Origin of the sequence: Shewanella sp. Isolate13 (assembly GCF_022398325.1) — a bacterium.
Classification (GTDB): Bacteria; Pseudomonadota; Gammaproteobacteria; order Enterobacterales; family Shewanellaceae; genus Shewanella.
In genome coordinates, this window is the sequence record NZ_JAKEVD010000016.1 from 1 (window position 1) to 57,671 (window position 57,671).

Genomic DNA, 57,671 nt, shown 5'->3' on the forward strand with positions numbered 1-57,671 from the left:
CTGTATAGGGGAAAGACACATTTTGTTATATTGGTAGTTTTAATCAAGTAATCACTTAAACATGGTTAAAACATAAGCTAATTGTGGTGTTCATAAGGATACAATGCATTAGCAAACAGCAATCTAATCTCGTTGTTCCTCTACTAATTTAGACAAAAAAATTTGCTTTAGCTTGATTTTTATCACTCTTTACTCAAATAAATTTAGTTTTATTTCGACATTTACTCCCAATCAGACACTTACAAACAAAAACCTTCACATTCACTAGCTGAAAAATCGCTCTAGATTAAGCAATACTCAGCCCCTTAGGCTCGCGAATAAGCAACGTATTTGAGAGCTATATCTCAGTTTGTAGTCCTCGCAACTAAACACGAATGAAAACAGTTCTCAATTGCATTATTTAATGTAGAATGCAGTTAACTTTTTAGCTGCTTGTAAACTTACAAGTAAAATTAGGTATACCTAGAAGTGCAAACTATAAAAATATCCTTACCTAAAACACTGGATTCGGAAAGGTTAAAGATAGGCTTTCGTGCCTTTTCCGCTATTTTTGCAGGCTACCTTTTAGCCGCCACAGTATCAGGTTTGCTTGCCCTAACCCTTCCCTTCTCGCCGTTAGACAATGTACTCACGGCCATGATGTTGTCGTTTGCTGTCTACGCAACCGCTGGAATATGGGCATTTAGTGTTCACAATCACTGGCGCGCATTAAGCGATCTGCTTTTACTTAGCGGCCTTTTTTACCTGCTTACTCGCCTGATAGGTTAAACAATGAAAGAAACTTTTTTTCGTAGCATGACTTGGCTGCACACCTGGGTAGGCTTGCTCGTTTGCTGGGTACTATTGCTAGTGTTCTTTGCAGGAACCTTAAGTTATTACCGCTATGAGATGACACTATGGAGCAAGCCAGAGCTACATAAAAACGTGTTCCAGCAATATGATGCTAGCCAAGTTGCCACTGAGCTTGAACGTGCTCAGCGCTATTTAACTGAACATGCTCCGGATGCACGAGACTGGCGAGTCAACTTCCCAACGGATCGTAAACCTTATATGAGCTATGGCTGGCAAACACAGCCTGAAGCGGGGCAGCGTCGCGGTCAGTTTGTTGAACATATTGTACCAATCGAAGGTGATAAGTTAATCAGCGAAGTGCGTGAGTCTAAAGGCGGACACTTCTTCTATCGTTTGCATTTCGACCTCCATTACATGCCCGCAAAGGTTGCTCGCTGGATCGTAGGCTTCTGTACCATGTTTATGCTTGTGGCACTGATCAGTGGCATCGTCATTCATAAGCGGATCTTTCAAGACTTCTTCAGCTTTAGACGTAACAAAGGCAGTCGCTCATGGCTAGATGCCCATAACGTAAGCTCGGTTATTGCCCTGCCTTATCATCTAATGATCACCTACACAGGGCTTGTAACACTGATGGTGATGTATATGCCATGGAGTGTTATCACTGCCTACGATGGTGACTTTAAAGGCTTTAGCAAGGAGCTTAGACCGAGCCGAGTACTCGTTAAACCCGTGGGCATTGAGGCGCAAACGGTCTCATTGACGGCACTGCTCCCGCAAGTTCAGAAGCTCTGGGGGCAAGCACCACTCAAACAGGTGGTAATCAATAACCCGAGCGATCAAAACAGCCGAGTAAACTTTTATAAAGAAACGGGTGAAGCCGTTACCGATAGAAGAACCGCCATTACCTTTAATGGCACTAATGCCGAATTGCTTAACCCAGGTGTAGAGCCAGGCTCAGGTGTGCGTAATACCCATGACACGCTTATCGCCCTGCATACTGGACGCTTTGCCGAGCCGATATTGCGCGCACTGTTTTTCATCTGCGGTGTGTTAGGCTGCGCCATGATCACAACCGGGACATTACTCTGGGCGGTGAAAATTCGCCAGAAACAGCAAAAGCAGATAAAACAAGGTGCCAAACCTAGCCTTGGCTTACGCCTAGTCGAGGGGCTAAACCTAACATTTATTACTGGTCTACCACTTGCGACTGCCGCCTTTTTCTACGCTAACAGGCTATTGCCAGTGGACATGGTCAATCGCGCACAATGGGAAGTGAACACCTTCTTCATTACACTTGCGGCTGTCGCGCTGTTGGCTTGCTTTAACCGAACTTTGACCGCCTGGCGTCTTGTCATAACCGTGACGGCAGCAAGCTTAGTCGCCATTCCAGCCTTAAATGCGTTGACCTCCAGTAGTCACTTATTAAGCAACATAGCCCAAAATCAGTGGCCGTTAGTGGGCTTTGATTTAATGTGTGTATTTATCGGCATGTCACTCTTTTTTGCTCGAACGAAACTAGTAGCCAAACAAGCTGTCACACCAAAGAGAAAAGTCAGTAAAGGCCGTCAGGTTACCATCGATGCCTCACCAGCGACGAAAGAAGGAGTATAAGCGGTGATAATAAGTCTCTTAGGATTTAGCTACCTCGCATTTGGGTTATTAGCTCTGGCTATGTTTTCCCACTATCGGGATACTTTTGGTCGCGCGCCGAGCCCGATGCAGGCTAAAGTTTTATATATTGCCGGGTGGCTAGCCATCGCAGGCACTTATTGGGGATGTATAGCTAACCTCGGCGCCGCTTACGGCAGCATTTTATTCTTTGGCCTACTCTCTTTTGCAGGGCTGTTGGTCATTCTAATGCTGAGCTATCGAGCTAAGTTCTTACCTTACTCTATGGCATTGAGTACCCTATTTAGCTCTATTTTGCTCGGATTAAACTAATGATAGCTGGACGTTAATTAAAATGTAGCCAGCCAGAATTCAGCGAATCAGATTAGCGTAAGCTGAGTACAACTCAGCAAGGTGTTCTGTATTCTCAAGGTCACGCCATCGATAAGCCTTTTGCGTTAGTTTTAAGCTGGTGCAAAAGGCTTTTTGCTCTCAATACCAACACGAAGGAGTCGAACACGGTTCAGCTTGTATTCAGCTAATAAACGCTAAGGTGATCCTCATAAAAGACCGACTTGGAGAGTTCATGCTTGATTCAAATCCGCCGATATCCCCCCTTGTTTCAAATGGCCTTGTTTCAAATAGCCAAGCACAAGTCAGTCCAAGTTCCCCACACAGGCAGCAAGCGCCTAAACCAAACAATGCTCCAGTGTTGCAAACCGATACCGTCACTCTGAGCCCTCAATCTATTGCGCTTTGCAACCAAGGGCTAAAATCCAATCCTCCACAGACACTCCCCGTGCAACCAAAACTGCCTAACGAAGGGCAAAAAATTGAAGGCTATGTGGAATATAAAAAAGCAAAGATGCAGTACCAGGTCTATGCCGATATGGCGAATATTGCCACAGGTCGTGACAATAACGTCTCCCCTGCGACAGCTTATTACCTCTCAAACAATGACGATGCTCGCGCTGCTACGGTGAACGCTAAGGCCCAGCAACAGCAGATAGCGAGCATGCAAACTTATGTAGAGACCAGCCAGAACAGCAATAAAATATAAGCACTTTAAACACCTTACAACAACCTAGGTGACACATAAGCATAAGCAGAGTTGGAACTCGCTATGTTACTAAGCTGCTATCTCTCAAGGAACACACCAAAGTAAATTCCTGCAGTTGATTAAAATCAAGCTATCAACTCCCTTCTACGAGTACACTCCACTTTAGTTATTTGCAGTTGCAATCTATTGACTCAAAGAGTTAGCTTAAACACTTCCCCCCTAGTCATTAGTCATGTATTCGCATATCCATCTACTAGAAGAGTTAACAGTATGACTTTTAATATTAACCTCAGTTGGAGCGCCGCTGAGGAGCCTATTAACGATCCCCAAAGCTTTTGCCGTGACCACCAGATTAGCTTTGGTAGCGGGCAGCAGATCCAAGCCTCATCCGCACCGGAATATAGCGGCAATGCCGCTAATATAAATCCAGAAGAGAGCCTACTCGCCGCGTTGTCCTCGTGCCATATGCTAACTTTTCTGACAATCGCACACCTAAAGCGCCTGCCTATCCTGTCCTATAAAGACAATGCCTTTGCCGAGCTTGGCAAGAATGGGGCAGGTAAAATCTTTATTAGTAAGATAGTCCTATGTCCAGAGATCGAATTTGCCACTGAAGTCGACCAAGAGATCATCGCTAAAATTCATGAGAAATCTCACGAAAACTGTTTTATAGCCAATAGCTTAAACCCTGACATTCAGTTTGAAATTAAATACTAAAGAGGTCGCTCAAACTTATCTCTAGGCGGTACAGATCCAGGCATAAAAAAAGCTAGGTCATAACCTAGCTTTTCTGCTTAGATATGTGAGTGCTAGCCATCGTTCTCAACGAAGTCATCGGTAAAGTCAGTTTCCCAATACTTATACCCTTGAACCGTAGCCTGAGCCGCTGCGCCCATCAAGTTAACTTGGTAAGTCTTCACACCAGACACATCAACCGACTGGTTTGCCGATGCCTGCTCACCGCTGCCCTCATACTCGGCACTGGCTTCAGCCTGAGCCTGCCCTTCATAGCCCGACTCTTTAAAACGCGTCAATGCATCACGCTCGGTAAAGGCTTGAACGAACGCCATCTGCTTCCAGCCAATGCCCGCACCAACACCACCGGTTGCGAAGCGATAGTAAGAGAGCTTGCTACCTTCATGTAGCACGCAAATTCCACCGCCAGTCGATAAGGCAAACAGATAGCTATTACTACCGGTACACACCACATAACCAACTGAGTTAGCCACTGCCGTTTTCGCCGCTGGATGCTCGGTATAGATCTCCTGGAGCGCTGACTGAGTCTCTTCTCTCGCATGCATCTTCTTAGATTCTGGGGTATCACCCGTCGCACAACCAACAAGTAATACAGGTAGGGCGACGGCTGCCAGTTTAAGTTTGTTTAGTCGAAACATAGTTTCATCCTTATCGGTAGATATTGATGAGTGTTCGATACACTCTCGTAGTATGTGGTGCTTATGAACTTGCGCCATTTAACATATAGCACATGAACCAAGTTATTGATTCAGTTATATATCATAATTTAGCTTAACCAATCCTTTATCAAGCTTTATCTCTGAGGCGCATACTCAATTAATTAAGGTTGTTAAAAACAACCAAGCTATCGACTGCCTCACACTGTAAGTACTGGACTCTATGTTATTGCTTATCACGACTGAATAATTGCCCTTTGGTGACACCATTCGCTAACAAGTTATTATCAGCCGATAAAAAAGCCGGATTACGCTGACTTATAAGCTGTTGCGTTTTTTCAAGAACTTCCAATCTCTGGACTCTAAGAAGAAGGAGGCAAAAATCATATAAACGCCCACTAAAAATAGCTGCAAGATCCTAAGATAAAAATTCACCGCAACATCTTTATCCGTAGACGATGCCGTTGAGCCTACAACCACCAATAGTGCCGATAAAATACCGGCATAGAGAGGGGCTTTAGCTGGATCGGCATAGATCTTTTGCCCGAAAAATAAAGCCGCTAGCATTGACATACCGATATAAAATTGGACCTCTGGCACTATGGTGAGTAAGTTATAAAACACAACCGCTAAGGCACCACCGATACCGTTAGTGACCAGCAGGAATAGACTCACCTTAACGCTTTTAGCCCCAGCGGCCTGCAAAGACAAAATAGCAATAAAAATCATGGTTAGCAGCGCACCCGAGATCTCTAAGAAATAGAAGAAACAGATCACAGGAAAAGCGATAATAAGCGCGCGAAATGCCTCATGGGTTCGTTCATCATGGCTCTGAACAGCATCCGCTAATTGCTCTTTCTTAGGAGACAAGTCGGGTAACAAGGCGTGAAGTAACGCGAATATAGCCACAGCGACGACACCTGAAAAACTTAATCCCACGCCAACAAGAATTGCGGCTCCGGGCTGTAGTAAACTCAAATAAGGCAGTAGCAGCGTCGCCACGATAAAAATAGTGGCAAAGAAGTTCCATTTAGGGTCGCTAAACAGGTAATAGCCCCACAGCATCATCATGGCGAGCAGTGGCAGTAACACCATAGGATAGTGAGTCGGCCCAAAACTTACCAACCAGGCTAAGCCAATAGTACAGATCATCGAGATAAGCAGCTCATACACGGTTTGTATTGTGGGCTCTTGCCTATCAACCAAAAACTTAGCCACAAATACCGGCACGATAAACGCGAGCGGCCATGCCCAAATAGCTGACACAGCAACGGCGAGACCTATTCCAAGGGTGAAACGCAGCACCCTACGAGTGTAAATGGCCTCTTGCGTCACAGCTTGTGCAGCATTAGCAACTGCAAGTGAGCTGTCAGCTCGTTTGCTATCTGACATAAGAGAACCAGCTCACGAGGCGGATCCAGAACTTACCAAATAGATTGATGACACTGCTATCACTGGTGTAGACAATCACATCGGCTTGACCACCGACACGTCTTAACCCCACTGCTTCATTGGCAGGCAGCACAATGGTAACTGGGAAGCGCTGGGATTGACGTAGCCAACCAGTTTGACCCGATACCTGCGCCAACTTACCAGTCTGCTCACTCTGTCCCCAGTCGATACCGTAATCGATGCTGCCGACCTTAGCCTTAAAGACTTCACCGGGAGCGTAATCGAGAGCAAACTCAACTTCATCACCTGGTTTCATATTGCCTAAGCTGTTTTCTCTAAAATATGCCTCTATCCACACATCTTCCGATGAGATAAAGGTCATCACAGGCTGGCCAGCGCTGGCGTATATGCCCTCTTTTAACCTGAAGTTTGAGGCAACACCATCGGTTGGTGCCGTGATGGATGTACGAGCCAAGTCCAGCTGCGCTTTCTCCAAGCTCAATAGCGCCGACTTCACGTTTGTATTGTTCTCACCTTCTGCGCCTAAACGCTCCTCAGCTTTAGCTAAATCCGCTTTGGCGCTAGCGACACCGGCTTCAGCCTTAGTCAACTCGGCTCTGGCATTATCGGCATCCGCCTGTGACATCACAGCTCTGTCAACCATGGCAAAAATACGCTTAGATTGAACCTGGGCATTTTTCAGGTTGGCCTCTGCATTAGTCACTTTCGCCTGAGCCGCAGCGACATTGGCCGTCTGAGCACCGACATTTTGCCCGGCTTTCTTGAGTGATTGCTCTGCTTGGTGCAGCGCAATTTCATAATCTTTTGGGTTAATTTTGGCCAGTACATCCCCGCGTCTTATGAGGGTGTTAGGCTCCACTAAGATGTCGATGATTTCACCGGACACTTGAGGACTAATGGGGACCACATAACCGCGAATACGGCCGAGATCGGTTGAGGGGATGAATCTATCTGCGATAAGGTGAAAAACAAATAAGAAGCTGACAACAATTAAGATGATATTGGTCGCTTTGCGAATTTTTGTGTTTTTCTTGTTTGCTGTCTGCTCGGCCTCTTTACTGAGCTCATCATTAGCGGCGTCATTCCCACTCACACCTTTATCTTCAGTCATACTCATCCCTTTAGTAGCCGATAAGCCTGTATCTAATGACCATTAGTACAGGCCTCAATATTGGTGTCTATTAACACCCTAATCTTTGAACTATTTTTATCCAGTTTAGTGCCTTAAACAGTTAGCTTTCAATAATTTTTGCAAAATATTTAATGAGCTATCGATTAATAAAACACCTTGAAATGATAGCTGACTAGCAGCAAGCTTGATGCCATAGATAAGAAAATGGGCATTATTAACTTATTGCTAATAACGCCCAAAAGGAGAAGTAAAGCCAACCTCAATGTAAAACGATTGGCGTGGTACTTATTTAAAACGCCTTATGAACGTCTTCTGCCATCCCCTTTGTCGGCATAGGCTTTGGCCTTAGCTCTGGAACAGGTTGCGCTTGCAGGGCCCCCTTTAAATAGCTAATCGCTTTATTGAGCTGGGCATCTGTTCCCATAAACGTCGCATAAGGTAAGTTGTCGACCTCTATGTCGGGACTCACCCCGCGCCCTTCAATGATCCAACTGCCGTCCATCGCATATTGTGGATATTCGGCTACTCGTGCCATGCCTTTATCTGTCAACGAATTACGACCAGATAACCATACACCTGCGCCCGCCGTCTGCTTACCGATCAACGGAGCGATACCTAGCGCCTTTACACCGGCCGAGAAGGTTTCGCCATCAGAATAGGTCAACTGATCGGTCAACACCACCAGCTGGCCCCTAAAGGTCTGCTGCATATTACCCGATGGCGTGCCATGGGTCGGTGCCCAAAATGCCCATGTACGGCGCAGTAACTTTTCGATGATCCAGCTATCAATATTACCACCGCGATTACGGCGCACATCGATAATCAAGCCATCCTTGTCGACGTTAGCGTAAAACTCTCGAGCAAAGCTGGCGATATCACCGCTGCCCATAGCATACAGGTGCAAATAGCCTATCTTGCCGTCACTGTTTTTAGCCACTTCATCACTGTTGTGACGTACCCAATCTACATATCTGAGCTTGGCATTCTTAGAAGCAGTAACGGGTTTAATGATAGTTTGGTGGGTTTTGCTACCGCGCTTTAGCGTGAGTAAGACCTGTTTGCCGTCTTGGTTACGCAAAAGCCTTGTTACATCGGCAATATTCCTTAACTTTTTGCCATTGATGGCGACTATTACATCACCTACTTTTGCATTAACGCCCATCTGCATCAGCGGAGCCGCCTGTGTTGGCAACTCAGGATCGCCCTGATAGATATGCTCAATCACCACGCCCGCTTTAGTTTGCTCTAATCGTGCCCCTAGGCTTGCCGACTTAGCCTTGTTAGGATCTTTAGGGCTGTCACCACCACGCACCTGAGAATGCAGTGAGTCCAGCTCGCCCATCATCTGCATAAAGATATCGTTGAGCTCATGACGATCTGTGAGTCGATCAACCAAAGGCTGATACTTGGCCTTGGTTGCCTGCCAGTCCAATCCGCGCATGCTCTTGTCATAGAAAGAGTCCCTATGCATTAACCACGCATCTTCATACATCTGTTGCCACTCAGCCGCAGGCTCAATCGCAAGTTGCCATAGTTCGGTCTGTACATTAGCTTGCTTAAGCTCTTTAGGTAGCTTGTCACCTGCATCGACGATCAACATCTCGCTGCCTTGCTTTGACTGCTTACGGATAAACAGCTTCTTACCATCTTGAGACAATTGGTACTCGCCAACATCTTTAGAGAAGGTCTCAACCTTAGGGCTTAGGGCATCGAACTTAACCACTTTCAGCGTCGACTTACCACTCGTTGACGTATCAAGCAGATAGAACTTATCTTTTGCCATCTGCAACGAGTCATAGTTACCGGCGGCGACAGGCACTTGCCATAAACGGCTGGCTAAACCATCCCATTCGACCTTAGTTTCTACCTCATCGTCATCGGCTTGTGGGGCAGACATCAGCTCATTTGGCTTTTGAAAGGCAAAGCGTGCATCTTCATTCAGAGCGATAGCAAACACTTGCGTGCGCTTATCAAACATCGGGCCTAAGTTTCTATCTCCCCAAGGCGAGCTAGGCGTTGAGACAAACTGTCGGTTAGACAAAAAGTATAACCAGTCACCATCGGCGCTAAAGCTCGGTGAAAACGACTCATATTTATCACTCGTCAAAGATTCAGCGCGCTCCTTCTTTAGCGAATACAGCACAATTTGTGGCCTTGCCTTGCCCATCTCTGCCTTGGTTAAGGCGATAAAACGGCTATCACCAGACCAGACGATATCGGCATACGGTCCAAGCCCCTCACCTTGGCTGATGATCTTCTTATTACTGCCCTTTTTCAGATCGAGTAACCAAACATTACCGTCATAATCATCATGGGCAAGGTAGCGGCCGTCCGGAGACTGATGCAAATTAAGCCTTAGGCTTTTACCATCTTTTGTCAGTTGCTTAGATTTTTCACTGCCATCGGCGGCAAACTGCCAGACCTCTTGCTCGCCAGAGGCATCGCTAATACCGTAGATCCAAGCACCATCTTGACTCATTATCGCACTGCGAACACGGCTGTTTTTCGGCAAGGCAACTTCTACTAGACGCTGACCATCGGTGCCCGCTATCGCGACATGGCTGCGAGCTGTGATCACCACCTTATCGCCCTGAGGGGCTAACCGTGTCGAGGTTGCGTACTTCATCGGCTCTTTTACCCAGTGCTCCCGCTGCTGGGCAAAATCGGAAACGAGCTCAAGATCAAGGAGCTGATCTTTCCCTGAAGCGATATCAAATAGCTTTATATCTGCCCCTTGCTGAAACACGATACGACCTTGATCTAATCGAGCCGTACGAACCTGCCACTCTTTATAATGAGTGTGCTGCTGTAGATCGCTTCCATCTGTCGCCATTGACCAAATGTTGTCATTACCATCACTGTCACTAATAAAATAGAGGCGCGACTGCCATAACATAGGCTGTCTTACAGAGCCTTGGTGGGATTGAGTCAGAGGTGTTGCCTCTTGTTTACTGCCTAATTTAAATTTCCACAGCTCGCCTTTAGCACCACCACGATAAACCTTGGCGTTATCCCCCGTTGTCTGCAGGCCAAATCGAGTGAAATAGACGTACTGCCCCTTGTCGTCTATCGCACCTTCAATTGCATCGGCTAACGGAAGATCGGTTGTTATCAAGGTTTCTGGATCAACGGTTCTTAATACCCAGTAGTTAGCTGGGCCGAAGGCATTATCGGTTGAATAAAGCACCTTACCATCGGCAGTCCAACCTTGAACACGCACGCGGCTGTTTTCAAAGCTCACCCGCTTCGCTTGCCCACCAGCAATGGGAATAACGTAGACTTCGGTCGAGCCTTCGTAGTTGGCGGTATAGGCCACAGATTGTCCATCGGGGGAGATCGTCGCCCCTAACTCCTGTGCTGGTAAGCTTGTTAGACGTGTCGCTTTAGTATCAGCCAAAGATTGGGTCCAGAGATCCCCTTCCGCCGTAAATACCAAGGTTTGCTGGTTCAATGCTGGCGCACGAAAGTAACCTGGCTTAACAGTGGACTGCGTGGCGAAAGCGGGGGAGAGATTAATCGTGCCTAAGGCAAGCATACAGCACGCGAGAGAGTGACGGAGTTTCATCTGAGCTAGCAATCCTATTGTTTTTGTTCTTAATTGAGGCAATAAGGTAGCAAACTTTTCACAATACAGCAGCAAAATACTACCAAATAAGTAGTTAGCAAATGTGTTTACCCGCTTAAGAAATATTAAGCAAAACTTGCTTAGTTTCCGCTAATTAATAACTGCTAAGCTTAAAGTTAGCGCCTTTACTGTATGAGGTATTAATGCCAAGAGAGTATGTCCGTCCATCACAAAAAGATGACATTCGCGTTAATCGCGCTTTAGGAAACATGCCTAGAGTTCATGCGGAAAGTTATTCTGAAACCCAATTACTCTATCTTAGGCGAGCATTAATGAATAACCGCTGGCAGAAACATATGATAGATAATCGTGGCAGTTTCTATCTTCCCTTTATTGGCTGGCGTTTTTTCTATGTCTTCCTGTTTGGACGCAATAAACGTGCATACAGTCGTAAAGAGAAGCAACTTTCCTTGGCCCTTTTCCTGCTCAGCATTGTTGCGTTTATCTTAATGTCTGTAGCCTTGGGGTTGCTTCTACTCTACTTGCTAAAATCTATGTTAGGTATTGACCTGTTTGAGGGGACTTCCCTTGGGATTTGGGACTGGTTCAAATCGCTTTAATGCTGAGGCACTTCAACAATTAAAGATAGAACAAAGCCCGCGATAGCGGGCTTTATTCTGTGCGTTAATCAAGGTTTTATACCAATCACTGCGAACGAGATAGCAATTAATGCCCCGACATCACCGCTTTGCGTAACTTAAGATACCTATCATTAAGCGGGTGAGTCGCCTGTAGCAACTGCGGTGCTTGCTCTGCCAACTGCTGAAGCAAGTCATAAGCTTCTGCTATCTCTTTGTCTCTGATAAGCCGTTCGATATTATCCAGTTGCGCCGTTAAATCAGCATCCACAGGAGCACTGTTCTGCACAGCCTGAATAACGTTGTCATCCAATTGCTCAGCCATTTGCTTAGGCGCGTCCATCGAGCGCATCATCTGTGGCTTAGGCGGAGAGGACATCATCACTGGCTCCCCTTGCTCTAACACATCGCCACTTTTCATCGCTGGATTTATTACAAACAGGGTTACGACCACTAACACAGATGCAGCTGAAGATAATGGCCAGCGATATTTACGCCAAAAAGATTGACTCTGAACAGGCTTAGCGACTCGACTACGCGCCATATTTAAGATCTGCTCATCGAGCTCTGTTGAGGGTTGCTCTTTATCAATTTTTTGATAAAGCGACTTAATTTCAGCCTCTACTGCTTCATGCTCTTTATCTGTCATGCTCAGCTCCTTGCCATTTCAAGTCAACGCAATCCTTAAGTCCCTTATAGGCGTAACGAATACGGCTTTTCGTCGCTTCTAGGGTCGCCCCTGCAATATCGGCGATAATCGCTGCGGTAAAGCCCATCTCGACATTAAGCAAAAATGCCTCTTTTTGCACTTGTGGCAAATTGGCCACACAGCCTTTAAGCAGCGTTGATTTTCGTCTATCTAACTCCTGCTCTTCAGGGTTAAAGTCATCATTACTGAGTTGAGCCTCTGTATCTTGCTCAGGCTCAAACACCTCTGTGAAACTATTCACAGGCTTAACGGCTCTTACGTGGTCGACTATCAGGTTATGAGCGATTCGATACAGCCAAGTGGTAAATTTAGCGCTGGTTTCATAACTGCTGGCCGCCTTTATCACGCGACTCCAAGTCTCTTGATAGAGATCTTCTGCTAACTGTTGATCATAGATTTGACGAACGAAGTATCGGTATAGCGGACCTTTATGCTTACGGTAAAGTAACTCAAACGCTCGAGCACTACCGGCTGCATATTGCAACATCAAGGCTTGATCTGAATCGACCTCATTGGACGGTTCGACTGAGGGCAAAGGTTGCTCCACGGTATCTTCCTTAGCTAAAAAATTTTACACATTATCGACCGCTAAGCTTTGTATAGTTTAACTTAGATTGCAAGTGCTTAGGTCACGGGCTGAGTATTAGGCTGGTAGCGAGGATTTACAGTAAAAAGTGAGGAGCAAAAATTTGAAGCGGCAAGAGGCAGCAAAACTTTCTGTAAATTGCTTGAACCACTTTCCTCATAAAAAATGCCACCTAAATAATTATCTAGGCGGCATTTGATATTGACTGGCCAAGAGCCAGTTAAATTAAGCTAATTTAGCTTGTAGAGCAGCGTCTTTAGCTTGAACAGCTTCAGCAGACTTAGCGCGCTCTTCTTTTACGGCTGCAGCAAGTGCATCATCGCCAACGGCTAGCATTTGAGCTGCTAGGTAACCCGCATTTTTAGCACCAGCACTACCGATAGCAACAGTTGCTACAGGAACGCCGCCAGGCATCATGACGGTAGATAAAAGTGCATCGTGACCTTGTAGTGGACCACAATCAACTGGAACACCGATTACTGGACGAGTAGTGATACCCGCAACAGCACCGGCTAAGTGCGCAGCAAGACCTGCAGCACAAATAAAGACTTTACAACCACGCGCTTCGGCATCAGTAACATAGGCATGCGTAGCTGCAGGCGTACGGTGCGCAGAAGTTACCTTTGCTTCAAAGTTGATTTCGAAAGTTTTAAGCACATCGAGGGTGGCTTGCATTGTAGGCAGATCTGAATCAGATCCCATTAATACTGCAACAAATGGTTTGCTCATTTTAAGTCCTTGCGTAGGGCGGTACATTATTATATTTGCGCGCATTATAATGAAATTTAGCGCACTTAGTAAACAGGCTTCCCCCAAGCCTGCGGCGCAATTATCCCTAAGGTTGGCCTCAACTGCAAATAACTTATTAATACATATGTATAACAAACCAGTAAAATTACACATACTTAATTGAACTCACAAAAGTGACTTCATTGTTAAGCCCGCTATGCTAGGGGCTCAGACAAGTGTAACCCAGCTCTCATAATCAAGAATCACTGTAACAACTAAACTCTCATCTGGCTCAGATTTTGATATAGTGATCGACTTTTCAAGTTGTTTTTATCATTAAAATTAACATGATAAGTTTTCAAGTAGCTAATAAAAACAAAACGCTGGCGCCTTTTGAGACAGCCCATTTAAGTCTCAGCCTTATTTAACGAATAAAGATAATCATGCTACCCATCAAAGATAGTTTAAAAAGAGAGATGATTGACTCACTAGGCCTAAAAACTCACCTTGTGCTTTTAGGCGTACCTATATTCTTACTGCTTACCTCTTGGGAAGGCTTACTCAATATCAGTGCCCCTTTCAACCTTGTTATGGTTGTCTGCATTTATCTGTTCGGGTATGCGCTGAGCTATTACTTTCATCAGTGTCGCCTAAATCGGCTCTGGAGCCACCTGCAACAGGTGATCCATCTTAATAATACGACCTTCGAGCTAGTGAATAGCGCCAACCAATATCAAGACGAGTCCAAGTTTTTAAATGCCTTATTAAACAAAGCCGTTAATGGGGTTCAAGCGGCCGAGATGGGTTCAATCATCAGAGTCATACCCGACACCGATGAACTTTATTTTGAGTCTACCATCGGTATCGATATCGAAAAGCTTAGAAAAATAAAGTTTAATCTTAGCCAGTCCTTCGAATATCGTTTTTCTAAAGGCATCTGCGATCGGGTCGTATTGATTGATAATATGGCCAATATTAATGGCCACAGCACACTCACACCTGAGGACCAAGCGGCACTACTAACCGCGCCACTATCACCGATAAAGTCGACGCTATCGAGCCCAATTCATATCGAAGGTAAACTTTATGGCATGCTTAACTTAGATAGCTCAAAGTTGAATGCCTTTAGTCATTACGATAGAAATCTCGCGGCGGTCTTGACCCATGAAGCAGCTAATGCCATCGCCCTTTATCAAAAGTCACGCCAAATTTATCAACTGGCAAACTTCGATAGCTTAACCGAACTCTATAATCGTCAACACTTTGAGTCCGCTGAAAAAGAGTGGAAAATCGATAGTACATTAGGCAGTTACTTAGTCATTTTAGACTTAGATAACTTAAAAACGATCAATGATGACGCGGGGCATCAGGCGGGAGACAAGGCGTTAAAATGTCTCGCCTCGGCGCTAAAGCAACAATGGCACCCAAAGCATCTTGTAGCACGTTATGGTGGGGATGAGTTTATCGCTCTGTGCCACGGCCCCTTATGCCAAATAGAGGCTGATCTTAACCGAGTTCAGCAAATTCTAGCAGCGCAGTACTCACAGGAGAAAACCGCAGGAAGGCAGGCTATTGAAGTTAAGTTTAGCTTTGGCATCGCTAGCTACAGCCGTGGTTGGAGTCAATGCTTTAAAATCGCCGATGACAACATGTATCAACAGAAACGGTACAAACAACGCGTATCGCTTAAAGAGTAAAGCCAACCAAAAAAAAGCCTCTACATTTGTAGAGGCTTTTTATCAGTCTTTTCAAAAAAGAGGTTTCTAGCCAAAGAATAGTCGCCATAGCCAAGAGGAATCTAAATCCTCCTGACACTGTCTGTACTGCGCAGCATAGCGCTTAGAGCGAGCATCGACCTTACCTGCCACCTTAATTAACCAGGCCTTCTGGTTGTATGTCTTGCGCTGGTATCCCCCCCAGCCTTCATGATAATTGAGGTATTGATTACGGGCATCCCACTTAGACACACCATTAATCTTGTGAGTCTTATAGATAAACCATCCCATAAAATCCATGGCATCATCGAAGTTACTGCGGCTCGACCAAGAGTTACCCGTCTCTCTCACGTAATCATCCCATGTCATGGTCTTGGCCTGAGCATAGCCATAGGCATCACTGGCACGTCCGATGGGAATAAAACCTAGAAAGTATTCCATTGGCGGCGCCGCATTATGTTTAAAGGAACTTTCTTGATACATCATGGCTAAGGGCACATGTACTGGGACCCCCCACTTCTCACGGGTATTTTTAGCGGCGCTATACCAAGAACGATTTTCGGTGTAGATCGAGCATAGGTTCTCGGGATCTTTTGGCGGAGGAGTTGCACACCCAGTCAACAGTGTTGCCAGAATAACAGTCGCAAATAATGCAGGCCATTTCATAAAAAACAGTACCAATAGACAATAATAGCAAAGCGTTAGTGTCACATTGATAGGCTAAAGATGCAATTAAGCGTTTAGGGAATTGTGTTATAAATCAACTAGGGGGAGAGATGGAACCAACCAGCTATAACTCTGGCGTAAATTCACAATCATGGGCTTCTTGTTGCCACACTTCAGGCTGCCAAAAGCCACTATCATTGCCCCGATACACCTTGTCGGTATTAAATTTTGCACCTATGTGATAGCGCTGATTATGCGCAACATTAATCGTAAGCTGTTTAGGCGTGCGGGCGCTAAGTTTGACTTTCAACTTGGGGGCATCAATTAACTCGGCAACCGTAAAGGTGTGCTCGCCGATACTCAAGCGGTAATTAGGCTGTGAAATAACAGGCTTGCCATCGAGATGGGTCACAACAACGCGGTAAACATCGGCCTCACGGTCAGGCTCCATATAGGTCGCAACAATACCACACTGGTTAGCGGTATCGGGTTGTGAAGCACAGCCCGATACTATCAATAGTAATGCAGTAATGCCGAGTACACTTTTGAAGCCCTGCATCATCGCAACTAAACCTTGAAGTAATCAGCTAAGTATTGCTCGAAACTGACACTAGGCTGCGCCTCAAGCTGAGCCTGTTTCTCAAGTGATTCAACAGCGTCTTTCTGGTATCGCTTATCGATATGCTCTGCTAGCGGATAAGCTTTCAACTGCTGATGATACTGCTCAGCAAGTTCCAGCACCCATTGACTGTGATCCAGCTGCTCATTCTTTAAGCCTTGCATGATTTTGCCAGACAGCGTCTCGTCAGGATTATCGACCGCCTTATGCCACTTAGCCAATGCGACTTGATAGTCATCACAGCCATCATCATCGAGTAGTTGTGCAATGGCCTTTAAGTCGGTGAATAAGTTCTCTAACCAGCTTGCAAGTGCAACCTGCTCACCGTTTCGCGCCAGCATGAGCCCCGGCTTACGTCCCTCTAATACTACTGACTTAAGGTTAGCTGCAATTTCGGCCTCTTCATCGGCATCCGATGCGTGCGATGGCTGCAGCAAACAATTCAACAAAAAGAGATCTAAGAAGCGGATCTGTGACTTTTCGATGCCAACAGCGCTATAAGGGTTAACATCTAACGCCCTCACTTCGATATATTCAACACCGGCACGGGCAAGTGACTCCGATGGCTTCTCATTGCCCTTAGCCACACGCTTTGCACGAATAGGAGAATAGAATTCATTTTCTATTTGTAAGATATTGTCATTCAACTGACGGTATTCACCATCCACCTTCACGCCAATTTTGGCAAAGTTTGCCGATGGCATATTGATCGCCGCTTGCATACCCGTTAAATAATCACTAAGACTGTTGTAACTGATATTTAAGTTATCTTGCTCTTGGTTGGTATAACCTAGGTCACTCATACGCAATGAGGTTGCATAAGGCAGGTACAAGGTGCCATTACCAATCACCTCAAATGGGAAATTACTGGTTTTGGGATCCTGAATAAAGGTGCTACACAGAGCTGGAGACGCCCCAAATAGATAGGGTAACACCCACACTAAACGGCGGTAGTTACGAATAAGGCCAAAATAAGACTCAGAAATAAATTCTTCTAAACTTAAAGATTTATCCGATAGCTCATACAAGCTGTCCCAGAGCTGATCCGAAACAGAAAAATTAAAATGCACACCTGAGATGATCTGCATCTGTGCGCCATATCGATAAGTTAAGCCCTTACGATATAAACGCTTCATTTGACCAGAGTTAGAGCTGCCGTAGTCGGCAATTGGAATATCAGCACCGTCGCCTAAATAGCAGGGCATACTCACAGGCCATAAACGCTGGCCATTGAGGTGACGCACGCTGTAGGCGTGGGTCTGAGTAAGATCGTCAACGAGTTCATCGATATCGTTAAAAACTGGCGTAATAAACTCAAGCAAGGATTCACTGTAATCTGTGGTGATCCGCGAATTCGTCAACGCAGAGCCCAATGCTTTAGGATGTTTATCCAACGCCAAATGACCCGACTTTTCAATTCTTAACGCTTCACGCTCAATGCCTCTCTGCATCGATTTTAGCGCTTGTCGACTTGCCGGATCCGACAACTTACCAACTAATTCATTGAAAGATTTCAATACATTATTCTCTAGTGCGTGACTCTAACCATATAGCTTGCCTGTTAGACCCGCTATAGCTTGCTTAAATTTCAAGTCGAACCAAATTCGCGTTTATTAACACCAGCCTAATAAACGATGAGATGGTGCCATAATCATGACACCATCTTTCAGATATATGGCCTAGCTGCGTCTTTTACAACTGTAAAATTTTAATTGGATAACCAAGTGTCGATAAATCAGACTCAATTTTAGCGCGATCACCTACAACTAAAATCACCATGTCATCAATACTCAACTGCTCTTTAGCCAATTTATTCAACTCATTACGGCTGATATTATTGGTGATAGCACTCTGCTGCTCACTAAAGTTATCGTCCAAATTATAGCGCTGAATATTACGCATTAAGCCTGCTTTTTGATATGGAGTCTCATAATCGAGTGCTTTTGACTGTGAGATCGAGCTCTTCATGAAGTCTAACTCTTTCTCTGTCATCCCCGATTCTTGAAATGCATTAATCTCTTTTATAAATTCAATTAACGCCTCTGTTGTCACATCACTGCGCACACTTGCCGTAGCTTGATAGAAGCCTTCCTCAGGGCCACCTGAGAAATAACTTCTCGCACCATAGGTATAACCTTTATCTTCACGCAGATTCAGGTTGATGCGACTGTTAAACGCGCCACCTAACGGGTAATTCATCAAATAAGACTTAAAGTACTCACCCGTGGCATCGAAGGGCAACGCACGCTTACCTATCTTTATCACTGACTGCGCCGCATCGGGCTTATCAAGGATAAAGATCTTACCACTTTGAAACTCTGGTAGCTTGGCAAGTTCAGGCAGTGGTGTTGCCGCCCCTTTCCAATTTTCGAGACCCGAAAGTTTACTCAACATCTGCGCTTCATTGAGGTTACCCACTGCGACAATTTGCGCATTCCCCGCCGTATACTGCTGCTTATAGAAAGCTTTAATATCATCGAGAGTGATTGCCGATATCGTGGCGAGCGAGCCACCACTACTGACACCAAATGGGCTCTTATCGCCATATAGCAAGCCACTAAATGCGGTATTTGCCAAGTAGTTTGGCTCAGTTAGCTCACGCTGCAAATGTTGCAGCTTTTGCTGTTTGACTCGCTCAAAATCAGCCGCCTTGAAACCAGGCTCAAATAGCTTTTCCTGCACAATCGCCATCGTCTTATCGAGATTGGCGGTTAATGACGAGATCTTCACCTGACTTTGATAACCGCTGGCACTAAAGCTCACGTTACTGCCCAGCATCTCAAGCGCCTGCGTGAGTTCTTCGGCGCTACGCTTCTGGCTCGACTCATTCATCATCGCAGCCGTCATGCCCGCTAGGCCTGCTTGGTTAACATCGAGTAATCGATGCCCACCGTTTAGATAGATCACTATCTCAACCGTCGGTGTCTCACTCGTTTCGGTGCCTATCACCTCGATATCATTGGCAAGTTTACCTTGCCAAAGCTCAGGCATGGTCAGCACGGGAGCGGGACCTGTTGCCGGAATAACACTTCTATCGAATGATGAAACAATCTGCGGCGCTGCAGCTAGCTCCTCTACTGCAACCTTAGCAACCTTCTCCACTGGTGCAACGAAATTATCGGCCTTAGCGATAAGCGCTGTTTGTCCCAGAGGCACAACACTCATCACCACCATCGGCTTATCTTTTATGTACTTATTAAATACCCGCATCACATCTTCTTTAGTGACATTGGCATAACGAGCCAGATCGAATCCAATCATATTCGGGTTATTAGAGAAGGTCTGGTTGAAGGCAAGGCTTGCGACCTTTCCTTGCACGCTTTGCAGACCAAAGATGGTTCCTGCCTCGAAATTAACCTTTACTTTCTCAAGATCGTCGTCTGTCACGCCGCGCTTCTCAAACTCTTTAATCGAGTCACGCATCGCCTGCTCGAGTTCAGCCAAGTTGCCGCCTCTTGCAGGGTTAGCTAATGCATACATAGAAAACTGACAGGCTAACTCTTGGCAAGGATGGCTTACCCCAGCTTGTACTGCGAGACCATCTTTAACTAAGTTTTTATAAAAAAGTGAGGTTTTACCACCACCTAAAATATTCGACAGTAGATCCAGTGCGGCTTCATCTTCATGACGGGCATAAACCGTCGGCATACCAATTCTAAGTAGGGGCAAATGCACCCGATCTTCCATCGACAGGTAACGAGTCTCATCGAGGGTCACTAACTCTTTTTTCGGTGCATCGACTTTAGGGCCTGATGGGATCTCACCAAAATACTTGTTCACCCACGCGAGTGTTTGCATCTCATCGAAGTCACCGCCTATGGTTAAGGTGGCGTTATTTGGACCATACCAGCGTTGAAAGAAATGCTTAACGTCTTCCACATCGGCACGATTTAGATCCTCTGGCCAACCGATAACTGGCCAAGAGTATGGATGCCCCTGAGGATAAAATGCTTGATTAAAGCGCTCTCCCATACGTCCATAAGGACGATTATCAATCCGCTGTGCACGCTCATTCTTAACCGTCTCACGCTGGACTTCAAACTTCTCTTCGGTCAATGCGGGGAGGAAGAAGCCCATGCGGTCAGATTCCAGCCACAGCATTTTCTCAAGCTGATTATTAGGTACGGTTTCAAAGTAATTGGTTCGGTCAGTATTGGTGGTGCCGTTTAACGTCCCCCCCGCTTCGGTGACCATCTTAAAATGTTGCTCATCACCGACGTTTTGTGAACCTTGGAACATCATATGTTCAAAAAGGTGAGCAAAACCGGAGCGCCCTTCTAGCTCTCGGCCTGAACCAACGTGATAGGTCACATCAACATGGACTAAAGGATCGGAGTGATCTTCGTGCAAGATGACAGTTAAGCCATTGGCCAACTGGTATTTACGGTAAGGGATCCCCACCTGTTCGCCACTGAAACTAACTGTTTCTAGTAACGTAACTCCTTGCGGCAAAGAGGTTTCACTCTGTTGCTGTCCTGCGCAACCCATTAATGCAGCACTAACGGCTACAGCTAATATCCATTTCTTCAATGACTTTCTCCTTTATCCAACTGCTAACTTGTCTAACATTAGCCATGTTGTTGATTATTCCAGCTAGTATTACCTACAACAGATAAAACAACCAGCACTGAAACCTGAATTAATTTGCAATCAAACCTGTGGTTTTTTATAACAATAAACCACAAGTAAACGTGATTACTATCGACTATCTCGGTTTGAAGTAAGTTCCTTAGCTTGTGAATTAATAGATTTTTTTACACTTCCACAGCCAACAACCCTACAATGTTGCAACACGGTTAAAAATTAAAGTTATTAAAACATTCTCTCTTATCACAATAAGTTATAACCAAATGGGTTTGTGATGCAAGTGTGTCTATCTATAGAATGAACAGCAATTAAATAAGTAATTGGTAACAATTGCCTAAAACTAATACTGGAGTGAACAAAGATTCACCCGTAAAGTAACTTGATAAAAATTAAATAATTGGAATTCGATAATGTGGCAAGCGATTAAAAACATCCCATTTTGGCAGAAGGTTTTAGCGGCCTTTATATTGGGCGCTGGTGTGGGTGTCATTTTCGGTGAGTCGGCAACGGTATTAAAGCCACTTGGCGATCTATTTATCAGTGCGATTAAGATGTTAGTTGCACCACTAATTTTCTGTGCCATCGTTGTCAGTATCACCTCTTTAGGCTCTGAAGTGAGCCTAAAACGATTAAGCTTTAAAACCTTAGCCATGTTTATGCTGACTGGCACTATCGCATCGCTTATCGGACTAACCATAGGCTCAGTAATCGATATGGGCGGCTCGATGGAGCTAGCCGCTACAGAAGTTCGCGAGCGCAATGTACCCGGTTTCGCTCAAGTGTTACTCGATATGATCCCTGTGAATCCATTCGCCTCTCTTGCTGAGGGAAAGGTGCTGCAGATCATCATCTTCGCTGCGCTAGTGGGTATCGCAATCAATAAGGTAGGCGAAAAAGCACAGCCACTTAAGCGCACTATCGAAGCGGGTGCAGAGGTAATGTTCCAGCTCACTCGCATGGTACTGCAACTTACCCCTATCGGTGTATTTGGTCTAATGGCTTGGGTTGTTGGTGAGTACGGTCTTTCAACACTACTGCCACTGGGTAAGTTTATTGGTGCTATTTACCTTGCAGCCCTTATCCATATCATCTTTGTTTACGGCGGCTTGATTAAGTTTGCCGCTAAGCTAAGCCCTGTGCAATTTTTCCGTAAAGCTGTACCTGCACAAATCGTGGCATTTACCACAGCATCAAGCTTTGGCACCCTGCCAGCAAGTACCCGTTGTACAGAGTCGATGGGAGTATCTAAGCGTTATGGTGCATTCGTGCTGCCGCTGGGTGCGACCATGAATATGGATGGTTGTGGCGGTATTTACCCTGCAATTGCGGCTATCTTTATCGCACAGATCTACGGTATCCCGTTGGATATGACTGACTATATGTTGATTGCAGTAACAGCAACGGTTGCTTCTGTCGGTACGGCGGGCGTCCCCGGTAGTGCCATGGTGATGCTAACCGTCACCTTAGGCGTTGTCGGCTTGCCACTTGAGGGCATCGCATTTATCGCTGCAGTTGACCGTATTATCGATATGATCCGCACCGCGACTAACGTCACTGGCGATATGATGACTGCGGTAGTCATCGGCAAGTCAGAAGGCCAACTAGATGAGGCGCAGTTTTATACTCAGGAGAATGGCACACTAGAGCAGGCCAGAAGCTAAACACCGTCATTTACTGAATAAAAAGGCCGCAATTGCGGCCTTTTTAATTTATACTTTTCAATATTATACTGGGTAACTAGGTTATTTAAGGAGTGGCTGGATATGACAAAACTCTTCATTCTTCCAATACTGCTTTCACTGGCATGGGCGCTTTTTCTTAACTATAACGGTGTACCATTAAAGCAGGGAAAGACGGGGTTTCTCTATATCATCGGCATCAGCCTGACCATAATTTTTGCCCTTACCTTTTTACTTTGGTTAACTGCGGGTCAAAATGTTCGTAATTAATAAAACAAACTTCAGCACGAGCAATTTTAGCTAAAACAGATTGAGTTAAGTAAGCGCATACGAAATACCAATGGGCTTAACATAGTATGTTAAGCCCATTGCCAATTAACGCTACTATTGGCTTTTTCCTGTCAATGTTAATAGTGGAGAGTACAAATCTGGCCGCCTATCCCTAAATAGTCCCCAGCTATAACGTGCAAGCCGAGTTGCTTGAAGATCGATCTCTGCATAGATAACCTCCTCATGATCACGACTCGCTTCTGCTAGTAACTCTCCCGTGTGATCAGTGATAAAAGAGGATCCATAAAATCGTGTTTCAACTCCATCATCGGTTTCAACACCCGTACGGTTAGCCGCAATCACTGGTACTAAATTTGCGGCGGCATGACCTTGCATAGTACGCTGCCAATGTCCTTTTGAATCTAGACTTGGATCTTGAGGCTCTGAACCAATAGCGGTGGGATAGAATATTGCCTCGGCCCCCGCCAGAGTCAGACTGCGAGCTAACTCAGGAAACCATTGGTCCCAGCAGATCCCCGCCCCAAATCGACCGTAGCGGGTGTCCCACACTTTAAATCCTGTATCACCCGGGCTAAAGTAGTACTTCTCACTATAACCAGGCCCATCGGGAATATGCGACTTACGATAATTATCTAAAATCGAGCCGTCAGCATCTATCATCACCAATGAATTAAAGAAGTTATTGCCCGACTTTTCGAAGTAACTAATAGGTAAAACCACTTGTAAAGATTTTGCCAAATTACTCATTTTTTTTTGGATTAAGCTGCTACTCTCCAACTCAGTTGCTAATTCAAAATATTTGGCATTTTGTTGCTTACAAAAGTAAGGTGCAGCGAATAACTCCTGAAGCAGGATGACTTGCGCACCATTAGCTGCGGCCTCTTTTATCTTTTCAGTTGCCTTAGAAAGATTATGTTCAAGGTCCCAATTAATGGTGAGTTGGATAGCTGCAAACTTGACAGGTTTTGACATGCAAAGCCCCTTTTCTTTAATCATAATAATATGGTGCGAGCTACAAAGAGGGCTCAAAGTGAACCCTTCAATCGGAAGGTGTTAACGGTTATTGGCCTGTCTTGACACGAGTCCACATGCGATTCATTGCCCGTTCAAACTTCAGACTACGTCCCTTATCAGCGAAAAGGTTATTTAAAGTTTTTTCATCGGGATAAATGCCTGGATGGGAGGTAATTTCGCTATCGATATATTGCTGAGAGTCTGCATTTGCATTGGCATACCAGACGTAATTTGAGATCTCAGCAATAACCTTAGGCTCTAGAATGTGATCCAAAAAAGCATAGGCCGCATCAACATTTTTAGAGTCAACAGTGATATTAAAGGTATCTGCCCAACCTTGTGCCCCCTCTTTTGGGATCACATAGTCGACATTTACCCCATTGTTAGCCTCAAGGGCTCTATTTGCAGCCATAAACACATCACCACTCCATCCCATAGCTAAACAGATATTGCCACTTGCAAGGTCGGTAACGTAAGAAGAACTATGAAAGTAGGTAATATAAGGGCGTATAGCCAAAAGCCGTTCCTCAACCAAGGCGAGATCCTCTAAACTCTGTGAATTGGGATCCTTACCTAGATACTTCAGCATGGCACTCACGACTTCGCTTGGCGCGTCAACCATGGCTACACCACACTCGGTAAACTTTGAAACCATATCGGCTTGAAATAGAAGGTCCCAGGTATTGACGGGAGTATCTCCTATTATTTCAGCGGCGTTATCTGTGTTATAACCAATACCCGTTGTGCCCCACATGTACGGAACGGCATACTTATTACCTTCATCAAAAGAATTAACGATGTTCAAGACCTTAGGATCGAGGTGATGATAGTTCTTCAAACGACTCTTATCTAAAGGCTGAAATACTCCAACCTTAATCTGTCGCTGTAGAAATGAGCCTGAAGACACCACAAGATCGTAGCCCGTCTTTCCCAGTAATAGTTTGGTTTCAGCAAGTTCTTGGGAATCATAAACATCGTAATTCACTTTAATCCCAGTTTTTGCTTCAAATGAGGCAATTGCTGCGTCACTTATATAATCTGACCAGTTATAAATATTCAGGGTGCCCTGTGCCGATACCGAGCCCGTAAATAGTGCTAATGTCATTAATAACATTTTAGATTGGTTATTCATCTTGTCTCCCCCTATCCTGATATGGTTTTGTTCACACGTTGATATGCTTTATGAGGTAATACCTGCATACTGGGGCTGAGTTATACAGGCAACATTACCTCCCCCCAGTAAAATTTCACGGGCATTTTGAATAGCGATAACCTTATGCTTGGGAAAAAGCTCTCGTAATATCGCTTGAGCAGGCTCGTCCATAGGATCGTCGTAAGCGGGAACCATGATCACCGAGTTTCCTACGTAGTAATTGATATAAGAAGCGCAGATTTTAGTGCCTACAACACGGCTATGGGTCCCCTTCGCCACGTCCAGTCCCGAGGCTTCTTCCTCCGTCCATTCCAATGCCTTAGGTTGAGGCATTTTATGGATCTTAATCTTTCGCCCCCTAGCATCGGTGCTCCGACTTAAGATCTCATACGCTTCTTGATAAATTTCATACTGTGGGTCGCTGCTATCATCAGTCCACTGCAGCAATAACTCTCCTGGTGCAATCCAACAAGCAAGGTCATCGATATGACCGTCAGTCTCATCGAACTTGCAGCCACGGGGTAACCAAATGATTTTTTCTACTCCCATGTAATCTCTTAGTTCCTGCTCAACTGCCGCCTTACCAAGATGACCATTTCGGTTAACGTTCAACAAGCATTGTTCGGTAGTAAGTAAAGTGCCTTGGCCATCGCATTGAATCCCCCCCATTTCCGCAATGAGCGATGAGCGATAACGGTCAAGGTTTTCTATTTCTAGGATTTTCTGCGCAATTTTCTCATCTTTATCCCAAGGAAAATAAAGGCCACCATTTAAACCGCCGTAAGCGTTGAACGCCCAGTCTGTGCCTCTAACGTCACCTTTATCATTGACGAGAAAAGCACATGCAGAATCCCTAAACCATGCGTCATTAGTGCTCATCTCCACGACTCGAACCGTTTCAGGCAACATATTGCGTGCATTCTCATACTGGGACTGAGACACACACACTGTCACCTGCTCACTCGAGGCAATAGCGGTGCAGATCTCAACCCAAACTTTCTGAGCTGGTTTAGCGCCATTGCGCCAAACATCGCTGCGCTCAGGCCAACCTAACCAACAGCCCTTTTTAGGTTCAAATTCGCCAGGCATTCGAAAACCGTCTTCTCGTGGAGTGGAGCTTAATGTTCGTGACATAGACCTAACCTTGTGTTTATTTGATTTGATATATCCAAACCTAACGAGATAAAAATGGAGGGTCTACTGAGAAAAGTTATCTAGATTGGTTAGCTTTATTCACAAGTAATAGCTGTATTTACTTATTAATCGTAAAACCATAGAGAAAAACTCACCTTATGACGCTAACGGCAAGTAAAGTGATTTAATAGCAATTAGTATAAAGATTTGCTCACTGAGCGAGAGATTAGTAGTGATGAGGCAAGCTAAAGCTAGCGCAGATTTACCAACTAATTCGAAGAGGATTCTGTGCTGAACTTATTATTGATTTGAGTCAGTAGCCAGTTGATAAAAGTCATGAGTTTTACATCACCTTTTTTTCGCTTTTCAGCAACTAAATAATAGTTACCTAACGAGGGAACACTTTGTTCAAAAGGCCTAACCAACTTGCCACTTTCTAGCTCTGTACTCGCAGTAAAATTATCACCGATTGCCACCCCATACCCCGCAATTGCAGCCTCTAGAGACAATCCCGCATGAGCAAAGTTTAAGTTTTGTGGCGTATTTAAGATATGTGGCGCATGGGCTCCAAGCCAAGTCGCCCAAGTCTTACCATCTTGATCGTCGTGTAATAGACGCTGCGCACTTAAATCTAAAGGTAGAGCCCCCTCTTGTTTTGCATCTAAGCCCGAATTTTTATCGAGCTGGAGCAGCTTGGGGCTACACACAGGAAAAAACTCCATCTCTTTAATCGGTGTAACCCAGTAACGATTCCAGTCGGCATCACCGGCACCGTAGATAATCGAAAGATCTGCCTGAGGATTGATGTTCGTTTCATCGCTTGTGTGAACTAATAGACTGACATCGATTGAAGGGTAACGGATTGCAAAATCACCGATCTGTTTTATCAGCCACTTAGAGGAGAGTTCTGGAGGAGCTGAAATAACTAAACGACCACTTAACCCTGGCTCAACTGCTTTTTCACAGGCTTGGCCTATGATATCGAAAGCCTCCTGTATTGCCGGTAATAAGTTGGCCCCCGACTGAGTCAACTTGGCGTTACGTCCCTGCTTCTCAAACAATTTAATCCCTAAAGCATCTTCTAATGTCTTCACTTGATGACTAATCGCGCTGTGGGTAACGCAGAGTTCATCGGCAGCACGAGAAAAATGCTCATGCCTAGCTGCAGACTCAAATGCTCTCAAAGGATTTAACGGCGGAAGACGTCGCATAAGCTAATAATCTTGTTGGTGAAATAAGTAACTAAATTAGACTATGTCAGAACAAATAAAATTAACAGCGACAATTGATCATGACCAAATAAAAATCCCGCATCAGAATACTGAATACGGGATCATACCAACTAACCAAGTACAGCCAGTAAAACACCTGCTGCGACCGCACTGCCTAATACCCCGGCTACGTTTGGTCCCATAGCGTGCATCAACAAGAAGTTTTGGTTATTAGCTTCAAGACCGACCTTATTCACCACTCGCGCCGCCATAGGTACGGCAGAGACACCTGCAGCTCCAAGCAGTGGATTGATCTTACCGCCTGAAAGCTTGCTCATCAGCTTGGCCATTAACACACCCGCTGCAGTACCAATAGAGAAGGCAACAGCACCAAGAACCAAGATCCCTAAGGTTTCCATTTGCAGAAACTGTTCAGCAGAGAGCTTTGAACCTACAGCAAGACCTAAGAAAATAGTCACTATGTTGATAAGCTCATTCTGGGCAGTGCTCGATAACCTATCGACCACACCCGACTCTTTCATCAAGTTACCTAGGCAGAACATACCCACCAGTGGAGTGGCTGCAGGCAGGAACAAGATGGTTAAACCTAACACCATCATAGGAAAGATGATCTTTTCCTTCTTGCTCACCTCACGCAGCTGCTCCATCTTAATTTTGCGCTCAGACTCTGTTGTCAGCAAACGCATAATCGGTGGCTGGATCAGTGGTACCAATGCCATATAAGAATAAGCGGCTACCGCAATGGCTCCGAGCAAGTCTGGCGCTAACTTAGACGCCAAGAAGATGGCCGTTGGTCCATCTGCACCACCAATGATGGCAATAGCCGCCGCATCGGTCATTGAGAACTCAAAGCCTGGCACCCAGTTAAGTGCAATCGCGCCGATTAAGGTGGCGAAAATACCAAACTGAGCCGCAGCACCAAGCAACAACATCTTAGGGTTAGCGATGAGCGCGCCAAAGTCTGTTAGTGCACCGACCCCCATAAAGATGAGCAAGGGAAATACACCTGTTTCAATGCCAACATAGTAAGCAAAATAGAGCAGGCCCCCTTCCTCAGTAAATCCACCATTAGGGATGTTAGCCAATATAGCCCCAAAGCCAATCGGTAACAGCAGTAATGGCTCAAACTTCTTTGCGATTGCTAAATATAATAACAAGCAACCTACACCCATCATTAGCACTTGGCCTGAGGTAAAGTTGGCAATGCCAGACTCAGACCAAAACGCGATTAATCCTTCCATGATGACCCCTAAGCTAATGCCAACAATTGGCTACCCGCTGCTACAGCGTCACCTTCTTTAACCCAAACCTTAGAGATTACTCCATCGGCCTCAGCACGAACTTCGGTTTCCATCTTCATCGCTTCGAGGATTATCACCACATCCCCCTCTTTAACACTATCGCCAGGCGATACATGTACTTTAAAGATATTGCCTGACAGAGGCGCATTCTGCTCATGCTTAACCGCAGACAGATCCACCACAGGTGCCGCTTGTACAGGAGCAGTAAACGGCACCACATTTTCAGTAGGTGTGATCTGGCTGATATCGCCACCTTCGGCAACCTCAACCACAAAGCTCTGTCCTTGAACGGTAACCGTATAAGTTTCTGGCCCCTGCTTATTGGCTGCTGCAATCTCCGCTTGTTTAGCCTGCTCTAGTGCTTTAGCAGCCACTTCCGGCTTTGGTTCAAACGCATCGGGGTTATTGCGATTACTAAGGAATTTAAGGCCAATCTGTGGAAATAGCGCATAGGTCAGAACGTCATCATCGAGCTCTTCAGCCAGCGTAATGCCCTCAGCGGCGGCTTTCTCTTTTAGCTCTAAGCGTAATTTCTCTAACTCAGATTCGAGCAGATCTGCTGGACGGCAGGTAATCGCTTCGCGACCAGCGAGAACTCGCTGCTGCAGTTCAGTATTTACAGGGGCTGGAGTCGCACCATATTCGCCTTTGAGTACCCCTTCGGTTTCTTTGGTAAGCGACTTATAACGCTCGCCTGTCAGTACGTTAATCACTGATTGGGTGCCGACAATTTGTGACGTTGGTGTCACTAATGGTAAGAAACCTAAGTCTTCACGTACACGAGGGATCTCCTCAAGCACTAGGTCTAACTTATCTGCAGCGCCCTGCTCTTTAAGCTGGCTCTCCATGTTAGTAAGCATGCCACCTGGCACTTGAGCACGAAGAATGCGTGAATCGATGCCTTTTAGCTCGCCTTCGAAAGCTGCATACTTCTTACGAACGGTTCTAAAATAGGCCGCGATCTCTTCTAGCAACGCCATATCATAGCCCGTTGCTCTTTCGGTGCCCTCTACCATAGCAACCAAGGTTTCTGTTGCGCTGTGACCATATGTCTGACTCATTGAAGAGATTGCCGTATCGAGCACATCGATGCCTGCTTCAATAGCTTTTTGATAGGTTGCCGTGCTCAGACCTGTGGTCGCATGACAATGTAGAGACAAAACTAGGTCAGTTTGTGATTTGATCTGGCTGATCAGTTCGAATGCTTCAAACGGCTTTAAAAGCCCAGCCATATCTTTAATGCATAATGAGTGACAGCCCATATCTTCGATACGCTTAGCCATGTCGACCCAAGTATCTAAATTATGTACAGGGCTAGTAGTATAAGACAATGTGCCTTGCGCATGTCCGCCAACATCAATGACAGATTTAACTGCGGTTTCGAGGTTACGAACATCGTTCATGGCATCAAATACCCTGAATACATCGACGCCATTAGTATGTGCCCGCTCAACAAAACGGTGAACTAAATCATCAGCGTAATGGCGATAACCTAATAGGTTTTGGCCACGTAGCAACATCTGTTGGGGTGTATTTGGCATCACCTTCTTCAATTCACGAATGCGCTCCCAAGGATCTTCACCCAAATAACGAATACAGGAATCAAATGTCGCGCCGCCCCACGATTCAATAGACCATAGGCCGACTTTATCCAGTAGTGGCGCTATAGGTAACATATCTTCGGTACGCAAACGAGTAGCGAGAATAGATTGGTGTGCGTCCCTTAAGGCGACATCAGTTAAAGCCAATGGCTTGCTCATACAAAAACTCCCTACTTTTATTATGCTTTTTTACGGTGCTGATGAATTGCAGCAGTAATTACCGCGGCCATTAACGGGCTCACGGCGGATTGACTCGATTGCGGTTGACTATCAGTAACAGGGCTATCGCACTTAGGCGTAGGCCCAAACTGTCGAGCAACCAATTTCATCACAACAATAAGAATACTGAGAAAAACAAATACTAGTGACATGCCTAGTATCATGATCCCCAATGCGTCATATAACTGCTCAGATATTGAAGCCATCTCTTCCTCTCATTGGTATGAAGTTGTGAATATAATTGAAACTTTAGAAATAAATATTCACTACTTATTCACACACTATGCAATTTATTCCATTCATTTCAGGTACAGGTTTACTGTCAAAGGGCTAGTACCGACTTTAACAATAACTAATTTATAACAAAGTAGCGAACCAGTTGTAAATTGGTCATACCATAAAAACAATTATTAACTGGCAACGACTATTAAAAATACATTAAAACAAGGCTAAAACTGAACATACGATAATGAACAGAGTTAAACAGCGACTATTTCAAATTTAACAGCCTATTTACGGAAAAATGAATTCAGAAAAAAGAACAGATATTGCCAAAACAAACCGAAATGAAATTTTATGCAATCCTCAACATGGGTTTCTGGCATGGTTTTTAGGCAACGTCTGTGAACATAGAACTGTAGTTATGAATAAGAAGACCGTCACATGCCAGCGCAAGAGAAAGACACTGAAGGTACTGTTGAACATGATAAGAGACGAAAAGAGATAGATGTTATACAAGCCGTTTAAAACGCAGTATTAGAGCGAGTATAAACCAAGAGCAGCAGCGTCAGATCGACTTATAACCTATTCATCTGGGTTGTCATATGAGAAGTGTTGGGGGCGAGAGAAGTCGTAACTCCTACACAGCTTGAGTAAATCACAGGTACAAAAAAACCGCACTAGGTGCGGTTTTTTTGTATGAATGGCGGAGAAGGAGGGATTCGAACCCTCGATGGGAGTTAAAGCCCATACTCCCTTAGCAGGGGAGCGCCTTCGGCCACTCGGCCACCTCTCCGGCAAAACATGGTGCGCGTGGGAGGATTCGAACCTCCGACCGCCTGGTTCGTAGCCAGGTACTCTATCCAGCTGAGCTACACGCGCAAACTCGGTACAATCTAAATCTAACAGGTTTTATATGGTGCGGATGGGAGGATTCGAACCTCCGACCGCCTGGTTCGTAGCCAGGTACTCTATCCAGCTGAGCTACATCCGCTCATATAAAACTTTCACAATCATTCTGAGGACAAAAAACCGCAACATAGTTGCGGTTTTTTGTTCGAATGATGGCGGAGAAGGAGGGATTCGAACCCTCGATGGGAGTTAAAGCCCATACTCCCTTAGCAGGGGAGCGCCTTCGGCCACTCGGCCACCTCTCCGTCAAAACATGGTGCGCGTGGGAGGATTCGAACCTCCGACCGCCTGGTTCGTAGCCAGGTACTCTATCCAGCTGAGCTACACGCGCAAAATTCGGTACTATTTCATATGGTGCGGATGGGAGGATTCGAACCTCCGACCGCCTGGTTCGTAGCCAGGTACTCTATCCAGCTGAGCTACATCCGCTCATATAAAATATCTGCGGTAAACTGATTCTATGGTGCGGATGGGAGGATTCGAACCTCCGACCGCCTGGTTCGTAGCCAGGTACTCTATCCAGCTGAGCTACATCCGCGCATATAGAATGTTTACTGCTATAAATGATTTAATGGTGCGGATGGGAGGATTCGAACCTCCGACCGCCTGGTTCGTAGCCAGGTACTCTATCCAGCTGAGCTACATCCGCTCATCAAAACATTTATCACATCAATAGAAATGGTGCGGATGGGAGGATTCGAACCTCCGACCGCCTGGTTCGTAGCCAGGTACTCTATCCAGCTGAGCTACATCCGCATCGTTGTCTATTGTAAGAAATGGCGGAGAAGGAGGGATTCGAACCCTCGATGGGAGTTAAAGCCCATACTCCCTTAGCAGGGGAGCGCCTTCGGCCACTCGGCCACCTCTCCGTTTCTTGGCGCACATATTACTGTCTGCCGAAAATAAGTCAAACCCTTTTTAAGAAACCATTTCCGTTTGAGCTGTTTTTAAGCATCTTGTCTGCATAACAGTCTAACCTGCCGCTTAAAGCCGTTTATTTCAGCATATTATTTAGGATTAAATAACTCCAGATAATAGTAAAGCCAGTTATTTACTGGTTTTTTATTGGTGCTCAATGAGGCTTAAGTGACCCATTCTGCTCAAAAGTTACCGCCATCTAGAAGCGTACCTGACTTTTTAGGCTGAATAGGCAGGCAAATCTCATCATCATAGTAGAGAAACTTCTGCTTTGGGAATGAATGCTGAAACACAACTCAAAAATCTATTCACACCGGCGCCTAAAACCCAAAAATAAAAAAGCCAGTTAAAAACTGGCTTCTAAAATTCTTAAGTGATCCATTCAGATCAAAAGTTACCGCCTTCTGACGGCGTACCTGACTTTTCAGACTGAATGCGCTGGTAAATCTCTTCACGATGTACAGAGACTTCTTTAGGTGCATTTACACCAATTCTTACTTGGTTACCTTTAACGCCTAATACAGTGACAGTTACTTCGTCACCAATCATCAGTGTTTCACCAACACGACGAGTCAATATTAGCATTACTTGCTCCTTTAGTTCCTAGTTCTGCTTTATACGGCATAATTCCGTTATATTTGTATTATAAGGTTAGCTTAGTACAAATTAACAGTATTCTATTAGAAAAGCGTCAAATAATTACACCTTTTTTCGTATTAAATCACAGTTATTTGCCTGAAACCTTTTTAACCATATTAAGAATGATCTTTACTTGATAACTGCAGTATCAAGCATTGACATTAAACTAACATGAAAGCGTATATTCCCCAAACCTGACGCCACATTGTCGATACTTTAATCAAACAAATAGCCATTTTCTTGGTGTTGCTTTATCCCTTTGATGATATTTTCGGCTAGCTAATGAAGTTCTATGGTGAAGTAAAACTACAACTAAAGATACAGCGCCCTCTTCTCTTAAAACTAACCATTTTGTTTATTTCATAAAAAAACGCCCATCAAGGGCGTTTTTTTATCTGTTTATCACTAATGCTTAAGCAAGCTTAGCTGAGATCCATGGAATAACTTGCTCTAAGGCACCATCAAGGTTCTCTGGTTGGCTACCGCCAGCTTGAGCCATATCAGGACGTCCACCACCTTTACCGCCAACTTGCGCTGCGATAGAAGCAACCAACTCACCGGCTTTAACCTTGCCTGTAAGATCTTTCGTGACGCCAGCTATCAGATTCACTTTAGCATCACCCGCAATCGCTAGTACCACAATACCAGACTGTAGCTTCTGCTTAAGCTCATCTTGCAAACCGCGTAGTGCGCCCGCATCAACGCCCTCTAACTTCTTCACAAGGACTTTAACGCCATTAACGTCAACGGCGTCTCCTGCAAGATCTGCACTGGTCGCTGCAGCCAACTTATCTTTTAACTGAGATAACTCTTTTTCAAGTAACTTAGTCTTATCAAGCTGAGCTTTTAGCTTAGCCACGACTGAAGCGCTATCGCCTTTCAATAGTGCAGCCGCTTCTTCAAGCTGTGCTTGCTGCTTGGCAACATAAGCCATCGCCGCTGCGCCTGTTACCGCCTCAATACGACGTACGCCTGCTGCGATACCGCCCTCAGAAGTGATCTTAAATAAACCTATATCACCAGTACGGCCTACGTGAGTACCACCACATAGTTCGATAGAGAAATCACCCATAGTGACCACACGTACTTCTGAATCGTATTTTTCACCAAATAGCGCCATCGCGCCTTTCTCTTTGGCGGTTTCGATATCCATCACTTCTGCTGTCAGTTCGTGGTTACGGCGAATTTGGGTATTCACTAACTCTTCTACTTCTTTTAGCTCGCTGGCTTTAACGCCTTCAAAGTGAGAGAAGTCAAAACGTAGACGCTCAGGATCAACCAAAGAACCTTTCTGAGTCACATGTGTCCCCAACACTTGGCGAAGCGCCGCATGAAGAAGGTGAGTCACCGAGTGGTTTAGTTCTGTTCTATGGCGAAGTTTCTTATCTACATTCGCAGTCAATGCTTGGCCAGCTTTGATTTCACCTGTGACCACGCGTCCGATATGACCAATCGCTTGACCATACTTCTGTGTGTCAGTTACAGCAAACTCAATACCATCGGCTATCAGTACACCTTTGTCGCCACACTGACCGCCTGACTCACCATAAAATGGTGTGCTATCCAGAACGATAACCGCTTCTTCGCCAGCAGCGATAGACTCAATAGCTTCGCCCGCTTTATAAATTGCAGTCACAGCAGCCTTGTTGTTCAGCTCGGTGTAACCGGTAAAGCTGCTTTGCTCGTCAATCTTAAGACCTTCGTTATAGTCGGTATCGAATTGACCCGCAGCTTGTGCACGCTTACGCTGTTCCGCCATAGCGGCTTCAAAACCCGCCTCATCAACTGTAATATCACGCTCACGACAAACGTCAGCAGTTAAATCGACAGGGAAGCCATAGGTGTCGTAAAGCTTAAATGCTGTTTCGCCGTCTAACACTTTGCTTGTTAGTTCATTTAGCGCCGCATCTAAAATACCTAGGCCGCGTTCTAATGTACGAGCAAATTGCTCCTCTTCCGCTTTTAGTGACTTCTCAACGATAGCCTGAGTCTCTTGCAAGCCTTTAGCAGCATCGCCCATCACTTCAATCAAAGTTGGCACTAATTTATAGAAGAAGCTATCGGTTGCACCAAGCTTGTTACCGTGACGCACCGCGCGGCGGATAATACGACGAAGTACATATCCACGACCTTCATTAGAAGGCATCACACCGTCAGCCACTAAGAATGCGCACGAGCGAATGTGGTCTGCAATCACGCGCAAAGATTTATTTTCAAGATCCGTCACACCAAGAATAGATGCCGTCTTCTTAATCAAAGCTTGGAAAATATCGATTTCGTAGTTTGAGTGTACGCCCTGCATAATCGCTGCAATACGCTCAATACCCATACCCGTATCAACCGATGGCTTGGGTAGTGGCTTCATTTCACCGTCAGCTTGACGGTTGTACTGCATAAATACGATGTTCCAGATCTCGATAAAACGGTCACCATCTTCTTCAGGCGTACCAGGACGTCCACCCCAGATATGATCGCCGTGATCGTAGAAGATCTCTGTACAAGGACCACATGGGCCTGTATCACCCATCTGCCAGAAGTTATCAGAGGCATATGGTGCACCTTTGTTGTCACCAATGCGGATAACATTTTCTGCTGCGACACCAATTTTTTGAGTCCAAAGGTCAAACGCTTCGTCATCGGTTTCATAGATAGTGACGCAAAGACGCTCTTTCGGTAGCTTTAGCTCTTCAGTAAGGAAAGTCCAAGCGAAACGAATCGCATCTTCTTTAAAGTAATCACCAAAGCTGAAGTTACCCAACATTTCAAAGAAAGTATGATGACGTGCAGTGTAGCCAACGTTGTCTAAGTCATTGTGCTTTCCGCCCGCACGAACGCAGCGCTGTGAAGAGGTTGCTCTTGTGTAATTACGCTTATCAGCCCCCAAAAACACATCTTTAAACTGGTTCATACCCGCATTGGTAAACAGTAGAGTCGGATCGTTCCCTGGAACGAGTGAGCTACTATCAACGACCTGGTGACCATTTGTGCGGAAATATTCCAAAAAAGCACTTCGCAGTGCTGCAGTGGTTTGATACATGAAACCGTCCTGAATTAGGTTGAGCAAATAGCCCTAAAGAGCTGAGTGATAAATTTTTATGGATAGCATTATAAGCAGAGTAATGCCCAACAACCAGCCCTGTTGATGCAAAACTGCGTGAGGAGCATAAATTAACAGCCTAAAACGCGATAGCGGCTAACTGAGGGATATTAAATAGTGGCTTACTATTGGAGAAAAGCTGATGAATTTAGGCTATACAGCGCTTTGAACGAAAAAGAACTAATGTTATTGCGCGACAGCTCTAAGCAAGCTAGAAGTGAGAGTTTAAGCAGAAGGATTTAAGGTAAGTGCTTTTCGAGGATTGCGAGATAGCAGACGAAGTCGTCTGCTATCTAACGGGCAAGCTTAAAATACTTCGCCAGTCTCTAAGTCGATGTTATCGCCAGCGGTATCAGCAGGTTCTGCACTCACCTTCTCACCATTGCCTAATAGCATAGCGCGTAGTGTCGTTTCGATTTCGTCTGACACTGCAGGGTTTTCGATTAGGTATTTACCAGCATTTGCACGGCCTTGACCAATCTTGTCACCTTTGTAGCTATACCAAGCACCAGACTTTTCGATTAGCTTGTGCTGTACACCTAGGTCAACTAGTTCACCCGTGCTGTTGATACCTTGTCCATAAAGGATCTGGAACTCAGCTTGTTTGAACGGAGCGGCGATCTTGTTCTTAACCACTTTTACGCGAGTCTCGTTACCGATCACTTCTTCTCTATCTTTAATCGCACCTGTACGGCGGATATCTAGACGAACAGAAGCGTAGAACTTAAGTGCATTACCACCAGTAGTAGTCTCTGGGTTACCGAACATAACACCAATCTTCATACGAATCTGGTTGATGAAAATAAGCAGTGTATTTGACTGCTTAAGGTTACCCGCAAGCTTACGCATTGCTTGGCTCATCATACGCGCCGCAAGACCCATGTGAGAATCACCAATCTCGCCTTCAATTTCAGCCTTTGGTGTCAATGCTGCAACCGAGTCAACGATAATCACGTCTACTGCGCCGCTTCGAGTCAGTGCGTCACAAATCTCAAGCGCCTGCTCACCCGTATCAGGCTGTGAACATAATAGGTTATCGATATCTACACCTAGCTTTTGAGCGTAGATAGGATCAAGTGCATGCTCAGCATCGATAAAGGCACAGGTCTTACCCTGCTTTTGCGCTGCAGCGATAACTTCAAGAGTTAACGTTGTTTTACCTGAAGATTCTGGACCATAGATCTCAACGATACGACCCATAGGTAAGCCGCCTGCACCTAACGCCACGTCCAAAGCTAATGAGCCAGTAGAAATCGTTTCTACGTCCATTGAACGGTCTTCGCCTAACTTCATGATTGAGCCTTTACCAAACTGCTTCTCAATCTGTCCTAAAACGGCGTTCAATGCTTTCTCTTTATTTGGATCTATCTTCATTCCTAATATCCTCTGGATCACAGCGCAAACACAGTTGCACACTGATTTATCATTTGGGTGACGACTCAATTTGCCTTCGCTAGAGCCTCAATATGAAACTAGTATACTGTACAATCATACAGTATCAAGTACTGTGTAAAAATATTTTATATATTTATTTAAATCATGCACTTGCTAAAGATAAGGATTTATCCACAGTAATTTATTGCCGAAACACTGTAAGAATTCCGCCTCAACGCTGAAAAATATTGTTAATATTGGCGTCAATATTGTTTAAGGCACTTCAAGCTGCCACAGTAAATGACAGGCAAAACAAATCGATGACCGCTATTGATCCTCAAAGCTTAGAAAAACACACTCCTATGATGCGTCAATACTTGACGTTAAAAGCCCAGCATCCTGATATGTTGCTCTTTTACCGCATGGGCGATTTTTATGAGCTCTTTTATGAAGACGCTAAAAAGGCATCTGAACTACTTGGGATCTCGTTAACGGCCCGAGGCAAAAGCGGCGGCGACCCCATTCCTATGGCTGGCCTGCCCTACCATGCGGTAGAAGGTTATTTAGCAAAACTGGTTCAGTTACGCGTATCTGTGGCTATTTGTGAGCAGGTTGGCGATCCAGCCACCTCTAAAGGCCCAGTCGAGCGTAAAGTGGTGCGGATTGTAACCCCAGGTACATTAACCGATGAGGCTCTGCTGCAAGAGCGTCAAGACAATCTGCTCGCTGCGCTCTATCAAGGTAAGACTGGCTACGGTTATGCCACCTTAGATGTCGCATCGGGACGCTTCGTCATTACAGAGCTTGCCGATACCGAAGCGCTAGAGGCTGAGCTACAACGTACCAATCCTGCTGAGCTGCTTTATAGTGAAGACTTCTCTCAGATGAGTCTCATTTCAGGCATGAACGGTACTCGCCGTCGTCCAGAGTGGGAGTTTGATTACGATACTTGCCATCGTCTCTTACTTAATCAGTTTGGCACCAAAGATCTCAAAGGCTTTGGTATTGAAGACGCACGACTGTCTTTACAGGCTGCAGGCTGCTTAATGCAGTACGTGAAAGACACTCAACGTACGGCTCTGCCCCATATCAACTCTATCGTGCGCTTCAATCAGTCCGACAGCATAGTGCTAGATGCCGCAACCCGTCGTAACTTAGAGCTCACGGTAAACCTGCAGGGCGGACGTGAAAATACCCTAGCATCAGTGCTCGACAATACTGTGACGCCTATGGGTAGCCGCATGCTGCAACGCTGGATCCACCAGCCTCTGCGCAATCATGACATTATTCGAGCGAGACAAAGCTCAATTGAAGAGCTGATGTCCACAGGTTACTTTGAGCTCTTGTCTGAAGATCTTAAGGCGCTCGGTGATGTGGAGCGTATTACTGCGCGTATCGCACTGCGCAACGCCCGTCCGCGAGACTTTGCCCGACTACGTCAAGCCTTGGCACTATTGCCTCAATTACAACAGACGCTCACTCAGGCCAATGCACCTCATCTTAAGTATTTGTCGCAAGTCATCGGGGAGTTTCCAACAGAGCTCGAGCTATTGTCTCGCGCCGTTGTCGATAATCCGCCTATGCTTATTCGCGATGGTGGCGTGATCCGTGAGGGTTACTGTGAAGAATTAGATCAGTGGCGCAAGCTGAGTGAAGGTGCCACCGATTACCTACAAGAACTCGAAGCGCGTGAGAAAGAGCAGACTGGGATCTCAACTCTCAAAGTCGGCTATAACCGCGTCCATGGTTACTATATTGAAGTCAGTCGCCGCGAATCCGATCTGGTGCCCTTGAGCTATCAGCGCAGACAAACGCTTAAAAATACCGAACGCTACATCATTCCTGAGCTTAAGGAACATGAAGAAAAGGTCCTATCGAGCCAAGGCAAAGCACTGGCACTTGAAAAACAGCTATGGGAACAGCTGTTCGATCTTATCTTGCCTAAGCTATATGAACTGCAAGATTTTGCTAAAGCATCGGCAGAACTCGATGTGTTATGTAACTTTGCCGAACGTGCTGAGAGCTTAAATTACCACTGTCCAGAGCTATCAAACACGTCGGGGATCCAGATTGAAGCGGGTCGCCACCCCGTTGTTGAGCAAGTTAGCCAAAGCCCATTTATCGCGAATCCAGTGACCTTAAATGCCCAACGAAAGATGCTGATCGTTACAGGCCCAAATATGGGCGGTAAATCGACCTACATGCGTCAAGTTGCCTTGATCACGCTCATGGCACATATTGGCTGTTATGTTCCTGCCGAACATGCCGTCATAGGCCCAGTAGACAGGATATTCACCCGTATTGGTGCATCGGATGACTTGGCCTCAGGTCGCTCAACCTTCATGGTAGAGATGACTGAAACGGCCAATATCTTACATAATGCAACGCCAAACAGCTTAGTCTTGATGGATGAAATTGGCCGAGGTACCTCTACCTATGATGGTCTGTCGCTTGCTTGGTCTGCAGCTGAGTATTTGGCGAAACAGTTGCAGGCAATGACGTTGTTTGCGACCCACTACTTCGAGCTGACTCAGCTGCCTGAGCAGTTATCGAATGTCGAGAACGTGCATTTAGATGCGGTCGAACATGGTGACAGCATCGTATTTATGCATGCTGTACAAGAGGGGGCCGCCAGCCGCAGTTATGGCCTGCAAGTAGCTGCACTCGCGGGTGTGCCAAATTGTGTCATCAGTGCTGCAAAACATAAGCTTCATCAGCTGGAAAGCCGAGATCATGAGGTTAATCATAACGATCCTCAACAGCCTCTACAGCAAAGTATTAGCTTCTCATCGCCAGCTCCCTCTCCAGTGCTTGAAGCCCTAGAGAAGATGAACCCCGATGAATTGACGCCTAGGCAGGCTCTTGATTATCTCTATAACCTTAAGAAGCTGGCTATATAATCCCCCCTTTAAGCCTAGTTAAACGCGAGATAGAGAAAGGCAAAAACAAAAAAGCGCAGTTGATTAGCAACTGCGCTTTTTATTTATCTTATCGCGATTGGTATCAAACGCTATACTCTAAATATCGCTTCAACCGATAGTCCCTGTGCTCCTAGCAAGTCTTTCAAACGCTTAAGCGCCTCAACTTGGATCTGGCGTACTCTTTCTCGAGTCAGTCCTATCTCCTTACCTACATTTTCTAAAGTAGAAGGCTCATAACCTAGCAAACCAAATCTGCGCGCTAACACTTCTCTTTGCTTGGTATTAAGCTCATCTAACCACTTCACTACTGACTTAGACATATCTTCGTCTTGCACTTTATAGTCAGGTCCAACTTTATCATCGTCTGCGAGTACATCTAGTAATGCTTTGTCGCTTTCACCGCCTAAAGGTGTGTCGACGGAAGTAATTCTTTCATTGAGCTTAAGCATTCGGCTTACATCTGCGCTAGGCAACTCTAGCTGATCAGCAATCTCTTCTGCCGTAGGCTCATGATCTAACTTATGCGCGAGTTCTCGAGCAGTACGCAGATAAACGTTTAGCTCTTTGACAACATGGATGGGAAGTCGAATGGTTCGCGTTTGATTCATGATCGCTCGCTCAATCGTCTGTCTAATCCACCATGTGGCATAGGTTGAAAATCTAAAACCACGTTCAGGGTCAAACTTCTCTACTGCGCGGATCAGGCCTAAATTACCCTCTTCGATAAGATCAAGCAGCGCTAAGCCGCGATTATTGTATCGACGCGCAATTTTAACGACCAATCTGAGGTTACTTTCAATCATGCGGTTACGAGACTTTTCACACCCTTTAAGGGATTTACGTGAAAAATACACTTCTTCCTCCGCACTGAGGAGAGGGGAAAATCCAATTTCACCTAGATACAGCTGTGTGGCATCTAAGTTTTTCTGTAAATCATCTTGTACTTGTTGTTCTAATTCCGCTTCTTTTACATCCTGTTTAGTAAGATTGCTTGATGAATCTTCTACAGAGTGGCTGTTAGGTTGCTCTGCGACAACGGCACTATTTAATCTGCCCATAATATATCTCCCGAATTTTTACATTTAACTACTGCACTTCACTATCCTCCGATTTGCCAAAATGGCGGCCCAACAACTATTGTTTAGGCAAAAATTTAAGTGGGTTAACTGACTTTCCATGGTAGCGGATCTCAAAATGTAACATGATCCGATTTGTGCCAGTGCTTCCCATTGTTGCTACTGTTTGTCCAACATTAACAGTTTGCTTTTCTTTAACTAAGATCTTATCAGCGTGGGCATAAGCACTTAAGTAATCATCACTATGTTTAATAATAACTAAGTTCCCATACCCCCGAAGTGCGCTACCTGCGTAAACGACTCTACCGCTTGCAGCCGCTTTAATTGCATCACCTCGGTTACCGGCGATCTTTATCCCTTTATTTCCCTGCTCTTTGGCTGAGAAAGTTCCAATCACCTTACCTTTCACAGGCCAGGACCATCGACTCACTTTCGTTGGGAGCTCGGCTGGCTTGTGAACAACCCGGTTAACATCTTGTTGACCGCTTGTTACAGAATACGCAGGCTTCGCGACAGGATCAAGCTGTTTTTTTGACCTATTATTTTGACTATTCGTTGTAGCGGGATTATTGCTAACAGTTTGTTTTTTAGCACTTTCACTGCTTGTAGAGGCCGTTTTAACCGTTGAATTAGACGTTTTTTTGACGCTTTGGCTATTTGTAACAGTTTTTTTAGAGCTAAGACTCAATACTTGCCCAGGGTAGATGGTATAAGGCTTTGGTAGGCGATTTTGCTTGGCAAGATCCACGAAATCTTTATTCGCTCCCCAAGCAATAGAATATAAAGTATCGCCTGTTTTAACGATATAACGACTTCCCTTAATCGATCCTTTGCTGATCGATGGGGTCTGAGGACCATTGATAGATTCTACAGGAGCGGGCCTTTCAGATTGAAAACTACAACCTGAAAGTAGCAACGCGCAGACACAATAAAAGCAAACGAACCTCATTCTTAACTCTTCACCCCAAACCATCCTGTTGCCGATACGACTAAATTATTATCTGTCGCTAAATGTGTCAGTGCTAAGCCTAAGCAAGTTCGCCACTAACAAGTGGTACAAAACGCACGTCCTCTATAACCTCTGATGTAAACTGATCGCCAACGCGAGTCACCTTTAACAAGCGCTGTTGGGTCTCTCCAACTGGGATCACTAACACACCACCTTCGGCAAGCTGTGCCACTAACGCCTCAGGAATTGAGCTAGCTGCCGCCGTTACCATTATCGCATCATAGGGGCCTTTACTCGGCCAGCCCTGCCAGCCATCACCGTATTTAAAAGCGATATTGTGTAAGTTAAGCTTTTTTAGCCTTTGCCTTGCTTGGATCTGCAGGCTTTTAATTCGTTCCACCGTACACAACTGCGGCACTAACTTTGCTAAAACCGCTGCCTGATAACCCGAACCTGTGCCAATTTCAAGCACTTTAGTCGGTTTAGCTTGCAAGATAATCTCAGTCATTCTCGCCACAATATAGGGCTGGGAAATGGTTTGTCCCTGACCTATAGGCAGGGCAGTATTCTCGTAGGCTTTATGTCCAAGCGCCGGATCGAGAAACTGCTCCCTCGGCGTATTTGCCACTGCCTGTAATACTGCTTCATTGCGGATCCCAGCCTCATACAGATTTCTTGCAAGATTCAATGCTGATGTTGAGGCGACAGGGTTCATAGATCTATTTTCCAATATTTATTACGATAATTAACACTGTGATAGCCCGTCTCAATAGGGCTATCGGTAAAAGCTTTTCATCGGCAATATGCCGCAAAGCGCTGATTATAGGCCTGTGCTAGTCCGATATTTTAGCTAACCAGTTATCTAATGTCTTAAGCTGTTCAAAAGCCGTTAAGTCCACCGTGAGTGGAGTAATAGACACATAGCCATTGGCCACCGCGTAAAAGTCGGTGCCGTCACTGGCATCTTGCTCATCACCCGGTGGACCTAACCAAAAGATCTCTTTTCCTGCTGGATCTAGGGTTCTCACCATACCTTCCGCTCTATGTCTTGCACCGAGACGGGTGATCTTCATTCCCTTAACTTCAGACAATGGCAAATCTGGTACGTTGATATTCAAGATCTTATCTTGAGCTACAGGGTTTTCCTGCAAAGCTTTGACGATTTTTAACGCGTAGTGAGCCGCCGTTTCATAGTGTTCATGGCCGACCAGCGAGATGGCAATCGCAGGGAAACCCAGAAAGCGCCCTTCCATTGCCGCAGCAACAGTCCCCGAATACAAGGTATCATCACCCATGTTCGCACCCGCGTTAATACCTGAGACCACCATATCGGGCTCATCTTGGTATAGCTCTCGGATCGCTAAATGGACGCAGTCTGTCGGAGTTCCACTTACAGAGATAAAACCATTGTCTAAGGTATTCAGTCGCAGCGGGTTGGTCAAGGTTAACGAATTACTCGCCCCAGAACAGTTTCTATCTGGCCCTACCGTCAGGGTTTCAGCTATCTGGCTCATGGCTCGAGTTAAGGCCGCTATGCCTTCGGCATTCACTCCATCATCATTACTGATCAGAATCTTCATTGCTGCGCCTCAGCACTTCTTTGCTCAGCCAGCATTTGTTGGCGCGCCACCTCTTGAACATCTTGGTACAGGAATAGTTCACGTAGCACCGAAGTGGCATAAGAACCTGATGGTAATGCAAATTTTAGAACAATGGTATCTTCATCAACTTCATATTGCAGATGTTGTGGCTCAAGTAACAATGCACGTCTTTCTTGATTGAGTCCCGCTTGCTCAAGGCCTTCTCTATCTAGGTCTAATGACGCTAGCGCGTCAGCTTCACATGTTGCAGCATCTCCCTGTGCTAACGCTGAACCTCGACCCCATAGCGGTGCCGATAACTGGATATCCTTTTTTGCAAGACGTTCTAACAGAGTCTCGTCCCAAGTTTCGGCGACAAAGTAGCTCTTACTTCCCGCTAACAATACGCAATCGCCTGCTAACGGCGTAACACCGTGCGCCGCTAGACGAGCAGAGCAGGCAAGATTAAACAGGTTAGAGCGCACTGCAGACAGATACATGCTGCGCTTATTTCTATCTTTGACTTTGCGGCCGGTAAACATCTGACGACCAAACATTAAGTTCTTACCGTCATGACCGAAGCGCTGCTCACCAAAATAATTAGGTACGCCCTGCTCACTGATAAGCTCAATACGTTTAACCACATCAACCATATCGCTGACATTACGTAGGGTTAAAGTAAAACGGTTACCCGCCAATGCGCCGATGCGTAGCTTCTTACTGTGTCTTGACGCGCTTAGCACTGTGATCTGCTCGCTATTTAGCTGCTGCCAGTCAGGGGTATCTTTGCCAGGAATACGCACACCAAACCACTGCTCGGTAATCGCATGCTTATCTTTTTGCCCGGCATACGTCACCTCTTTAGGGTGCACATGAGCAAAGCTCGATAGCACCTTAGCGACTTCAACCGTATTCAGTCCCTCTTTGCGAATATGCAGCAGGTGATGTTCACCTTCGCCCGTAGGTGCAAAAGGCAGGATTTCCTGTACCTGAAAATCGCTATTATGGGTCCGAAGGTCAGCCGTCGAGGTTGGCTGACCGTATAAATAATGTAGTTCGCTCATAATCTGTTTATCTTCTATCTATGGCTTAATTTAATTATGACTTAGCCTTTCTATAAAAAGCCTTTTTATGACTGAGCCATCAGCACCACAGCTTCCACTGCAATGCCTTCTTTTCTGCCGGTAAAGCCAAGCTTTTCAGTGGTGGTTGCTTTAACGTTGATATCATCAATATCCGAGGCTAAATCTTCGGCCAGCACGGCGCGAATCGCCTCAATATGCGGCGCCATTTTAGGTGCCTGAGCAATCACGGTTACATCGAGGTTTGATAGGCTATAACCCCTATCGGTGGCTAATTTGTAGCAATGCCTTAATAGCACTCGACTATCGGCGCCTTTGAACTGGACATCGGTATCGGGGAAATGTTTACCAATATCCCCCAGCGCCATCGCACCTAAAATCGCATCACTGATCGCATGCAGGACCACATCGCCATCTGAGTGTGCGATTAAGCCGACCTCATAGGGTACGGTAATGCCACCGAGAATTAGTGGCGGCTCACCACCAAATTTATGCACATCAAAACCATGACCAATTCGAATTTTCATCGGTATTCCCGTTTATCTATCTAAATAAGTTGTTGGCTCAGCCTATTGAGCGGCGCTCTTAAGAAACAGCGATGCCAGCTGCAGATCATCTGGGTGAGTCACCTTAATATTATCGGCGCGCCCTGCAACAATCCCGGGGGCAACACCTGCCCACTCCATAGCCGAGGCTTCGTCAGTAATGAGTGCCCCCGCTGCTAGCGCGTCACCTAGGTTTTGCTTTAGAGCTTGGGCTGGGAAAAACTGCGGCGTCAGTGCATGCCATAGGTTTTCGCGGCAAACGGTCTCGGTAATTAAGCCCTGTGGATTACTACGCTTCATGGTGTCACGCACCGGGGCGGCTAGAATAGCGCCCTGTACAAAAGTGCCTGCCGAGGCAATTAACTTATCGATATCTTGATGCGTGAGGCACGGGCGCGCCGCGTCATGCACTAAAACCCAGCTATCTTCGGCTGCAACCATTAAGGCAGAAAGCACTGAATCGGCACGCTCTTTGCCACCGATTACGGCCTGTAACTTGGAGTGCTTGGCCTGCGCTAAATCTGCAAAAAATTCATCTTCCGGGTTGAGCGCGACAATCACCTTTTCGATGCTAGGATGCGATAGAAGGCAGTCTAATGTATGTCCTAAGATACTCTGTTCATTGAGCTGTAAATACTGCTTAGGAATTTCTGCGCCCATACGACTACCAATTCCGGCAGCGGGAACAATCGCAATAATATGTTTAGGGGTTTGGCTCATGCTAGAGCTCCATGTAATAGCGGCATATTTCTATAATTATTTAAGCTGAAATCAGTGACTAGGTTTATCCCCACGATCACCTCCAACGACGCGGAAAAAGGTCTCCCCCTCTTTAACCATACCCAACTCATTACGGGCTCGCTCTTCTAGGGCCTCGGTACCACTGCGAAGATCATTGATCTCCTCTCTTAAGACTTGGTTTCGAGCAACCAATTGCGCATTACTTTGCTGCTGCAGCCTGATTTGCTCCTGCAGATGAAAAGAGTCAGCTAAGCTCTTATCACCCAGCCATAGGCGATACTGGAGCATGACAAGTAGAGCAATTAATACAAAAAGAAGCCGTTTCATGATTCTAAATAGCAAGAAATTGAGAATATTAACCAGATAGTACAACAAAAAAGGCCACCGAGTGGTGGCCTTTTTAAAGTTTATAGCGATTTATGCTTGACCTTTGATCTCTTTAAGACCGTTGTAAGGTGCTTTCTCGCCTAGCTGCTCTTCGATGCGAAGTAGCTGGTTGTACTTAGCAACACGGTCACTACGGCATAGTGAGCCCGTCTTGATTTGACCAGCTGAAGTCGCTACCGCTAGATCGGCAATGGTCGCATCTTCAGTTTCACCACTACGGTGTGAAATCACAACTGTGTAACCCGCATCTTTCGCCATGCGAATTGCCGCTAGAGTCTCAGTTAGTGAACCGATTTGGTTAAACTTAATAAGAATTGAGTTAGCAATACCATTGTCGATACCGCGCTTTAGGATCTTAGTGTTAGTTACGAACAAATCGTCACCAACAAGCTGGATCTTGTCACCCATGATTTGAGTCTGGTAAGCCCAACCATCCCAATCTGACTCATCCAAGCCATCTTCGATAGAAACAATTGGATACTCTTCAGTCAGTGACTTAAGGAAGTCAGAGAAACCGTTCGCAGAGAAAACCTTGCCTTCACCCGATAGATCATACTGACCATCTTTGTAAAATTCAGATGCCGCGCAGTCTAGTGCTAGTGTTACGTCAGTACCTAGCTTGTAACCCGCTTTCTCTACAGCAACCTTGATGATTGCTAGTGCGTCAGCGTTTGATGCTAGGTTTGGTGCAAAACCACCTTCATCACCTACAGCAGTGTTCAAGCCTTTAGACTGAAGTACGCTCTTTAGGTTATGGAAGATCTCAGCGCCCATACGTAGTGCTTCACGGAAGTTCTTAGCGCCAACAGGCTGAACCATGAACTCTTGGATATCGACGTTGTTATCAGCGTGCTCGCCACCGTTCAAGATGTTCATCATAGGAACAGGCATAGAGTACTGGCCTGGCGTGCCATTTAGATCGGCAATGTGCGCGTATAAAGGAACACCTTTAAATGCTGCAGCCGCTTTAGCAGCAGCTAAAGAAACAGCAAGAATCGCATTCGCGCCTAGCTTATCTTTGTTCTCTGTGCCATCTACATCGATCATGATCTGGTCAAGTTCAGCTTGAGCAGTCGCATCTTTACCCATTAACGCATCGCGGATAAGTCCGTTGATGTTCTCAACAGCCTTTAGTACACCTTTCCCCATGTAACGGGCTTTGTCGCCGTCACGTAGTTCCAGTGCTTCACGACTACCTGTTGATGCGCCTGACGGTGCAGCAGCCATCCCCATGAATCCGCCTTCTAAATGAACTTCGGCTTCAACTGTTGGGTTACCGCGAGAATCCATGATTTCGCGACCGATAATGTTAATAATCTTAGCCATAATGCCCTCGATTTAAGTTTTAAAGATAAATTTAAAGATAAAAGTAAAACGAAATTCTGTGCAGTTATTACATCGCTAGAAACAAAAAAACCGCCCCCATAGCATGGGAGCGGTTCTGCGTAATTAGTCTTCTAAATCACGTTTTTGGTAGGCAGCTGCGGCAGCAACAAAGCCTTCAAATAACGGCTGACCATCACGAGGAGTCGATGTAAATTCTGGGTGGAATTGACCCGCTACAAACCATGGATGGTTTGGTAGCTCGATCATTTCAACCAATGAGCGGTCAGATGATAGACCACTAAAGATTAGACCCGCTTTCTCTAGACACTCTTTGTAGTTGTTGTTCACTTCGTAACGGTGACGGTGACGTTCGACACAAGTGTTAGCCTTATAAGCTGCAGCGGCTTTAGTGCCTTCTTCTAAGTGACATAGCTGAGCACCTAGACGCATAGTGCCGCCCAAGTCAGACTCTTCATGACGCTCTTCAACTTGGCCATCTTCGTTGATCCACTCAGTGATCAAACCAACAACTGGATGCGGAGTATCTGGCTTAAATTCTGTTGAATGCGCACCTTCAAGACCTGCAACATGACGTGCAAACTCAATCAGTGCAACCTGCATACCTAAACAGATACCAAAATATGGAAGGTTATTCTCACGAGCGTACTTAGCCGCCATGATTTTACCTTCAACACCACGCTCACCGAATCCACCAGGAACTAGAATACCGTCCAAACCTTGTAGGACTTCATCGCCCTTAGCTTCAACGTTTTGTGAGTCAATATACTTGATATTAACTGATACGCGGTTAAATAGACCCGCATGCTTTAGTGCTTCGTTAACTGACTTGTATGCATCAGGTAGTTCGATGTACTTACCAACCATACCAATGGTAACTTCACCCGTTGGGTTAGCTTCTTGGTAAATAACCTTTTCCCACTCAGACAGATCGGCTTCTTTACACTCAATACCGAAACGCTTAGTCACAAGCTGGTCTAGACCTTGTGCTTTTAACAGCGCAGGGATCTTATAGATACTGTCTACGTCTTTTAGTGAGATAACTGCACGCTCTTCAACGTTACAGAATAGCGAAATCTTAGCTTTTTCATTTGCAGGGATAGCGCGATCACCACGACAAACCAATACATCAGGAGCGATACCGATTGAACGTAGCTCTTTAACTGAATGCTGTGTTGGTTTAGTTTTCACTTCGCCTGCAGCGCCTAAGAAAGGCACAAGTGTTAGGTGCATAAATAGGGTTCTATCACGGCCAAGCTCTACGCCTAGCTGACGGATAGACTCTAGGAATGGTAGTGATTCGATATCACCAACCGTGCCACCGATTTCAACGATAGCAACGTCATGGCCTTCGCCACCAGCAAGCACTTTCTCTTTGATAGCGTTAGTGATGTGCGGGATAACCTGAATGGTTGCACCTAAGTAGTCACCACGACGCTCTTTACGCAATACTTCTTCGTAAATACGACCCGTAGTAAAGTTGTTACGACGGTTCATCTTAGTACGGATGAAACGCTCGTAGTGACCTAAATCTAGATCAGTTTCAGCGCCGTCTTCAGTCACAAACACTTCACCGTGCTGTGTTGGACTCATGGTACCTGGATCGACGTTAATATATGGATCCAGCTTCATAATAGTTACGTTAAGGCCGCGGGCCTCTAATATTGCAGCCAAAGAAGCTGCTGCAATGCCTTTACCTAGTGATGAAACCACGCCACCAGTAACGAAGATATACCTTGTAGTCATGCTGAACCTGAGAAAATGAGTTGGAAATATGTGCTTGTAAGAAAGCACTAGGACGGGGCAATATTATACCAAAGCAACCGGGATTCGACAAACTAGAATTAACTTAAAACTTAAGTTATTTATTCGACTCATCCTGTTTCACTCGGTTCCAGTACCCATCCAGCTCTTCAAGAGTGTGTTCATTTAAGGCTCGACCATCGGCTTGCGCATAAGCTTCGACACCTCTAAAGCGCCTTTCAAACTTTTGATTCGCTTGCCTTAACGCTTTTTCTGGCTCCACACCTAAATGCCTCGCAAGATTCACCACGGCAAACAAGAGATCGCCCATTTCGTCTTGCACTTTCGCCTCATCGACTGTGTCTTGTTCAACTTCAAAAATAACTTCGTCGATCTCCTCATGGATTTTGGCGACCACAGGCTTTAGCTCTGCCCAGTCAAACCCCACCCGCGCGACACGTTTTTGGATCTTCATCGAACGCGATAACGCCGGTAGCGCCAGTGGTATATCATCGAGCACAGAGTCAAGCGAGCGTTGACTGCGCTCTTCCGCCTTTAACTGTTCCCAATTTTGCTTTATCTGCGCGGTACTGGTAGTGGCTAAATCTTCAAATACATGGGGGTGGCGACGAGTGAGCTTAGTGCAGATCCGCTCAACCACAGTATCAAAATCAAAAAGCCCCTGCTCTTTACCAAGCTGGCAGTAAAACACCACCTGAAACAGCAAGTCTCCTAGCTCATCGGGTAACTCATCGAGTGCCATACGCTCAATGGTATCGGCGACCTCATAGGCTTCCTCTAGGGTAAAGGGCACAATAGTTTGAAATTCCTGAGCCCTGTCCCAGGGGCATCCCGTCTTGGGGTCACGCAGCTTTTGCATAATTGCTAACAAAGGTTGGGTGTCACCCATTTTCTTAGTCATTTAAAGGATCCTAATTTGTCTCTAATATTGTTTTGCCCTAGCAACTATTGTAAATGGGCTTGATAGAGCCGCAAATAAAAACGGCAACCTGAAGTTGCCGTTTTATCAATCTGTATTCAGTTATAGCCTGCGTGCTTGGATCACGCCATCTACCTGGTTTATTTTCGATAACACTTTCGATAAACCATCTAGATTGTATAACTCAAGTTCCAGCTCGATGGTTGCCGTTTGTGTTTTGACATCTGAGGTCGAACTCATCGCCATCACATGGGTTTTCTCTGCGGCTAATACCGAGGTTAAATCCCGCAGTAAGCCCGAACAGTCGTTGGCTAGGATACTTAAACGGATCTTATAACCACCGGAATAGTTCTCACCCCAAACCACATCGACCGATCGCTCAGGTGCGGCACGTATAAGCTCTTTAACTTGATCGCAGTCGGCTCTGTGAACCGAGATCCCGCGCCCCTTAGTAATAAAACCGAAGATCTCATCACCCGGTACTGGCTGACAACACTTGGCAATATGGCTCATCAAGTTACCAACACCGTTGACCTCGACCTGACCCTTGCCCTTTTTGGGTGCCTTGCTCTGACTCTTCTTAACTAAATCTTCAACCGCCTCTTCGTCGGTGAGTTCTTTAGTGCGAAGGCGACTTTGAACATGGTTCACCACCTGATTAAGGCGTACATCTCCGCCGCCAATCCCGGCGAGTAGATCGTCCATGCTCACCAAGTTGAATCGCTCTACCGCTGATTTCGCATCCTTGATGTGAAGGTTAATTCGAGAAAGCTCGGCTTCAAGCATCTCTCGACCTGCGACAATATTCTTATCTCTATCTTGCTGCTTAAACCAGTGCTGGATCTTCGAGCGAGCACGGGAGGTCTGAATATAGCCCAAGTTTGGATTGAGCCAATCACGCTTAGGGTTCGGGTGCTTAGAGGTAATGATCTCGATGCGCTGTCCCGTCTCGACCTGATAGGTAAACTGCACGATACGGCCATCGACCTTAGCACCGATACACTTATGCCCAACATGGGAGTGAATATAGTAAGCAAAGTCGAGTACAGTTGATCCCAACGGCAAGTCGACCACTTCGCCACTTGGCGTGAACACATAGACTCGATCCTCAAAGACCTGACTACGCACCTCATCGACCAAATTGCCGCTTTCGGCCACATCTTCCTGCCACTGCAGAATTTTACGTAGCCAGTTGATCTTATCTTCATAACCGCTCTGTTTACCGCTGGCACTGCCCTCTTTATACTTCCAGTGCGCTGCGACCCCAAGCTCAGCATCTTCATGCATCTGCTCGGTACGAATTTGGATCTCGACAGTTTTTCCTTCCGGCCCCACCACCACGGTATGAATAGACTGGTAGCCATTAGGCTTAGGGTTAGCCACGTAGTCATCGAACTCACGTGGAATATGGTGCCACAGCGTATGCACCACGCCTAAGGCGCCATAACAATCTTGCAGGCGATCGGTCACGATACGTACAGCGCGGACGTCAAACAGCTCATCAAATTTAAGCTGCTTGCCCTTCATCTTCTTCCAGATACTGTAGATATGCTTAGGTCTGCCATAGACCTTAGCGCGGATCTGGTCTTGATCTAGACGTGCCTGTAGCTGATTGACGAAATCATCGATAAAGGTCTCTCTATCGAGGCGCTTACCATCGAGCTGCTTGGCGATATCTTTATAGGTTTGTGGGTGCAGGTAACGGAATGAGATGTCTTCCAGTTCCCACTTAAGCTGACCAATACCAAGGCGGTTAGCCAGTGGCGCATAGATATCGGCGATTTCGCGGGCGATAAGGACTTTAACCTCCTCATCGGCATTCTTAATCTCACGTAGCAGACAGATACGCTCGGCAAGTTTTATCACCACCGCACGCACATCTTCCACCATGGCTAATAACATCTTACGAATATTATCGATCTGCGGTTCACCGCTGCGGGTCTGATTATCGACCTTAAGCGCACCGATGGCGTTCATGGTCTCTACACTCGATACCAAGACGGCCAGCTTAGCGCCAAACTCCTCTTCGACATCTTCTTGAGTGATAAGACCCGCATCAAACACCACAAACAAAATGGCGGCCTGTAAGGTTTCAATATCCATATTCAGTGGCGCGAGGATCTCTATCATCTCGCGCGCACGTCTTAACACGGTAACGTTCGCTTCTTTCTTTTGGCCCACAAGCAGTTCAACCCGCTCAATTAAGGCCAACAGAGTTTGCGCTTCCGAAGCATCACTAATATAACGTTGCACCCACTTATCGATTTGAAAGTCAGGGTCGCTAAAATGTGCTTCACGAACAGATACCATTGAATTTGATTCCTTTACATACCCCAGATAGAGATTAACAAACCCTTAACTCTACCTTTTAAATTGATAAGCACTATATTCGCCATTCAGCCGTTATTGTCAATGCGCAAAAGCAGACAATTGCTACTAAAAACAGCTATAGCGCCATACTTTGAATTGTATGAGTTATATTTAAGCAAAAGGTTTCACTAAATGTATCTATTTGTGTCTTTTTGTTTAATTTTTTAACTCAAACAGTGCCATTGACTCCAAGTGATGGGTTTGTGGGAACATATCCACTAATCCAATCTTTTTAAGTTGATAACCTTGCGACAAAATCACTTCACTATCACGGGCTAGGCTAGCAGGATTACAGGAAACATAGACTAAGGCTTTAGGTTTTAGTTTCTTCAGTGATTGCATGCTCTCATAGGCCCCCGCTCGAGCCGGATCGATTAACATCTTATCGACTTTACCTAGCCAAGGCTCTTTCGATAGATCTGCGCTGAGATCCGCATGATAAAATGAGACCTTATCTAAACCGCTCAGCTTAGCATTCACTCTTGCCTGCTCAACCATAGCCTGCACACCTTCAACACCAATCACCTCGGCGCCATCTTTAGCCAGTGGCAGACTGAAATTGCCGATCCCACAGAACAGATCTAACACTCGCTCACCCGCCTTGGGTGATAGCCACTCAACGGCTTGACTGACCATGGCTTGGTTTACTTGACCGTTCACTTGAATAAAGTTGCCAGGCGAGAAGTTAAGTTTGACTTGGTTATCATCGAAACCATAATAAGGCTGCTCACCCGTGCCATTTAAATGCTCGCATTGCCCCTCATCACCTTGTAGTAAGACGATCACAGCATGCTTTTCGGCAAACTCAACTAACCTAGCCTTATCCTTATCCGATAGTCCCTTAGTCACGCGAAGCACCACAAAGTTACCGTTATCGGCTTGGGTGAGTTCAACGTGGCCTAGGGCTTTCTTACCGCTTAACTGATTAAGCATAAAAGCCAAGTCTGGGATCAAGGCCGACAACGGCTCAGCTAACACGGCGCAGGACTGGATCTCAACCACGTCACTGCTGCTACCCGCCCTAAAACCTAAGCTAATATGCTTGGTATTTTTATCAAACCATGTGGCTAAACGGGCGCGGCGGCGATAGTGCCACGCATTATCGCTTAGGGTGTCACACACTTCACCCGCCTGAGCCTGGGCAAACTTATTCACCAAATCAACCAAGGTATTGGCTTTATGTTGACGCTGAGCGTCAATATCAAGATGCTGCAGATCACAGCCACCACATTTATCGAAATGTGGGCATAAAGCTGAAACTCGCTCCGCCGAGCGCTTCTCAATTTTTAGTAGCTTTCCTCGAGCAAACTTTTTCTTCTGCTCCGTTAGCTGCACCGATACGGTTTCATCGGGCAGCGCGCCACTGATGAAAACAATCTTACCGTCGTGGTGAGCGATACCTGCACCTAGGTGATCCAGTTGCGTCACCTTCAGCGATAACTTCGACGATAATTGCTTAGATCTATTTGGTTTTGCTTTAAAAAATTGTGCCATTTTACTCTCAAAATAGATAAAAAACTGGCCAACACAGGTCAATATCTGGCAGTCTATCGATTACAAACACTATATTTAATGGTAACCCATACAAAGAATGAATAATGCCAACGATATGACCAAATACAGCCTTCGCTCGTGGGTTCTGGTACTGGCGTTAGCCCCAACAATCTTAGTGGGTTTTTTATTAGGTAGTTATTTTACCATAAATAGATTCTATGAACTCGAAGAAACGCTCATAGGACAAGCTAGCAATATCATCGAGCCCTTAGCAATCGCTGCCGAAGTGGGCCTTGAGACCAAAGATTTCGAAACCAGCAAACGGTTAATCACCTCCGCACAATTAAATAAAGCCTCGCTAGTGCAGTTTATTGCTATTTTCGATGCCAATAATCGAGTGGTCGTCACCTCCCATCATTATAAGAACCACGAGATGATGCGCTACGATAAGCCGCTGGACTCTATGCTGCGTACCGAGCTGGAACAGGTCGGCGACAGCATGATTTTACGTAGCCCCATCTATAAGAGCAGTGATGCGCCGGTAATCGGTTTCGACAGCGCCACGCCTGCCACCCGCTCTAATGCCACGAAAATCGGCTATATCGCCATCTTAATCAACAAAGAAAACGCCCTCTTACAGCAACATAGAGCCGGGGTTATCGCCTTTATTATTGTGATGATTGGCGTACAGTTAAACCTGTTCTTTACCTTCCGCTTACTTAAGAACGTAACCCAACCTATTACCGATATGGTGCGGGTCGTCGCCAAGATCCGTGAGGGTAAACTCGATACACGCTTAAACGGTAACCTGATTGGTGAGCTGGACTTACTTAGACGAGGCATCAATGCGATGGCCGGTTCGCTATCGGAGTACCATGATGAGATGCAACAAAACATCGATCAAGCCACCTCTGACTTACGCGAGACTCTAGAGCAGATCGAGATCCAAAACGTTGAACTGGATATGGCAAAGAAACGTGCCCAAGAGGCCAGTCGTATCAAGTCGGAGTTCCTCGCCAATATGTCCCACGAGCTTAGAACCCCACTTAACGGTGTGATCGGTTTTGCAAAACAGCTATTAAAGACTCCTTTGCATTCAAGCCAACAAGACTATATCCGCACCATCGAGCGTAGCGCCACCAACCTGTTGAGTATCATTAACGACATTCTCGACTTCTCTAAACTCGAAGCAGGCAAGATGGTACTCGAAAACATCCCCTTCTCACTACGTGAAACTGTAGAAGAGACGGTTACCATGCTATCGAGCAGCGCGAGAGAGAAAGAGCTGGAGCTGGTGATTGATGTCGACTCGGGGATCCCTGAGGATGTCACCGGCGATGCGATGCGTTTTAGTCAGATCATCACCAACTTAGTCGGTAACGCCATTAAGTTCACGGATAAGGGGAGCGTTCAACTCAAGTTACAGCTCGAAGAGATTATCGATGGCAAAGCCCACCTACGCTGTGAGATCATCGACACAGGGATCGGCATCGATGCCCAGCAACAAGCATCGCTGTTCCAAGCTTTTGGTCAAGCAGACTCCTCAATTTCTCGTCGCTTCGGCGGCACAGGACTAGGGCTCGTCATCACCAAGCGTCTGGTCAATCGCATGGGCGGGCAAATAGGTTGTTACTCTGAGCCTGATGTAGGCTCAACGTTTTGGTTCTCTCTGCCACTAAATATCAGCCAGTACTCCATCAACAACACTGTGCCACTCATGTCACTTGAAGGTAAGAGCATTCTGTTGTTTGAGCCAAGCACACTGTCTCAGCATGCCATAGAACTCATGCTGCAGCGTTGGGGAATGAAGGTCACCCTAGTAAAATCAACTAAGCAACTTGAATTTATTACCACTCAGTCTCAGCATAGTTTTGACTATTCGCTAATGAGCTGCCGCGCCATCACCGCATCCAAGGAGCCTGCGGCTGTACTGAGCTTAGCCAAAAAGAAAATTGATAACTTATTGCTGATCTCCGACTGCAGCGAACAAGAAGCGATCTATTCCCAGCTGCGCCCCTATATCGACCAGCAGATCTCTATGCCTATCGGAGAGAAGAAGCTCGCCAGTTCACTACTTAATCCTCATTCAGATATCGTAAGTGAAACGCTTACTGCTCCAACAGCGATCCAAGCCCCGGCTAAACTGGAGAGCCTGAGTGTTTTAGCCGTTGACGATAATCCGGCCAACCTTAAACTTATCGACACCCTGCTCAGAGAACTCGTCACCCATGTACAGGTAGCCGACAACGGCGAGCTTGCCGTAAAACTGGCAAAAGAGCGCAGCTACGACTTAATCTTTATGGACATTCAAATGCCGGGGACAGACGGCATCACGGCGACCAAACAGATCCGCGCCAACTCGGCAAACCGTAACACACCTATTATCGCGGTCACCGCACACGCCATCGCCGAAGAGCGAGAGCGGATCTCCTCTAGCGGCATGGATGGCTATCTGCCAAAACCTATCGATGAAGCCGCCCTG

Annotated in this window: 45 protein-coding genes and 10 tRNA genes (1 of these 55 running past the window's edge); 11 read left to right on the forward strand and 44 right to left on the reverse strand. The window is 45.8% G+C overall.

Features of this window, described 5'->3' with window-relative positions; genetic code table 11:
* Positions 1-468: 468 nt before the first annotated feature.
* The 5 genes from L1D44_RS11635 (at position 469) to L1D44_RS11655 (ending at position 4,180) form a co-directional block, all read left to right on the forward strand.
* Entirely contained in the window at positions 469-768 is a 300-nt protein-coding gene (locus L1D44_RS11635; RefSeq protein ID WP_239890801.1) for a hypothetical protein, read from the forward strand.
* 3 nt (positions 769-771) lie between these two features.
* A complete protein-coding gene (locus L1D44_RS11640) occupies positions 772-2,406 on the forward strand; it encodes a PepSY-associated TM helix domain-containing protein (protein WP_239890803.1) in 1,635 nt (544 codons plus the stop codon).
* Positions 2,407-2,409: 3 nt separating this feature from the next.
* Entirely contained in the window at positions 2,410-2,736 is a 327-nt protein-coding gene (locus L1D44_RS11645) for a DUF3325 domain-containing protein (RefSeq protein ID WP_239890805.1), read from the forward strand.
* Between the two features lie 253 nt (positions 2,737-2,989).
* A complete protein-coding gene (locus L1D44_RS11650; protein WP_239890807.1) occupies positions 2,990-3,463 on the forward strand; it encodes a hypothetical protein in 474 nt (157 codons plus the stop codon).
* Between the two features lie 270 nt (positions 3,464-3,733).
* Entirely contained in the window at positions 3,734-4,180 is a 447-nt protein-coding gene (locus tag L1D44_RS11655) for an OsmC family protein (protein WP_239890809.1), read from the forward strand.
* Between the two features lie 92 nt (positions 4,181-4,272).
* Here L1D44_RS11655 and L1D44_RS11660 read toward each other — a convergent pair whose 3' ends face one another.
* From L1D44_RS11660 to L1D44_RS11675, 4 genes are all read right to left on the reverse strand, one after another.
* Positions 4,273-4,857 carry a hypothetical protein gene (locus tag L1D44_RS11660; protein WP_239890811.1) on the reverse strand — a complete coding sequence of 195 codons (585 nt, stop codon included), beginning with the start codon at positions 4,855-4,857 and terminating at the stop codon, positions 4,273-4,275.
* 336 nt (positions 4,858-5,193) lie between these two features.
* The gene (locus L1D44_RS11665) at positions 5,194-6,267 is read right to left on the reverse strand and encodes a DUF2955 domain-containing protein (protein ID WP_239890813.1); all 1,074 of its coding nucleotides are present in this window, start codon (positions 6,265-6,267) and stop codon (positions 5,194-5,196) included.
* A complete protein-coding gene (locus tag L1D44_RS11670; RefSeq protein ID WP_239890815.1) occupies positions 6,257-7,399 on the reverse strand; it encodes an HlyD family secretion protein in 1,143 nt (380 codons plus the stop codon). Before L1D44_RS11670 ends, L1D44_RS11665 begins: the two co-directional genes overlap by 11 nt.
* 310 nt (positions 7,400-7,709) lie before the next feature.
* Complete coding sequence (locus L1D44_RS11675; RefSeq protein ID WP_239890817.1) at positions 7,710-10,985, reverse strand: S41 family peptidase; 3,276 nt, start codon at positions 10,983-10,985, stop codon at positions 7,710-7,712.
* 203 nt (positions 10,986-11,188) lie between these two features.
* Here L1D44_RS11675 and L1D44_RS11680 point away from each other — a divergent pair, with 203 nt between their 5' ends.
* Entirely contained in the window at positions 11,189-11,605 is a 417-nt protein-coding gene (locus tag L1D44_RS11680; RefSeq protein ID WP_239890819.1) for a hypothetical protein, read from the forward strand.
* A gap of 106 nt (positions 11,606-11,711) precedes the next feature.
* Here L1D44_RS11680 and L1D44_RS11685 read toward each other — a convergent pair whose 3' ends face one another.
* The 3 genes from L1D44_RS11685 to purE all read right to left on the reverse strand — a co-directional run bounded on the left by L1D44_RS11685 (position 11,712) and on the right by purE (position 13,647).
* Positions 11,712-12,272: a hypothetical protein gene (locus L1D44_RS11685; RefSeq protein ID WP_239890820.1), complete on the reverse strand. Its 561-nt coding sequence runs from the start codon at positions 12,270-12,272 to the stop codon at positions 11,712-11,714.
* Positions 12,262-12,819, reverse strand: coding sequence for a sigma-70 family RNA polymerase sigma factor (locus L1D44_RS11690; RefSeq protein ID WP_239890916.1), 558 nt, complete (start codon positions 12,817-12,819; stop codon positions 12,262-12,264). Before L1D44_RS11690 ends, L1D44_RS11685 begins: the two co-directional genes overlap by 11 nt.
* Before the next feature lie 324 nt (positions 12,820-13,143).
* Positions 13,144-13,647, reverse strand: coding sequence for a 5-(carboxyamino)imidazole ribonucleotide mutase (gene purE, locus L1D44_RS11695; RefSeq protein WP_220768368.1), 504 nt, complete (start codon positions 13,645-13,647; stop codon positions 13,144-13,146).
* 476 nt (positions 13,648-14,123) lie between these two features.
* Here purE and L1D44_RS11700 point away from each other — a divergent pair, with 476 nt between their 5' ends.
* Positions 14,124-15,344 (forward strand): sensor domain-containing diguanylate cyclase, encoded by a 1,221-nt coding sequence (locus tag L1D44_RS11700; RefSeq protein ID WP_239890822.1) that lies wholly within the window; start codon positions 14,124-14,126, stop codon positions 15,342-15,344.
* Between the two features lie 66 nt (positions 15,345-15,410).
* On the opposite strand, the gene L1D44_RS11705 is transcribed toward L1D44_RS11700, so the two are convergent.
* The 4 genes from L1D44_RS11705 to L1D44_RS11720 form a co-directional block, all read right to left on the reverse strand.
* Positions 15,411-16,028, reverse strand: a complete 618-nt coding sequence (locus tag L1D44_RS11705) for a hypothetical protein (RefSeq protein ID WP_220768366.1) — start codon at positions 16,026-16,028, stop codon at positions 15,411-15,413.
* 124 nt (positions 16,029-16,152) lie between these two features.
* Entirely contained in the window at positions 16,153-16,587 is a 435-nt protein-coding gene (locus L1D44_RS11710; RefSeq protein ID WP_239890923.1) for a hypothetical protein, read from the reverse strand.
* Between the two features lie 8 nt (positions 16,588-16,595).
* Positions 16,596-18,164, reverse strand: coding sequence for a glutamate--cysteine ligase (gene gshA, locus L1D44_RS11715; protein ID WP_239890824.1), 1,569 nt, complete (start codon positions 18,162-18,164; stop codon positions 16,596-16,598).
* Positions 18,165-18,339: 175 nt separating this feature from the next.
* On the reverse strand, positions 18,340-21,177 hold the full coding sequence (locus L1D44_RS11720) for a pitrilysin family protein (protein ID WP_239890826.1): 2,838 nt from the start codon (positions 21,175-21,177) through the stop codon (positions 18,340-18,342).
* A gap of 464 nt (positions 21,178-21,641) precedes the next feature.
* On the opposite strand from L1D44_RS11720, the gene L1D44_RS11725 reads away from it, so the two are divergent.
* On the forward strand, positions 21,642-22,895 hold the full coding sequence (locus tag L1D44_RS11725; RefSeq protein WP_220768383.1) for a dicarboxylate/amino acid:cation symporter: 1,254 nt from the start codon (positions 21,642-21,644) through the stop codon (positions 22,893-22,895).
* Between the two features lie 102 nt (positions 22,896-22,997).
* Positions 22,998-23,183, forward strand: coding sequence for a hypothetical protein (locus tag L1D44_RS11730; protein ID WP_220768363.1), 186 nt, complete (start codon positions 22,998-23,000; stop codon positions 23,181-23,183).
* 114 nt (positions 23,184-23,297) lie between these two features.
* On the opposite strand, the gene aguB is transcribed toward L1D44_RS11730, so the two are convergent.
* From aguB to recA, 20 genes are all read right to left on the reverse strand, one after another.
* Entirely contained in the window at positions 23,298-24,176 is an 879-nt protein-coding gene (gene aguB / locus L1D44_RS11735) for an N-carbamoylputrescine amidase (protein WP_239890828.1), read from the reverse strand.
* Positions 24,177-24,264: 88 nt separating this feature from the next.
* A complete protein-coding gene (locus L1D44_RS11740) occupies positions 24,265-25,350 on the reverse strand; it encodes a polyamine ABC transporter substrate-binding protein (protein WP_239890830.1) in 1,086 nt (361 codons plus the stop codon).
* A gap of 48 nt (positions 25,351-25,398) precedes the next feature.
* The gene (gene aguA / locus L1D44_RS11745) at positions 25,399-26,505 is read right to left on the reverse strand and encodes an agmatine deiminase (protein ID WP_239890832.1); all 1,107 of its coding nucleotides are present in this window, start codon (positions 26,503-26,505) and stop codon (positions 25,399-25,401) included.
* Positions 26,506-26,774: 269 nt separating this feature from the next.
* Positions 26,775-27,716, reverse strand: coding sequence for a LysR substrate-binding domain-containing protein (locus L1D44_RS11750; RefSeq protein ID WP_239890835.1), 942 nt, complete (start codon positions 27,714-27,716; stop codon positions 26,775-26,777).
* 131 nt (positions 27,717-27,847) lie between these two features.
* Positions 27,848-28,978: a sodium ion-translocating decarboxylase subunit beta gene (locus tag L1D44_RS11755; RefSeq protein ID WP_220768358.1), complete on the reverse strand. Its 1,131-nt coding sequence runs from the start codon at positions 28,976-28,978 to the stop codon at positions 27,848-27,850.
* Positions 28,979-28,986: 8 nt separating this feature from the next.
* The gene (gene oadA / locus L1D44_RS11760) at positions 28,987-30,798 is read right to left on the reverse strand and encodes a sodium-extruding oxaloacetate decarboxylase subunit alpha (protein WP_220768357.1); all 1,812 of its coding nucleotides are present in this window, start codon (positions 30,796-30,798) and stop codon (positions 28,987-28,989) included.
* Positions 30,799-30,818: 20 nt separating this feature from the next.
* A complete protein-coding gene (locus L1D44_RS11765; RefSeq protein WP_220768356.1) occupies positions 30,819-31,064 on the reverse strand; it encodes an OadG family transporter subunit in 246 nt (81 codons plus the stop codon).
* Positions 31,065-31,781: 717 nt separating this feature from the next.
* Positions 31,782-31,873: transfer RNA gene (locus L1D44_RS11770), tRNA-Ser, on the reverse strand.
* Between the two features lie 9 nt (positions 31,874-31,882).
* A tRNA-Arg gene (locus tag L1D44_RS11775) sits at positions 31,883-31,959 on the reverse strand.
* 35 nt (positions 31,960-31,994) lie between these two features.
* Positions 31,995-32,071 (reverse strand) — tRNA-Arg (locus tag L1D44_RS11780).
* A gap of 71 nt (positions 32,072-32,142) precedes the next feature.
* A tRNA-Ser gene (locus L1D44_RS11785) sits at positions 32,143-32,234 on the reverse strand.
* Between the two features lie 9 nt (positions 32,235-32,243).
* Positions 32,244-32,320 (reverse strand) — tRNA-Arg (locus L1D44_RS11790).
* A gap of 21 nt (positions 32,321-32,341) precedes the next feature.
* Positions 32,342-32,418 (reverse strand) — tRNA-Arg (locus L1D44_RS11795).
* 32 nt (positions 32,419-32,450) lie between these two features.
* Positions 32,451-32,527, reverse strand: a tRNA-Arg gene (locus L1D44_RS11800).
* A 34-nt stretch (positions 32,528-32,561) separates the two neighbouring features.
* A tRNA-Arg gene (locus L1D44_RS11805) sits at positions 32,562-32,638 on the reverse strand.
* Between the two features lie 30 nt (positions 32,639-32,668).
* Positions 32,669-32,745 (reverse strand) — tRNA-Arg (locus L1D44_RS11810).
* 21 nt (positions 32,746-32,766) lie between these two features.
* Positions 32,767-32,858 (reverse strand) — tRNA-Ser (locus L1D44_RS11815).
* Positions 32,859-33,294: 436 nt separating this feature from the next.
* Positions 33,295-33,492: a carbon storage regulator CsrA gene (gene csrA / locus L1D44_RS11820; RefSeq protein WP_006082602.1), complete on the reverse strand. Its 198-nt coding sequence runs from the start codon at positions 33,490-33,492 to the stop codon at positions 33,295-33,297.
* Between the two features lie 466 nt (positions 33,493-33,958).
* Positions 33,959-36,583: an alanine--tRNA ligase gene (gene alaS, locus L1D44_RS11825; protein WP_239890837.1), complete on the reverse strand. Its 2,625-nt coding sequence runs from the start codon at positions 36,581-36,583 to the stop codon at positions 33,959-33,961.
* 366 nt (positions 36,584-36,949) lie between these two features.
* Complete coding sequence (gene recA, locus L1D44_RS11830) at positions 36,950-38,017, reverse strand: recombinase RecA (RefSeq protein WP_220768354.1); 1,068 nt, start codon at positions 38,015-38,017, stop codon at positions 36,950-36,952.
* A 320-nt stretch (positions 38,018-38,337) separates the two neighbouring features.
* Between recA and mutS the strand changes: the two genes are divergently transcribed.
* Positions 38,338-40,917, forward strand: coding sequence for a DNA mismatch repair protein MutS (gene mutS, locus L1D44_RS11835; protein ID WP_239890926.1), 2,580 nt, complete (start codon positions 38,338-38,340; stop codon positions 40,915-40,917).
* 110 nt (positions 40,918-41,027) lie between these two features.
* Here mutS and rpoS read toward each other — a convergent pair whose 3' ends face one another.
* The 13 genes from rpoS to rlmD form a co-directional block, all read right to left on the reverse strand.
* On the reverse strand, positions 41,028-41,996 hold the full coding sequence (gene rpoS / locus L1D44_RS11840) for an RNA polymerase sigma factor RpoS (protein ID WP_239890839.1): 969 nt from the start codon (positions 41,994-41,996) through the stop codon (positions 41,028-41,030).
* Between the two features lie 76 nt (positions 41,997-42,072).
* Entirely contained in the window at positions 42,073-42,963 is an 891-nt protein-coding gene (locus tag L1D44_RS11845) for a peptidoglycan DD-metalloendopeptidase family protein (protein WP_239890927.1), read from the reverse strand.
* A gap of 79 nt (positions 42,964-43,042) precedes the next feature.
* Complete coding sequence (locus tag L1D44_RS11850; protein ID WP_239890841.1) at positions 43,043-43,678, reverse strand: protein-L-isoaspartate(D-aspartate) O-methyltransferase; 636 nt, start codon at positions 43,676-43,678, stop codon at positions 43,043-43,045.
* Between the two features lie 118 nt (positions 43,679-43,796).
* Complete coding sequence (surE, locus tag L1D44_RS11855) at positions 43,797-44,543, reverse strand: 5'/3'-nucleotidase SurE (RefSeq protein WP_239890843.1); 747 nt, start codon at positions 44,541-44,543, stop codon at positions 43,797-43,799.
* Positions 44,540-45,607, reverse strand: coding sequence for a tRNA pseudouridine(13) synthase TruD (locus L1D44_RS11860; protein WP_239890845.1), 1,068 nt, complete (start codon positions 45,605-45,607; stop codon positions 44,540-44,542). The genes surE and L1D44_RS11860 overlap by 4 nt, the downstream gene beginning before the upstream one ends.
* A gap of 65 nt (positions 45,608-45,672) precedes the next feature.
* A complete protein-coding gene (ispF, locus tag L1D44_RS11865) occupies positions 45,673-46,152 on the reverse strand; it encodes a 2-C-methyl-D-erythritol 2,4-cyclodiphosphate synthase (RefSeq protein ID WP_239890846.1) in 480 nt (159 codons plus the stop codon).
* A 42-nt stretch (positions 46,153-46,194) separates the two neighbouring features.
* Entirely contained in the window at positions 46,195-46,890 is a 696-nt protein-coding gene (gene ispD, locus L1D44_RS11870; protein ID WP_239890847.1) for a 2-C-methyl-D-erythritol 4-phosphate cytidylyltransferase, read from the reverse strand.
* Between the two features lie 51 nt (positions 46,891-46,941).
* Positions 46,942-47,238 (reverse strand): cell division protein FtsB, encoded by a 297-nt coding sequence (gene ftsB, locus L1D44_RS11875; protein ID WP_239890849.1) that lies wholly within the window; start codon positions 47,236-47,238, stop codon positions 46,942-46,944.
* A 90-nt stretch (positions 47,239-47,328) separates the two neighbouring features.
* A complete protein-coding gene (gene eno / locus L1D44_RS11880; protein ID WP_239890851.1) occupies positions 47,329-48,624 on the reverse strand; it encodes a phosphopyruvate hydratase in 1,296 nt (431 codons plus the stop codon).
* A 123-nt stretch (positions 48,625-48,747) separates the two neighbouring features.
* Positions 48,748-50,388: a CTP synthase gene (locus tag L1D44_RS11885; protein WP_220768343.1), complete on the reverse strand. Its 1,641-nt coding sequence runs from the start codon at positions 50,386-50,388 to the stop codon at positions 48,748-48,750.
* Positions 50,389-50,503: 115 nt separating this feature from the next.
* The gene (mazG, locus tag L1D44_RS11890; RefSeq protein ID WP_239890853.1) at positions 50,504-51,307 is read right to left on the reverse strand and encodes a nucleoside triphosphate pyrophosphohydrolase; all 804 of its coding nucleotides are present in this window, start codon (positions 51,305-51,307) and stop codon (positions 50,504-50,506) included.
* A gap of 120 nt (positions 51,308-51,427) precedes the next feature.
* A complete protein-coding gene (gene relA, locus L1D44_RS11895) occupies positions 51,428-53,635 on the reverse strand; it encodes a GTP diphosphokinase (protein WP_239890855.1) in 2,208 nt (735 codons plus the stop codon).
* Between the two features lie 216 nt (positions 53,636-53,851).
* On the reverse strand, positions 53,852-55,189 hold the full coding sequence (gene rlmD, locus L1D44_RS11900; protein WP_239890857.1) for a 23S rRNA (uracil(1939)-C(5))-methyltransferase RlmD: 1,338 nt from the start codon (positions 55,187-55,189) through the stop codon (positions 53,852-53,854).
* Positions 55,190-55,286: 97 nt separating this feature from the next.
* Here rlmD and barA point away from each other — a divergent pair, with 97 nt between their 5' ends.
* Positions 55,287-57,671, forward strand: partial view of a two-component sensor histidine kinase BarA gene (gene barA, locus L1D44_RS11905; RefSeq protein ID WP_239890859.1) — the 5' portion only. 408 nt of this gene lie beyond the right edge of the window; the window shows 2,385 of its 2,793 coding nt (coding positions 1-2,385); its start codon is at positions 55,287-55,289; its stop codon lies off the right edge, out of view.

Coding starts and splice junctions, on each gene's coding strand:
- L1D44_RS11700 (WP_239890822.1), top strand. CDS start 14,124: ATGATTGACTCACTAGGCCTAAAAACTCACCTTGTGCTTTTAGGCGTA.
- L1D44_RS11665 (WP_239890813.1), bottom strand. CDS start 6,267: ATGTCAGATAGCAAACGAGCTGACAGCTCACTTGCAGTTGCTAATGCT.
- L1D44_RS11690 (WP_239890916.1), bottom strand. CDS start 12,819: ATGTTGCAATATGCAGCCGGTAGTGCTCGAGCGTTTGAGTTACTTTAC.
- surE (WP_239890843.1), bottom strand. CDS start 44,543: ATGAAGATTCTGATCAGTAATGATGATGGAGTGAATGCCGAAGGCATA.
- L1D44_RS11755 (WP_220768358.1), bottom strand. CDS start 28,978: ATGGAAGGATTAATCGCGTTTTGGTCTGAGTCTGGCATTGCCAACTTT.
- L1D44_RS11650 (WP_239890807.1), top strand. CDS start 2,990: ATGCTTGATTCAAATCCGCCGATATCCCCCCTTGTTTCAAATGGCCTT.
- ispD (WP_239890847.1), bottom strand. CDS start 46,890: ATGAGCCAAACCCCTAAACATATTATTGCGATTGTTCCCGCTGCCGGA.
- L1D44_RS11670 (WP_239890815.1), bottom strand. CDS start 7,399: ATGACTGAAGATAAAGGTGTGAGTGGGAATGACGCCGCTAATGATGAG.
- csrA (WP_006082602.1), bottom strand. CDS start 33,492: ATGCTAATATTGACTCGTCGTGTTGGTGAAACACTGATGATTGGTGAC.
- L1D44_RS11710 (WP_239890923.1), bottom strand. CDS start 16,587: ATGCAGGGCTTCAAAAGTGTACTCGGCATTACTGCATTACTATTGATA.
- mutS (WP_239890926.1), top strand. CDS start 38,338: ATGACCGCTATTGATCCTCAAAGCTTAGAAAAACACACTCCTATGATG.
- L1D44_RS11765 (WP_220768356.1), bottom strand. CDS start 31,064: ATGGCTTCAATATCTGAGCAGTTATATGACGCATTGGGGATCATGATA.
- L1D44_RS11655 (WP_239890809.1), top strand. CDS start 3,734: ATGACTTTTAATATTAACCTCAGTTGGAGCGCCGCTGAGGAGCCTATT.
- aguA (WP_239890832.1), bottom strand. CDS start 26,505: ATGTCACGAACATTAAGCTCCACTCCACGAGAAGACGGTTTTCGAATG.
- L1D44_RS11860 (WP_239890845.1), bottom strand. CDS start 45,607: ATGAGCGAACTACATTATTTATACGGTCAGCCAACCTCGACGGCTGAC.
- L1D44_RS11685 (WP_239890820.1), bottom strand. CDS start 12,272: ATGACAGATAAAGAGCATGAAGCAGTAGAGGCTGAAATTAAGTCGCTT.
- alaS (WP_239890837.1), bottom strand. CDS start 36,583: ATGTATCAAACCACTGCAGCACTGCGAAGTGCTTTTTTGGAATATTTC.
- L1D44_RS11705 (WP_220768366.1), bottom strand. CDS start 16,028: ATGAAATGGCCTGCATTATTTGCGACTGTTATTCTGGCAACACTGTTG.
- relA (WP_239890855.1), bottom strand. CDS start 53,635: ATGGTATCTGTTCGTGAAGCACATTTTAGCGACCCTGACTTTCAAATC.
- L1D44_RS11680 (WP_239890819.1), top strand. CDS start 11,189: ATGCCAAGAGAGTATGTCCGTCCATCACAAAAAGATGACATTCGCGTT.
- mazG (WP_239890853.1), bottom strand. CDS start 51,307: ATGACTAAGAAAATGGGTGACACCCAACCTTTGTTAGCAATTATGCAA.
- purE (WP_220768368.1), bottom strand. CDS start 13,647: ATGAGCAAACCATTTGTTGCAGTATTAATGGGATCTGATTCAGATCTG.
- ftsB (WP_239890849.1), bottom strand. CDS start 47,238: ATGAAACGGCTTCTTTTTGTATTAATTGCTCTACTTGTCATGCTCCAG.
- L1D44_RS11675 (WP_239890817.1), bottom strand. CDS start 10,985: ATGAAACTCCGTCACTCTCTCGCGTGCTGTATGCTTGCCTTAGGCACG.
- L1D44_RS11740 (WP_239890830.1), bottom strand. CDS start 25,350: ATGAATAACCAATCTAAAATGTTATTAATGACATTAGCACTATTTACG.
- ispF (WP_239890846.1), bottom strand. CDS start 46,152: ATGAAAATTCGAATTGGTCATGGTTTTGATGTGCATAAATTTGGTGGT.
- L1D44_RS11730 (WP_220768363.1), top strand. CDS start 22,998: ATGACAAAACTCTTCATTCTTCCAATACTGCTTTCACTGGCATGGGCG.
- eno (WP_239890851.1), bottom strand. CDS start 48,624: ATGGCTAAGATTATTAACATTATCGGTCGCGAAATCATGGATTCTCGC.
- L1D44_RS11640 (WP_239890803.1), top strand. CDS start 772: ATGAAAGAAACTTTTTTTCGTAGCATGACTTGGCTGCACACCTGGGTA.
- rlmD (WP_239890857.1), bottom strand. CDS start 55,189: ATGGCACAATTTTTTAAAGCAAAACCAAATAGATCTAAGCAATTATCG.
- L1D44_RS11885 (WP_220768343.1), bottom strand. CDS start 50,388: ATGACTACAAGGTATATCTTCGTTACTGGTGGCGTGGTTTCATCACTA.
- rpoS (WP_239890839.1), bottom strand. CDS start 41,996: ATGGGCAGATTAAATAGTGCCGTTGTCGCAGAGCAACCTAACAGCCAC.
- aguB (WP_239890828.1), bottom strand. CDS start 24,176: ATGTCAAAACCTGTCAAGTTTGCAGCTATCCAACTCACCATTAATTGG.
- oadA (WP_220768357.1), bottom strand. CDS start 30,798: ATGAGCAAGCCATTGGCTTTAACTGATGTCGCCTTAAGGGACGCACAC.
- L1D44_RS11750 (WP_239890835.1), bottom strand. CDS start 27,716: ATGCGACGTCTTCCGCCGTTAAATCCTTTGAGAGCATTTGAGTCTGCA.
- L1D44_RS11850 (WP_239890841.1), bottom strand. CDS start 43,678: ATGAACCCTGTCGCCTCAACATCAGCATTGAATCTTGCAAGAAATCTG.
- L1D44_RS11660 (WP_239890811.1), bottom strand. CDS start 4,857: ATGTTTCGACTAAACAAACTTAAACTGGCAGCCGTCGCCCTACCTGTA.
- recA (WP_220768354.1), bottom strand. CDS start 38,017: ATGAAGATAGATCCAAATAAAGAGAAAGCATTGAACGCCGTTTTAGGA.
- L1D44_RS11845 (WP_239890927.1), bottom strand. CDS start 42,963: ATGAGGTTCGTTTGCTTTTATTGTGTCTGCGCGTTGCTACTTTCAGGT.